At 66.6% G+C, this 56,291-nt stretch carries 50 protein-coding genes and 3 pseudogenes (2 of these 53 cut by a window edge); 33 read left to right on the top strand and 20 right to left on the bottom strand.

Features of this window, described 5'->3' with window-relative positions; all coding sequences use genetic code 11:
* A protein-coding gene (locus ACWJIO_RS07105; RefSeq protein ID WP_480312366.1) for a class I SAM-dependent methyltransferase crosses the window boundary here: on the bottom strand, positions 1-157 show its start. 722 nt of this gene lie to the left of the window's left edge; 157 of the gene's 879 nt are visible here — the first part of the coding sequence; it begins with the start codon at positions 155-157; its stop codon lies beyond the left edge, outside the window.
* A 43-nt stretch (positions 158-200) separates the two neighbouring features.
* Between ACWJIO_RS07105 and ACWJIO_RS07100 the strand changes: the two genes are divergently transcribed.
* A complete protein-coding gene (locus ACWJIO_RS07100) occupies positions 201-473 on the top strand; it encodes a hypothetical protein (protein ID WP_480312365.1) in 273 nt (90 codons plus the stop codon).
* A gap of 18 nt (positions 474-491) precedes the next feature.
* On the opposite strand, the gene ACWJIO_RS07095 is transcribed toward ACWJIO_RS07100, so the two are convergent.
* A complete protein-coding gene (locus tag ACWJIO_RS07095) occupies positions 492-1,658 on the bottom strand; it encodes a hypothetical protein (protein WP_480312364.1) in 1,167 nt (388 codons plus the stop codon).
* A gap of 122 nt (positions 1,659-1,780) precedes the next feature.
* On the opposite strand from ACWJIO_RS07095, the gene ACWJIO_RS07090 reads away from it, so the two are divergent.
* The gene (locus tag ACWJIO_RS07090) at positions 1,781-3,064 is read left to right on the top strand and encodes a hypothetical protein (protein ID WP_480312362.1); all 1,284 of its coding nucleotides are present in this window, start codon (positions 1,781-1,783) and stop codon (positions 3,062-3,064) included.
* 364 nt (positions 3,065-3,428) lie between these two features.
* Here the strand turns inward: ACWJIO_RS07090 and ACWJIO_RS07085 are convergent, their stop codons facing one another.
* The gene (locus tag ACWJIO_RS07085; RefSeq protein ID WP_480312360.1) at positions 3,429-3,719 is read right to left on the bottom strand and encodes a hypothetical protein; all 291 of its coding nucleotides are present in this window, start codon (positions 3,717-3,719) and stop codon (positions 3,429-3,431) included.
* Positions 3,658-3,855, bottom strand: a complete 198-nt coding sequence (locus tag ACWJIO_RS07080) for a transposase (protein ID WP_480312358.1) — start codon at positions 3,853-3,855, stop codon at positions 3,658-3,660. Before ACWJIO_RS07080 ends, ACWJIO_RS07085 begins: the two co-directional genes overlap by 62 nt.
* A 172-nt stretch (positions 3,856-4,027) precedes the next feature.
* On the opposite strand from ACWJIO_RS07080, the gene ACWJIO_RS07075 reads away from it, so the two are divergent.
* Together ACWJIO_RS07075 and ACWJIO_RS07070 are read left to right on the top strand one after the other, a co-directional pair.
* Positions 4,028-5,077: a glycosyltransferase family 61 protein gene (locus tag ACWJIO_RS07075; RefSeq protein WP_480312357.1), complete on the top strand. Its 1,050-nt coding sequence runs from the start codon at positions 4,028-4,030 to the stop codon at positions 5,075-5,077.
* A 193-nt stretch (positions 5,078-5,270) separates the two neighbouring features.
* Positions 5,271-6,734, top strand: a pseudogene (locus ACWJIO_RS07070) (IS5 family transposase); the annotation flags it as partial.
* 511 nt (positions 6,735-7,245) lie between these two features.
* On the opposite strand, the gene ACWJIO_RS07065 reads toward ACWJIO_RS07070, so the two are convergent.
* Together ACWJIO_RS07065 and ACWJIO_RS07060 are read right to left on the bottom strand one after the other, a co-directional pair.
* Entirely contained in the window at positions 7,246-7,461 is a 216-nt protein-coding gene (locus ACWJIO_RS07065; RefSeq protein WP_480312355.1) for a transposase, read from the bottom strand.
* 254 nt (positions 7,462-7,715) lie between these two features.
* Positions 7,716-8,354, bottom strand: a complete 639-nt coding sequence (locus ACWJIO_RS07060; protein WP_480312353.1) for an ISAs1 family transposase — start codon at positions 8,352-8,354, stop codon at positions 7,716-7,718.
* A gap of 385 nt (positions 8,355-8,739) precedes the next feature.
* Between ACWJIO_RS07060 and ACWJIO_RS07055 the strand changes: the two genes are divergently transcribed.
* From ACWJIO_RS07055 to ACWJIO_RS07045, 3 genes and pseudogenes are all read left to right on the top strand, one after another.
* Entirely contained in the window at positions 8,740-9,060 is a 321-nt protein-coding gene (locus tag ACWJIO_RS07055; RefSeq protein WP_480312351.1) for an integrase core domain-containing protein, read from the top strand.
* A 12-nt stretch (positions 9,061-9,072) separates the two neighbouring features.
* Positions 9,073-9,486, top strand: a pseudogene (locus tag ACWJIO_RS07050) (transposase); the annotation flags it as partial.
* A gap of 929 nt (positions 9,487-10,415) precedes the next feature.
* Entirely contained in the window at positions 10,416-11,108 is a 693-nt protein-coding gene (locus tag ACWJIO_RS07045) for a hypothetical protein (protein WP_480312349.1), read from the top strand.
* A 607-nt stretch (positions 11,109-11,715) separates the two neighbouring features.
* Here ACWJIO_RS07045 and ACWJIO_RS07040 read toward each other — a convergent pair.
* The 6 genes from ACWJIO_RS07040 to ACWJIO_RS07015 all read right to left on the bottom strand — a co-directional run bounded on the left by ACWJIO_RS07040 (position 11,716) and on the right by ACWJIO_RS07015 (position 20,015).
* Positions 11,716-14,517 (bottom strand): glycosyltransferase, encoded by a 2,802-nt coding sequence (locus ACWJIO_RS07040; RefSeq protein ID WP_480312347.1) that lies wholly within the window; start codon positions 14,515-14,517, stop codon positions 11,716-11,718.
* On the bottom strand, positions 14,514-15,491 hold the full coding sequence (locus ACWJIO_RS07035; RefSeq protein ID WP_480312345.1) for a GDP-L-fucose synthase family protein: 978 nt from the start codon (positions 15,489-15,491) through the stop codon (positions 14,514-14,516). The genes ACWJIO_RS07040 and ACWJIO_RS07035 overlap by 4 nt, the downstream gene beginning before the upstream one ends.
* Entirely contained in the window at positions 15,491-16,636 is a 1,146-nt protein-coding gene (gene gmd / locus ACWJIO_RS07030; protein ID WP_480312343.1) for a GDP-mannose 4,6-dehydratase, read from the bottom strand. Before gmd ends, ACWJIO_RS07035 begins: the two co-directional genes overlap by 1 nt.
* A gap of 211 nt (positions 16,637-16,847) precedes the next feature.
* Positions 16,848-17,807 (bottom strand): transposase, encoded by a 960-nt coding sequence (locus tag ACWJIO_RS07025; protein ID WP_480312342.1) that lies wholly within the window; start codon positions 17,805-17,807, stop codon positions 16,848-16,850.
* Positions 17,808-17,813: 6 nt separating this feature from the next.
* The gene (locus ACWJIO_RS07020; protein WP_480312339.1) at positions 17,814-18,101 is read right to left on the bottom strand and encodes a hypothetical protein; all 288 of its coding nucleotides are present in this window, start codon (positions 18,099-18,101) and stop codon (positions 17,814-17,816) included.
* A 129-nt stretch (positions 18,102-18,230) separates the two neighbouring features.
* Positions 18,231-20,015 (bottom strand): hypothetical protein, encoded by a 1,785-nt coding sequence (locus ACWJIO_RS07015; RefSeq protein WP_480312338.1) that lies wholly within the window; start codon positions 20,013-20,015, stop codon positions 18,231-18,233.
* A 307-nt stretch (positions 20,016-20,322) separates the two neighbouring features.
* On the opposite strand from ACWJIO_RS07015, the gene ACWJIO_RS07010 reads away from it, so the two are divergent.
* The 5 genes from ACWJIO_RS07010 to ACWJIO_RS06990 are packed head-to-tail and all read left to right on the top strand — an operon-like array spanning position 20,323 to position 28,874.
* The gene (locus ACWJIO_RS07010) at positions 20,323-23,268 is read left to right on the top strand and encodes a glycosyltransferase (protein ID WP_480312336.1); all 2,946 of its coding nucleotides are present in this window, start codon (positions 20,323-20,325) and stop codon (positions 23,266-23,268) included.
* A complete protein-coding gene (locus ACWJIO_RS07005; protein ID WP_480312334.1) occupies positions 23,265-24,089 on the top strand; it encodes a peptidylprolyl isomerase in 825 nt (274 codons plus the stop codon). Before ACWJIO_RS07010 ends, ACWJIO_RS07005 begins: the two co-directional genes overlap by 4 nt.
* The gene (locus tag ACWJIO_RS07000) at positions 24,086-27,055 is read left to right on the top strand and encodes a peptidase domain-containing ABC transporter (RefSeq protein WP_480312332.1); all 2,970 of its coding nucleotides are present in this window, start codon (positions 24,086-24,088) and stop codon (positions 27,053-27,055) included. Before ACWJIO_RS07005 ends, ACWJIO_RS07000 begins: the two co-directional genes overlap by 4 nt.
* The gene (locus ACWJIO_RS06995; RefSeq protein WP_480312330.1) at positions 27,055-28,587 is read left to right on the top strand and encodes an HlyD family secretion protein; all 1,533 of its coding nucleotides are present in this window, start codon (positions 27,055-27,057) and stop codon (positions 28,585-28,587) included. The genes ACWJIO_RS07000 and ACWJIO_RS06995 overlap by 1 nt, the downstream gene beginning before the upstream one ends.
* Positions 28,587-28,874, top strand: coding sequence for a hypothetical protein (locus ACWJIO_RS06990; protein WP_480312329.1), 288 nt, complete (start codon positions 28,587-28,589; stop codon positions 28,872-28,874). Before ACWJIO_RS06995 ends, ACWJIO_RS06990 begins: the two co-directional genes overlap by 1 nt.
* Here ACWJIO_RS06990 and ACWJIO_RS06985 read toward each other — a convergent pair.
* Together ACWJIO_RS06985 and ACWJIO_RS06980 are read right to left on the bottom strand one after the other, a co-directional pair.
* Positions 28,849-30,054 carry a hypothetical protein gene (locus ACWJIO_RS06985; RefSeq protein WP_480312327.1) on the bottom strand — a complete coding sequence of 402 codons (1,206 nt, stop codon included), beginning with the start codon at positions 30,052-30,054 and terminating at the stop codon, positions 28,849-28,851. The two genes, ACWJIO_RS06990 and ACWJIO_RS06985, sit on opposite strands and share 26 nt — an antisense overlap.
* 135 nt (positions 30,055-30,189) lie before the next feature.
* Positions 30,190-31,548, bottom strand: coding sequence for a hypothetical protein (locus tag ACWJIO_RS06980; RefSeq protein WP_480312325.1), 1,359 nt, complete (start codon positions 31,546-31,548; stop codon positions 30,190-30,192).
* A 174-nt stretch (positions 31,549-31,722) separates the two neighbouring features.
* On the opposite strand from ACWJIO_RS06980, the gene ACWJIO_RS06975 reads away from it, so the two are divergent.
* From ACWJIO_RS06975 to ACWJIO_RS06960, 4 genes are all read left to right on the top strand, one after another.
* Positions 31,723-32,451, top strand: a complete 729-nt coding sequence (locus ACWJIO_RS06975) for a hypothetical protein (protein ID WP_480312323.1) — start codon at positions 31,723-31,725, stop codon at positions 32,449-32,451.
* A gap of 36 nt (positions 32,452-32,487) precedes the next feature.
* On the top strand, positions 32,488-33,564 hold the full coding sequence (locus ACWJIO_RS06970; RefSeq protein ID WP_480312321.1) for a glycosyltransferase family 2 protein: 1,077 nt from the start codon (positions 32,488-32,490) through the stop codon (positions 33,562-33,564).
* Positions 33,565-33,568: 4 nt separating this feature from the next.
* Positions 33,569-33,832: a hypothetical protein gene (locus ACWJIO_RS06965; RefSeq protein WP_480312320.1), complete on the top strand. Its 264-nt coding sequence runs from the start codon at positions 33,569-33,571 to the stop codon at positions 33,830-33,832.
* A 69-nt stretch (positions 33,833-33,901) separates the two neighbouring features.
* Positions 33,902-34,342: a hypothetical protein gene (locus tag ACWJIO_RS06960; protein WP_480312318.1), complete on the top strand. Its 441-nt coding sequence runs from the start codon at positions 33,902-33,904 to the stop codon at positions 34,340-34,342.
* 18 nt (positions 34,343-34,360) lie between these two features.
* Here the strand turns inward: ACWJIO_RS06960 and ACWJIO_RS06955 are convergent, their stop codons facing one another.
* From ACWJIO_RS06955 to ACWJIO_RS06945, 3 genes are all read right to left on the bottom strand, one after another.
* Positions 34,361-35,209 (bottom strand): carbohydrate ABC transporter permease, encoded by an 849-nt coding sequence (locus ACWJIO_RS06955; RefSeq protein WP_480312317.1) that lies wholly within the window; start codon positions 35,207-35,209, stop codon positions 34,361-34,363.
* A 3-nt stretch (positions 35,210-35,212) separates the two neighbouring features.
* Entirely contained in the window at positions 35,213-36,856 is a 1,644-nt protein-coding gene (locus tag ACWJIO_RS06950) for a 2-isopropylmalate synthase (RefSeq protein ID WP_480312316.1), read from the bottom strand.
* Between the two features lie 67 nt (positions 36,857-36,923).
* Complete coding sequence (locus ACWJIO_RS06945) at positions 36,924-37,613, bottom strand: LabA-like NYN domain-containing protein (RefSeq protein ID WP_480312315.1); 690 nt, start codon at positions 37,611-37,613, stop codon at positions 36,924-36,926.
* A 72-nt stretch (positions 37,614-37,685) separates the two neighbouring features.
* Here ACWJIO_RS06945 and ACWJIO_RS06940 point away from each other — a divergent pair, with 72 nt between their 5' ends.
* On the top strand, positions 37,686-39,254 hold the full coding sequence (locus tag ACWJIO_RS06940) for a glycoside hydrolase family 57 protein (protein ID WP_480312314.1): 1,569 nt from the start codon (positions 37,686-37,688) through the stop codon (positions 39,252-39,254).
* Between the two features lie 14 nt (positions 39,255-39,268).
* Here ACWJIO_RS06940 and ACWJIO_RS06935 read toward each other — a convergent pair whose 3' ends face one another.
* Together ACWJIO_RS06935 and gyrA are read right to left on the bottom strand one after the other, a co-directional pair.
* Positions 39,269-40,636, bottom strand: coding sequence for a lycopene cyclase family protein (locus ACWJIO_RS06935; RefSeq protein ID WP_480312313.1), 1,368 nt, complete (start codon positions 40,634-40,636; stop codon positions 39,269-39,271).
* Between the two features lie 8 nt (positions 40,637-40,644).
* Positions 40,645-43,353: a DNA gyrase subunit A gene (gyrA, locus tag ACWJIO_RS06930; RefSeq protein WP_480312312.1), complete on the bottom strand. Its 2,709-nt coding sequence runs from the start codon at positions 43,351-43,353 to the stop codon at positions 40,645-40,647.
* A gap of 84 nt (positions 43,354-43,437) precedes the next feature.
* On the opposite strand from gyrA, the gene ACWJIO_RS06925 reads away from it, so the two are divergent.
* The 7 genes and pseudogenes from ACWJIO_RS06925 to ACWJIO_RS06895 form a co-directional block, all read left to right on the top strand.
* Positions 43,438-44,592: a homocysteine biosynthesis protein gene (locus ACWJIO_RS06925; protein WP_480312311.1), complete on the top strand. Its 1,155-nt coding sequence runs from the start codon at positions 43,438-43,440 to the stop codon at positions 44,590-44,592.
* 355 nt (positions 44,593-44,947) lie between these two features.
* A complete protein-coding gene (locus ACWJIO_RS06920; RefSeq protein ID WP_480312310.1) occupies positions 44,948-45,430 on the top strand; it encodes a CAAD domain-containing protein in 483 nt (160 codons plus the stop codon).
* 68 nt (positions 45,431-45,498) lie between these two features.
* Positions 45,499-46,662: a GuaB3 family IMP dehydrogenase-related protein gene (locus tag ACWJIO_RS06915; protein WP_480312309.1), complete on the top strand. Its 1,164-nt coding sequence runs from the start codon at positions 45,499-45,501 to the stop codon at positions 46,660-46,662.
* A 165-nt stretch (positions 46,663-46,827) separates the two neighbouring features.
* Positions 46,828-47,151 carry a thioredoxin gene (gene trxA / locus ACWJIO_RS06910; RefSeq protein WP_186697001.1) on the top strand — a complete coding sequence of 108 codons (324 nt, stop codon included), beginning with the start codon at positions 46,828-46,830 and terminating at the stop codon, positions 47,149-47,151.
* 65 nt (positions 47,152-47,216) lie between these two features.
* Positions 47,217-48,227, top strand: coding sequence for an LOG family protein (locus tag ACWJIO_RS06905; RefSeq protein WP_480312308.1), 1,011 nt, complete (start codon positions 47,217-47,219; stop codon positions 48,225-48,227).
* Entirely contained in the window at positions 48,224-48,868 is a 645-nt protein-coding gene (hisH, locus tag ACWJIO_RS06900) for an imidazole glycerol phosphate synthase subunit HisH (RefSeq protein WP_480312307.1), read from the top strand. Before ACWJIO_RS06905 ends, hisH begins: the two co-directional genes overlap by 4 nt.
* Positions 48,865-49,353 (top strand): annotated as a pseudogene (locus ACWJIO_RS06895) (RsmD family RNA methyltransferase); the annotation flags it as partial. The gene hisH and the pseudogene ACWJIO_RS06895, both read left to right, overlap by 4 nt.
* Before the next feature lie 78 nt (positions 49,354-49,431).
* On the opposite strand, the gene petG reads toward ACWJIO_RS06895, so the two are convergent.
* Positions 49,432-49,545: a cytochrome b6-f complex subunit V gene (gene petG, locus ACWJIO_RS06890; RefSeq protein WP_186700639.1), complete on the bottom strand. Its 114-nt coding sequence runs from the start codon at positions 49,543-49,545 to the stop codon at positions 49,432-49,434.
* Between the two features lie 135 nt (positions 49,546-49,680).
* Between petG and ACWJIO_RS06885 the strand changes: the two genes are divergently transcribed.
* The 9 genes from ACWJIO_RS06885 to ACWJIO_RS06845 form a co-directional block, all read left to right on the top strand.
* Positions 49,681-50,058, top strand: coding sequence for a c-type cytochrome (locus tag ACWJIO_RS06885; protein ID WP_480312306.1), 378 nt, complete (start codon positions 49,681-49,683; stop codon positions 50,056-50,058).
* Entirely contained in the window at positions 50,055-50,846 is a 792-nt protein-coding gene (locus ACWJIO_RS06880) for an RNA methyltransferase (protein WP_480312305.1), read from the top strand. The genes ACWJIO_RS06885 and ACWJIO_RS06880 overlap by 4 nt, the downstream gene beginning before the upstream one ends.
* A 27-nt stretch (positions 50,847-50,873) precedes the next feature.
* Entirely contained in the window at positions 50,874-51,980 is a 1,107-nt protein-coding gene (locus ACWJIO_RS06875; RefSeq protein ID WP_480312304.1) for a serine hydrolase, read from the top strand.
* A 2-nt stretch (positions 51,981-51,982) separates the two neighbouring features.
* Positions 51,983-53,428 carry a DUF3370 domain-containing protein gene (locus ACWJIO_RS06870; RefSeq protein WP_480312426.1) on the top strand — a complete coding sequence of 482 codons (1,446 nt, stop codon included), beginning with the start codon at positions 51,983-51,985 and terminating at the stop codon, positions 53,426-53,428.
* Entirely contained in the window at positions 53,425-54,513 is a 1,089-nt protein-coding gene (gene bchI, locus ACWJIO_RS06865; protein WP_480312303.1) for a magnesium chelatase ATPase subunit I, read from the top strand. The genes ACWJIO_RS06870 and bchI overlap by 4 nt, the downstream gene beginning before the upstream one ends.
* 12 nt (positions 54,514-54,525) lie before the next feature.
* Entirely contained in the window at positions 54,526-55,008 is a 483-nt protein-coding gene (gene ruvC / locus ACWJIO_RS06860; protein WP_480312302.1) for a crossover junction endodeoxyribonuclease RuvC, read from the top strand.
* 11 nt (positions 55,009-55,019) lie between these two features.
* A complete protein-coding gene (locus tag ACWJIO_RS06855; RefSeq protein ID WP_480312301.1) occupies positions 55,020-55,661 on the top strand; it encodes a 5-formyltetrahydrofolate cyclo-ligase in 642 nt (213 codons plus the stop codon).
* Between the two features lie 71 nt (positions 55,662-55,732).
* A complete protein-coding gene (locus ACWJIO_RS06850; protein WP_480312300.1) occupies positions 55,733-55,918 on the top strand; it encodes a hypothetical protein in 186 nt (61 codons plus the stop codon).
* 27 nt (positions 55,919-55,945) lie between these two features.
* A protein-coding gene (locus ACWJIO_RS06845) for a hypothetical protein (protein WP_480312299.1) crosses the window boundary here: on the top strand, positions 55,946-56,291 show its 5' portion. It continues 188 nt past the right edge of the window; the window shows 346 of its 534 coding nt (coding positions 1-346); it begins with the start codon at positions 55,946-55,948; its stop codon lies off the right edge, out of view.

Here is a 56,291-nt window from a genome sequence, read left to right as displayed (position 1 = left end):
CGAGGATGCCGTTGAGGGCCATCAGCCGCAGGGCGTCGCGCACCTGGGAGGGCCAGAGCGCCGCGGTGCGCTGAAGATGCTCCTGGAAGGCCGGGAAGCTGGTGAAGGCCTGCCAGTCCACATGCAGGGCCTGGGCCGGCAGGGAAGCGGGTGCCAACGCCACGGTTGTCCATCGGCAAACCTTGCTTAAGGTATCGCCGATGAGCGAGTCCAACGCCAGCCCGGGGGTCAGCACGGCCAGCGACCCGACACAGCTGGAGGCTGAGCTCGCCGGCCTGCGGCTGCAACTGGAGGAGGCGCGGGACGAAGCCGAACTCAACCTGCTGATGCTGCAGCAGGTGCAGGAGGAGCTGGAAACCTATTTCCTGGCGCACCAGGCCCAGGAGCAGCAACTGGAGCGGCACCGGCAGCAGATGGCCCGGGCCGAAACCCTGATCCAGGCGTTGCTGGAGCGGCTGGAACAGCAGGCCTGAAGCGGCTGGCCGGCAGCTTCAGGCCAGGGCGAAGCGAGCCTCATAGTCGCTGAGGCGCCGGTTGCAGGCCTCGAGCTGCGCCAGCGGATCGCCTGCTTCAGCGGGGCTCGCCGTGACTGGCTGGGGCACGGGATGGCCGAGGCCCTGCAGACAGGCAGCGGCACGATCCAGCAGGAGGCTGAAGGGCTCCGCCCCGGAGCCGACCTCAGGCTCCGCCGGGCCCGGCTCGCGGCTGGCCCCCAGCTGCTCACGCAGGCTGCGCAGCGGCTGCCACTGGGGGTCATCGGCCAGCAGGCGCTCCAGCAGAGCCGAGGCGGCCGCAGCGTCACCGCCCTGGGCCAGGCTGCGCACCTGCAACACGCCCGGCCCGCGGCGGGCCTCGCGGCAGCGCTGCTCAAAGATCGCCACCGGTGCCTCACCCCCGGCCCGGGCGGTGCGGATCGCCTCGGCCCAGGCCTCCAGGGCCTGCTCCACGGCGCCGCGTTCGAGGGCGTGGCGGGCACTCACGTCATGGAACCAGGGGTTGGCCAGGGCCTGCGGCGGCGGATCGGCCAGCCAGCGTCCACTGGCCTCCAGCTCGCCGCGGGCGAGGCAGAGATCGGCGGCGCGGATCCGGGCCAGATCCCACTGGGGAAGGCAGGAGGCAAGCCGCTGCCAGTAGCGACAGCTTGCGGCGGGTTCGGCGGCGATTTCGGCATCGGCCACCAGCCGGGCCAGCGCAGGCTCGAAGGGCGGGTCCAGGGACGCCGCCCCCGGCAGCGCGCTGGCCCGGCCAAGGATCAACAGCGGATCGCCGTGCTCCGGCTCCAGGGCCCGGCGCCAGTCGGCCTGGAGCTGGGGCAACAGCTGCTGCCACAGGGCCTGGGGATCGGGATGGCGCCAGGCACGGAACCGTGCCGCCAAGGCCTGGGCCTGCTGGGGGCCGGGGCTGGCAGTGGCCCGGGCGCTGGTTGCCGGGGCTGGCCAGAGCCCCCACACATCGGGCACCAGGGCGAGAGCGGGATCGAGCCGGTCGGCCTCCAAGAGGGTGAGATCGGCCTGGCGGAGATCACCAGCGAGCAGCCAGGCGCAGGCGAGCTCCAGGGCGGCCGTGGCATTCCAGCCGGCAGCGGAACGCCGTGCCTGGGCCTGCTGGCTCAGCTCCTCAGCGCGTCCACGGCGGCCCAGCTCCAGCAGATCGGCCATGGGCGCGGCAGGCGAAGGCCATCTGGCGGCATTGTGCAGCAACCAGCCAAGCCCTCGCCGTACGATCCGCACATCTGATGCCGGCAGCCCGATGCCCAGCTCATCGTGCGGCTGAGCCAGCGGTGAGCTCCCACGGCCTGCTGGTGATCGTGGATCCGGCCTACGCCAGCACGGTGGGTCACCACGGCGAGGTGAACCGGCCGCTGCTGGCGGAGCTGAACGGGGCGGGCTGGCGGGCGGAGCTCTGGGCGGATGTGGCCCTGGAAGCCGAGCCCACGGCACCGGCCCCGTTGCGGGGGGTGTTCAGTGGCTGCGGCTATGGGGATCCGGCCCAGTGGCGGGAGCTGGGTGGGATGGTGCGGCTGGCAAGGCGCCTCGAGGGACAGCTGGAGCTGGCGACTGCAGGGGCAGGGGAGCCGGCGGCGGCCTGGCTGGGGCACAGCCTGCTGCCCTTCCAGCTGCTGGGGCTGGCACGGCACCTGGCCACGGCGCCGCCGGCGGCGGTGCTGCTCAGCCTGATGTTCGCGCCGGGGGAAACTCTGGAGGGCCAAGGGGAGGCGGAGCAGGCCACGGCCAACGCGCGGGTGGCGTTGGCGGCTCTGGAAAAGGCGTGCCGGCAGCAGAGCCACCGGCTCACGCTGGCGTTCCCCAGCCGCCAGCAGGAACGCCTCTACGAGCCCCTGCTGGCGGCCACGGGCCTGGCCAGTGCGGGGCTGCACCCGGCGGTGGTGGGAGCCGGTTGCCGGCCGCAGCCGCCCAGGCCGGGCGAGCCGCCGCTGGTGCTGCTGCACTGGGGCGACATCAAGCCGGGCAAGGGGCGCGGCGAGGCCCTGGCGGTGCTGGAGCAGCTATTGGAGAAGGGAGCGCCACAGGAGCTGCAGGGCTGGGGCTGGCTGTGGCATCAGCACGGCGCCACGAGCCTGCCCATGGAGGAACGGCAGCGGCTGGAGCAGGCCAGGGAGGCTGGGGTTGGCCTGGTATGGCTGGAGGGGGAGGTGGCCAGCGCAGACATGCAGCGGTGGCTGGCACGCTGCCCGGTGGCGCTGCTGGCCTATGACCCGCTGCGGTATGGCCAGCGCAGCAGTGGCCTGCTGTGGCAATGGGCAGCCAGCCGACACGCACTTGGGCAGGGTGCAGTGGCATTGGGGTATGGCGAGGGCTGGCTGGCTGCGGAGGCGCTGGAAGTGGGGCTGGGTTGGCGGGTGCCGCCGGCGGGGAGGGGTGGAGAGGCCTGGCTGGAGGCGCTGGCGGCGCAGGCCACGGCTCCGAAGCACTTCGCCGAAGATGATCTGGATGCCAAGGGCCGGGCGATTCTGGGGTCTTCTTTTGCGGCGTGGTGTTGCCAACGGCTGGACAGCGCCGCCTGCACCGGCGGGCACAACCTGATCTTTTCAGTCCATGACTGAGGTCGACGGGAGCCCACGGCATTGATCATTGTTTCCAACCGCGTTGATCCCAGTTCCATGCAAGGGATGAGGTGGGTGGACGCACAAGGCAGGGTCCTGAAGGCTGTCGATTCGGTACGGACGGTGTTGCTTCGAACGGTCGCCTTGTCCAAGCCAGCGTTGAATCCGGGCTACGGGCAGGTGATGAACGACGTTAACCAGTTGGAAAGCCGTAAGGCCACTGCAGGCAGGATGACCTGGACACACGCAACGACGAACTGGAGCGGGACCTGCCATCGCGGCGGCCACCGCGGCTTGAGGGCCGGCGCTGCGCACCAGTGAGTCAGCGATGTTGAGGATCATCCGCCTTGATCGAGCCGGAAAGTTACAGGCCATAGACGAGGTCGTCGTAGAACCAGCCGGCGTTGCCCTGGATCAGGGCGCCGGGCTGGCCCGCGAGGCTGTTGAGGATCAGATCGCGGGAGTTGCTGCGGTAGAGGCGGTTGAAGCAGGCGCCGATGTAGCTATAGAGAATGTCGCGGCTGGGATCACGATCGGTGGGCGCCTGCCAATGGACGGGATAGAGGGGAAAGGGATGGAGGCGCAGGGAGGGATCAGCAGCGAAGATGGAGATGTGGGGCCAGAACACATCGGTGATGGCGGCCCGCTCGAACATCCAGCGGTGCTGGAGGAAAAAGATCTGCTGGCAGACCGTGATCCGCAGCGATCTCCTGGATGGTCTTGGGGCCACTGATCGCCTGCTTGGCGACCCTGGCCTTGAACTCGGGGCTGTGGGTTCGGCGTTTGCTCATCGTTGGGAGCCGCTTTCAGGGGCGGTGCCCCGCCTCAGAGGTTAACGATGGGCCCTGTCCAGAAAAGCCAGAGCACCTCAGTTTGCCCTTTTTCCACGAGTTGAATCGTTCATTACAGTAAAGTCGAAGTCGGCAGAGGTATAGTGGATTGCGAAAGTCTCTGAATCGTTCAATGATCCCTGTTGAAGGAAGAAATGAGCCAACATTCTTCTCATCCCAGGACTACGCGCCACCATGGGTGCATAGCAAAGATTTATCCAATGGCTTACTAGCCAAAGAGTGGTACAACAACTCATTAGTCGTCCCCACCTATATCGAGGGGCCAAGAGGGCGCATACGTCAATCCATGTTTGATCAAGGGTTGAGATTTATTGAGCTTTCTCATCTCAGGCGCGGCCAGCATGGCCTCGACTACTTAAGTTATGCACACCCATCCGATGCCGACAAAGTTTCCCTGGTTCGGGATGCAGAAATTATCGATGCTCCTTCAATTTACCTCGGTTGGCTTATCAGCCACTATGGCCATGCACTTACTGAGAACCTATCACGTGTTTGGCCTTTATTGACAGAAAACTACGATATAGAGGAATGGACTCATGTTTTTCAACTACATCGCCCCGAGTTCGCATTTGGCGACAAGAGATTTGCGGTTATCGAGCAACTGCTAGGAAGCCTTGGAATAAGTTCGTCAAACACTATTCTTGTTAATCGTCCAACCATCTTTAGACAGATTCTTGTACCTGGACAGTCAATAGAGCTGAGGGAGGCGTGCTCTCAACTCCAATCAGATGTGTGGGATCGTGTAATCAGTGGCCTTGGAATCAGGCCTTGCCAGAGTCCGCATCGTAGAATATTCATAACTCGTAAACACCTTGCCAAGGATACACGTAAGAATGTTCACGAATTAGCCCTTGAGTCATTCTTTATTGAGAAAGGATTCCAGGCTGTTTCTCCCGAAAAGTTATCTCTTACTGATCAGGTGCGACTATTCTCAGAAACGAAGATCATGGCGGGGATGGCTGGATCGGCACTCCATAATTGTGCGTTTATGCAGCGTGGAGGGGCTCTTATGGTATTAACTACGCCGGATTTCGTGCTTAAAACAGATGCAATGATATGTGAAGCGCGAGGCTTGGCCTGCCAATATCACATTATTAATTGCAATGAAGAGACACACAGTTTCCTCGATCGCATTGAAGCAGCATTGGGTTTCCTCCAATAATCGAAGACTCAGAAGGTGTTGGTCACCTGACATATCGACAGACATCATGAAAGCGCAGAGAATTAGTTGAAATAAGTGGGGCCTCCTGAGCAAGGCCAGGCCAACTGGGCCACAATGGATGTGAGCAGTATTTGGCGATAATATGTGCGCGTAACGGACCATTTGCGCCCAAAAGCCACTCAATGTTTTCCACATGTATCGACGCGAGCCTCGCCATCGGCTCTCGTTTGAGGACTTATTCCTTCCCTTTGGCGGCAAACGCTCTGGCGAGAATCGGTGGATCAAACTGGCCGAGCTGATCCCCTGGGACGACCTGGAGGACGACTACGCATCACAGTTCCGCAAGAGGTTTGGAGCGCCAGCGAACCCATTCCGAATGGCGCTCGGGGCCTTGATCATCAAGGCTCGCCTGGGACTGACTGATGAAGAACTGGTCGAGCAGATCAAGGAGAATCCATATCTCCAGTTCTTCATTGGCTTGGAGGCCTTTCAGTATTCGGCGCCGTTTAATCCATCGATGATGGTTTATTTCCGTAAGCGGCTACCGGAGTCAGTTGTCAATAACTGTAACGAGCGAATCGTGCGTCATGGGCTGACAGTGATTCAATCTGCAGTGTCGCAGGTTGATGACGATGCTGACCATGGCAGCGGATCAGCCAACAGTGGCAATCAGCAAGCGACAGCAACCAAGGCATCGACCAACCAGGGTTCACTGTTAATCGATGCCACATGCGTCCCAGGCGATATCAGGCACCCGACTGATGTATCCCTTCTCAGTGAGGCACGAGTAGTTCCCGAGAAGCTGATGGACGCGATGCACCCTCAGGTCAGAGAATCCTTTGGCCTCAAGCCTCGTACACACCGCAAGAAAGCAAGGCAGCTGTTGCTGGCCGTGGACAAGAAGAAGCGGCCTCGCATCAGCAAGATCCGTAAGGCCATCAAACAGCAGCTTGGCCATCTGGAGCGAAATCTGGCCAGCATTGATGCCCTGATCGCATGCAGGGCAAGTCTTCTCGTCGCCGGTAGGCACTGGTACCAGAAGTTGTTGGTGGTCAGCATACTTGTCCGTCAACAACGAATTCTCTACCATTCTGACAGTAGAAGCATTCCTCACCGGATCGTCAGCCTCTATCAGGCTCACATCAGGCCGATCGTGCGTGGCAAGGCGCGGTGCAACGTTGAGTTGGGAGCCAAGGTCTCTATTTCAGTGACAGACGACGGCTTTACTTTCCTGGATCGGCTGAGCTACGATCCCTACAATGAAGGAGAGGATCTGAAGGTCCAGGCAAGCGCCTGTCGTCGCCGCCATGGCTACTATCCAATGGTGGTCTGCGCCGACCAGATCTATCGGACTCGAGCTAATCGAGCCTTTTGTGTCCGTCATGGAATCCGACTGAGTGGACCGCGGCTGGGGCGTCCAAAAAACGATCCTGAGTTAGTAGCTGAGCAGAAGCAGCAGTTTCTCGTTGACCAAGGGCAGCGCAACACTGTCGAAGGAAAGATCGGTCAGGGGAAACGGCGCTTTGGGCTGGATCTGATTAGCGAGAAGCTTCCAGTGACCCAAGGCTCAACCATTGCGATCAATATGCTGGTGATGAACCTCGAGAAGCTACTGGAGCTTCTTTTTGTGCTTTTTGCCTACTGGCTGCAGCTTCTCACCGGTAATGGAGCAGCCCGAGGATCAGAAGGGATGCTCCTGAATGATCAATCTGCTGCAACCTGAGGATTTGTCTTGAGGCCGTTTCTGATGTCCTTTGGTGGTGGAGTGAGTCGATGCGTCACTTTCTAAGGAGGCCCTAAGTGGCTGCGCGGAAGACTCCAACAGTCAGCTATAGATAGGCTGCTGATTTCGGCAGGCGTCTTGGGTTGCTGTGCGGCATCCGAGACATGTTATCTGGAGGCAATCTGGTTGAGTGACGCTGAACCAGAACGCCGCCGGATAACCCGCTCAGGGAACAGCAGCGGTGCTCACCACCTAGGGGCCGGCGCAGTTAACGACGACGAGGTTTGAGGCCTAGACAACAATCAATCTACGCACCAGGTGAAACGCCTGATGAGAAGTTAGTTTGAATTCATCGTGACGGTAAGAGGGGAACATATACCTCGCGAATGACAGCCCGTCTGTCACCCCTGTTGACCCTGAGACCAGGGCACTGAGCCGTTAGGAATTACAGCTCGCAAAGGGACACGGCCGACCAGAAGCCATCGAGGCGCAAGGCATTCATGGCCAGGCTGCGGAGCGTGGCCATGATCCGCACCCCGTTGCTCTCGCGGTAGCGATGCGCGTCCTCCCGGAGCTGGGTGTCGCGGGGCCAGTACCAGGAATTCTCGATCGTCCAACGGTCGCGGACGTGCCGCAGCAGCGTCGTGGCCGCAGCACGCAAACTCGTGACCTAGTAACGGGTTTCGTCGACGGGCTTGCCCTCACGGGTGCCTTTACAGCGCACCGCCAGGATCGTGGCGCTGCCCGGCCAGTTCTCCACGACCCACCGGGGAGCGGGCATGCCCCGCAGCGTCCAGGTGAGGTCACGGCCACGCTTGCGTTCAAGCTTGCTGGTCTGAAATGGCGTCTGGCGCCCATAGATGAGGCGATCAGAAATCACCTGAGATCCTTTGCGGCGACTGTGTTTCACCGCAATCAGGAAGTCGGCGCCACGCTGCTCGAGGTAGAGGGAAAAGGGCAGTTCGCATGCAGCGCGTCGGCCTGGACCAGAAGACCTTCCAGTTCCACGCGATCCAGCAGCAGCCGCAGGGCCGCGATCTCGCCGCCGGCGTCGGTGGCGTAGGTGCTCTGAGCGATCGCCACGCCCAGCGTGTTGGAGTAGAGACTCACCTGGGCAATGAAACGCGCTGCGCCGGAGACGGTTTCATCGATCGAGCCCCGCAGGGTCTTACCGTCACACACGAGCGTTTCGACGGTCTCAGCCACGCCAGGCTGGGCTGCCATCCATTTCTGCAGCAGAGCCTCGAAACCATCGACGTCGAGCTGAGCGAGCAGCAACCGGAAGGTCGAGTCCGTCGGCGGTTGGGCGATATGGGTGCCGAGCAGCTCGTTGAGAGTCTTGCGGTGGCGCTTGGCAAAACGCGCCATACCCATCAGTGAACCCTGGCCGCTCAGGATCGAAAGGATCGCCACCAGCAGCATCCACCACTGCGGGTAGCAAATCCCCCGCCGCAAGCGGCAATCGGGGAGCGCCTTGAGGAAGCTGATCAGATCCGTTGCGGCGTCGGGGTTCTCGAGTGGCGAGGCCGAGAGGAAGAAGCGAGCCCTGTGCACCAAACCGGAGCGGACAGCAACACGCTAGGACTAACGGGACAGACTTCTAATGGACCCTGCCAGAAGCCCTGCTGCAACTGTTGCGCGACCGCTGGAGCATTGAGAGCTGGCACTGGATTCGCGACACCCAGCTCCATGAGGATGCCCACCGCTACCGGGGCAATGGAGCTGGGGCGATGGCCACGCTCAGGGCGGCAGCCCTCAACCTGCTCCTACAGGGTGGGTTTCAGTCGATCCGAGCCGGCATGCAGGCTGTAACTCACGACATCGCAGCGCTACTGGCGATGGCGACGAGAAAGCCAGAAGCAAGCCCTAGTTAAGACTTTGAATCAGCCCTGGCTCTGGCCAGTGGCCGCAAGCCACAGATCTTTCACTCCGATCAGGGGTGTCAATTCACCCCTGGAGACTTCGTGGCGCAGCTCAAGGCAGAAGATATCAAGATCAGCTGGTCAGGCGGGGGCGGTGCTTTGACAACATCCTGGTGGAGAGACTCTGGCGCACCGTCAAATATGAGGAGGTCTACCTCCGCGCCTATGGCGATGGCTGGGAAGCCGAAATCAGCCTGGCCCGCTTCTTCTGGAGGTATGGCCATGTAAGACCACACAGCTCCCTGGGAGGCAAAACTCCCCATGAGGTCTACACTGAGACCAAACTCTGTTCCTCCCGCCCGGAGTTAACGATGTCAGGGGCCCTATCTGTCCAATAAAAGCCATCCACCTCAGTGTTCAGCCGGGAGGGCGCCGTTGGCATGGTGGAGCGCTGGGATGACCTGGCCGCCTCACTGGCCGAGCGTTTCCCCAGGGCCGCCGAGCTGATGGCTCAGGCCAGGGAGGACGTGCTGGCGTTCCGCCACTTCCCGCAGCAGCAATGGAAGAGGGTCTGGAGCACCAACCTGCTCGGGCGCGCCAATAGGGAGGCCAAGCGCCGCACTCGGGTGGTTGGCATCTTCCCCAACGACGCCGCGATCGTGCGGCTGGAGGGCAGCCAGCTACTGGAGAAGCAGGAGGAATGGCAGCTGGACCGACGCCGCTTCTTCTCCGAGGCCACCATGACCAAGGACCCGCAGCCGGAGTATCTGCTGATCCTCACCGATGGAGGACCGGACGTTGTGGTGTCTGGCACCACCAACTGAGCCACTCCCATCACCTCAGCTGATCGACATCAATCCCTCTGATCGCTGAGTTGCACATTGAACGATGAGAGTTCATAGTGAATCAACTGAGGCGTACAATAAGCTGTCGCGGCAGTCAGCCTCTGCCTGCCCCCTGTTCACCCTCAGGAAAGCCTCACAGGGCCTCCTGAGTTACACCACTCGGAGGGGCGCTACCGATCAGAGCGAACGTACCTCTTCCCTGGCGCAGTGACCATGGTCATCGATAAGTCTTTTTTGCTAATGTGATAGACGAGCGAACTAAATCACGGAAAGCTGGAGACCTTGCTTGCAGATCAGGAAGCAATTCACCAACAATCCAGCGAATCCCAGCATCAGCGCTGACGGGGTGCTCGTGACTTATCTATCTAACAATAGGTTTCTGCTGGACACTTCAGATCTTGTGAACTAAAATCTAGCTTAGGAGGCCTCCCAAGAATCCAGTAACGAACCAAACCCGTCAAAGGCACCCACGCTACGCATTCTCTTCAGTATTTGGGAAACCCTTCATGGCCACACTTATTATTCATTATGGGCTACCCCGTTGCGGCAGTACCACTTTACAAGCATTCTTTTCGAAGAATATCAGTTTCCTTTATTCCCTAGGTATCGACTATCCTAACTTTCTTAAGCTAGATGGACTCAATGCAGGTAACTGCGAACAGGGAAATGCCTTCTCACTATGTTATTCACTTCTAAAGGATCAAAGCATAACCCAATGCCCACATCCAATGTTTTCAGATGTAGACTTCTTTGATTATCTTGCGTCAAATACGGCTGACTCAACTATCTTAATATCAAGCGAATGGTTTACATCACTCGAAACTTCGACTTTAATAGACTTCTGTAACTCTGTTTCATCGAAAGTTACCAGAGTCATACTAGCATGTGTCTACAGAAGTCTTCCTGAAATGTGCTTTTCTCGCTATGCGCAAAGAGCACGTTATTTACCAAATGCCGAATCATTCTCAGAATACTTTCTAGATTGGAAACGTTGGATAAGGCCGCTTGATGCAATATTTACCTTCCAGTCTCTATTCAAAGATCCGCCAGATAAGCATATTTTTATGAGCTTAGAATCTCGTGAAAAGATGCCACTTGGAGCACGGTTTGCCAAATCTGTACTTAGGTTAGATGACAGCCAGCTTCAGCGTCTTTCACATCAGCCAAAATTAAATATGTCAGTTTCGCATCTAACCCTTCTACTTCAACAGCGCATGACCGAGAGAGGATATCCTCTACCACTCAAGGATATTGACATTTTTAATAGTGTTTTAGCTGAAAGCCATCCATCTCTTCATCGGTGGACTAAGATTGGACTTGCAGCAGATCTCCAGCTAATAGTATTCGCTGAAATTGCAGAATACTTTAAGCAAAGACTTGAAGGACTAGGCCAGCTTAGTCTAAGTTATTCAAAGTTATTCTGCTTTTATTCAAATACGACTTTGCATGACAATCCTACAGCTTTTGAGCATGAGTGGCGGCAGTTAATTCAAGAGTTTCAGGCTAACTCTTTCGATAGGTTCAGGCAGAGAGGTTTATCACAAGAAATCATCAGCCAAATCGATACAACATTAGAAAGCATTAAGGATATGGCAATATAATACTTATAACGTGTAGATGGGTTGCAAGGGCAAGCTAGCTTTGACCATAGGCATCTAACTAGGATTGCCCGGCTTCGTTTATTGTTTTTAATATTCACTTTGGACGAGGAGCTGATTTTTAATGAACAACGATCCAGCGAGATGATTCTAACTTTAGGGCACCTCGAAGTATTGCCAATACTGAGGCAGGTTTGAAAGACGACAAGCTCTTTCTCTGCCGCGTGCAGATTCGCCTGATGGCTGGCATCTGTCCGGCGACAAACTGGTTGAGGGGCACATTGCATCTTTAAAATGGTTGCCGGCTTAGGCTGTTGCCTCGGCTGAACTGTTGCGTACGACTTACGACTTTCGCTACCTTTTTTGTTCGTTCGGTGCCTTGCTCATTTTTTCAGGAAAACCCATCTGGAGACCTCCACCCAAGAACGGAGAAACCAAACTGATCAGTTAGTCTGCCTCTTGTTCTCAGTTGCTAAACTCAGGAATTCTGGAGCTTATTCAACACTGCTTTCCGCAAACCGAACTGGCAACATACCGTATGCTCCAGGCTAAAACTGGTGACTTCGATCTTTCGAGTCTAACAAGTAGCTTTGCGCTTGAACGGCTGTAGTCATATGGATGAAGCATATCTGGTTCCGCAGAGAGCGATACCGTTGCATAATAAGGCCAAGTTCTCTCGACCATCTGCGAGTTTTGTGCTAGCGGAGAATGTCAGAGAAACCAGCAAGATTGATACAGAGCGAAGCAGTCTGGCGCTGGTTCTATCAATCTGAAATTCAATCTTCCCACTGTCAGCACTTGGGATCAGACTTACAAGATCTCCAAAACCACAGATCGATACTCGACATTCTTGTCCTTTCAATTGCTCTGGTATCCAATGGCAGCCAATCGCAATTGCGTGAACATCACTGATTCCAGTTGCTGGTAAAATCAACACGCACTTTTGAGTTAGCCACACCACTGCCTTCCCATCAGCATTCTCACGGTAGAGCCCAGGGCCCAATCGGATCGATTCGATCGGTACAATCACCTCTTCTAAATCATTGTCCGCTGAATGATCCTTCGATCGGGGTGTTGTGCCACCGACATGGCCCAGCCGATCGGTGAGGATCAGTTCTGGGACTTCTGATGAGTAGTAGTCAAGCTCGAAGATCTTTGTGGGGCCATGATAGGAAAGCCGTTTCCAGAGCCCAGATTGGTAGAGGTATTGATTGAAGGAACTCAGAAAGGCCACACCTGAAAACATGGCCTTCGCCTGTGACTCCTGGATTACCCTCAGCAATCCAGTGTCTGTTGTAGAAACAAGTTCTATTGCCTGATGCAGGCAGTCGGCAATGGCCGCAAAATCAGAACCCTGATAGCCAAGTGAATACTGGCAGGCGTTAACAACATCTGCATAGCCAGTGTCGATTGGGCCAACAGTCACCAGCCCAGCATTGGCAGCCTCAACAAAGGTCTGCCCTAATGTTTCCTCTCTCGATGTGCCAAGAAAGATGTCACCACTGGCAAGCAAGTCAAAATACTGCTCCCTGCTGCTGAGATAGCCATGCAAAAAAATCCGATTAGAGAACTCAGGAATCGTATCAAGAATTAGATCGCAATTTCGGCCATACACATCGATGTGAATCCGCTCATCTACTCGCATTACACTTCGAAGAGCTATCACAGCCAAGTCGGCCCCCTTTCTGTAGTCACCGTGATCTGTGCAGCCGAGTATGATTCTGATCTCATGAGTGCTTCTTAATCCAGTGTTGTCGTAACTTACCTGATCTGAAGGGGCCACTAAGTGATGCGCGCCCTCTGACGTGATTGGTAACGATACAACCCCCACAGGGTTGGCACGAATGCCCCAGGAATCAATGGCTTGCATGATCGTTGTATGGGTGTATGAGGAATTTGCAAGCAAGTACAGATTTGGGCTTTGTAGCAGACTCTTTTTTCGAAGGTGTTCGACATGAATATGCAGTGGATCTAGCTTTGGGTACTCATTCGGTGTTGGGCACGCTCGCGTGCAATTCGAATAGAGATAATGGCAGCCATGCGTATACGCACATCTGCCTGTTATCCACCAGAAGTCATGGGCGACAACGATTGTCGGGAAGTGGCGGGCGCTGAATTCAGCTATCTCCAGCCCGTGCTTGAGATTATGCAAATTGCCAAGAATTACCAAATTGGGATTAAGGATCTTTAAGGCATCGAAAAAGCCGTTGATCGGCACATTCTCAGTTTCAGCCTGCCATTGGTTGAAACCCGACAACTGCACAACATCATGGCCTGCGGACTGAAGCACCTGGCAAATTCTTTTATGAGCAATACCAGCGCCGCCATTGAAGCCATAATCGCTGATTGTTGCAATAGCCAGCTTACTTCCAAACTCCTTTGCCCCTGAAAAATGTCTAGTGCTCTTGCTACCCAGATGTTTTGTCCTCAGGGTCTTGCTATGGCTGAGAAGCTCAGGAAGATAGGCTTCTACTGTGCTTGTCTTCTGATTGCTATGCTGCCTGAAAAGGCAGAAACTCTTGCCAGATACTCGGATGCGTGCAGCATCTGAAGAAGCCACTGCTATGCGAGCCCAAAGATCATAATCCATGCTGTAATGCAGGTCTTCGTCTACGTAACCGCCAGCTGCATCCCATATTGTTTTGCTAAAAAACACTTCTGGCTGATGAAAGTACATGCCACGGAGCCAAGTAGACTCGATATCTGTAATATCATTTGTCCGAAGGCCAAATGGCAATGTAGCGATGTGTCGATTCAGCAGTTTCTGACTATCATTGTCGAAGCATGTGCAGGTGCCGACGAGGAGGTCGAAACTGTTCTCTGCATAGATCGCGCCTACATGCAGCAGTGTGTTCGGCTCAAGCAAGTCATCGCTGTTCAGCCAATAAAGAATTTCACCCGATGCCTGCCTCATTCCTTTGTTGATGGCATTGCTCTGCCCTTTATCAGGTTCAGACACTGCTAAGGCAATTCGATCTCTGTATTTCTCGATTATTTCAGGGGTGCTATCGGTAGAGCCACCATCAATGATGATGTACTCGAGATTTGGGTATCGCTGATTCAAAACTGAGAGGATGGTGTCCTCGATAAACTGCCCTTGATTGTACGTCGGCGTCACAATTGATATTTTTGGCCACTGGATCCGATCGATATGATTTGAGCCACTGCTTATCTTTGTGGGATTCAGTGCGAATTGTGGCGGCGGAAGGATAGCCATGATGCTCTGCTTCTTGCCGTTGACAAGCTCCAGTGCTCGCCTGACGCGCGCAACTTCCTGAGGGCTCATGCTTGCCTGCTTTTCTTTCAGGATCAGATCGAGGGCCTTGGTTGCCGATTCTGTGTCGCCATGAGCGGCCACCTTGAGAGCACTCTGCAACTGTTTGGATAGAAGAATATTCTGCGACTTGATCATTGACGTACTTCTCCCTTCAGAAAGTATCCATACACCTGTTCAAGCCCTTGCTTCCGTGCGATACTTGCTTGCCAGGCCATGGCTGCCAATCGGCTCACATCTAATGGCTTCTTGGTTGTGCCATTGGATTTGGTCGTAACCCAGTAGATTTCTCCCTTGAAATCCACTGTCATGGCGATAAGGTTTGCAGGTTCTCGAATGGGCAGGTCCGTTCCAGAACCAACATTGAGATGTTGAACCGGCCCCCCTGGATCGGGATTGTATGTTTCAAGTAAGTGAACGCAGGCCTTGCCGAAATCGTCGGTGTGACGGAACTCACGCAGTGGCTCTCCTGTTCCCCAGCAGCTGACGATCGCATCGTTTCTCTCTTTGGCTTCGTGGAGCCTCCGGATCAGGTCCGGTAGAACATGGCTGTTCTGGGGATGGTAGTTATCGCCCGGCCCGTACAAGTTGGTTGGCATCAGGCTGATCGCGTCGAATCCGTATTGCTGTCGCAGTGCCTGGCACAGCTTGATGCCGGTGATCTTGGCGATCGCATACCACTCATTCGTGGGCTCCAGCGGGCCGGTGAGCAGATACTCCTCCTTGATCGGTTGCGGGCAGACGCAAGGGTAGATGCAGCTGCTGCCCAGGAACAGCAGCCGCTTGGCGCCGGTGCGCCAGGCGCTCTCGATCACGTTGTTCTGGATCTTGACGTTCTGCAGCAGGAAATCCGCCGGGTAGGTGTCGTTGGCGTAAATCCCCCCCACCTTCGCCGCTGCCAGCACCACCACCTCCGGCCTGTTCACCTCGAACCAGGCCTGTACCGCTGCGGCATCCTCCAGATCCAGCTCCTGGCGCGTGGCGGTGAGGATGTGGGCATAGCCCTGCCGCTGCAGGGCACGGCAGATGGCGCTGCCTGCCATGCCCCGGTGCCCGGCCACGAAGATGCGATCGCTGGGCCGAATCAGCAGCCCGTCTTCGGGTGTGGCCATCAACCCAGCCCTCCGCGGGCCCGCTCCACGGCGTGCGGACTGGTGGGCGGGTTCTCCATCGAACCCACCACCTTGAAGCCCTTCAACCTCAGCAGCGCCTCTTTTTTGGCCTCTTGCTTGTCTGCCGCCACCATCTCGGCCACCAGCTCCTCCAGGGTGGTGGTGGGCGTCCAGCCCAGCTTCTCCTTCGCCCGGGTGGGATCCCCCAGCAGCGTTTCCACCTCCGCCGGTCGGAAGTAGCGCGGGTCGATCCGCACCACCACCTCGTCGCTGCCGGCGCGGCGGCCCTGCTCCTCCAGCCCCTCACCGCTCCATTCGATGCCGCCCCAGCCCAGCTGCGCGGCGGTGAGCTCGATGAAGCGGCGCACGCTCTCCTGGCGGCCGGTGGCGATCACGAAATCTTCCGGGGGGCCGTCCTGCTGCAGCATCCGCCACTGCATTTCCACGTAATCCCTGGCGTGGCCCCAGTCGCGTAGCGAATCCAGGTTGCCCATGAACAGGCAGTCATCGAGGCCGGCATCGATGCGGGCCAGGCCGCGGGTGATCTTGCGGGTCACGAAGGTTTCGCCGCGCCGCGGGCTTTCATGGTTGAACAGGATGCCGTTGCAGGCATACATCCCATAGGCCTCGCGGTAGTTCACCGTGATCCAGTAGGCGTAGAGCTTGGCCACCCCGTAAGGGCTGCGCGGATAGAACGGCGTGGTTTCCTTCTGGGGGATTTCCTGCACCAGGCCGTAGAGCTCGCTGGTGCTCGCCTGATAGATGCGTGTTTTGTTGGTGAGCCCCAGGATTCTCACGGCCTCAAGGATGCGCAGCGTGCCCAGGGCGTCGCTGTTGGCGGTGTATTCCGGGCTCTCGAAGCTCACCGCCACATGGCTCTGGGCGCCCAGGTTGTAGATCTCATCGGGCTGCACCTGCTGCACGATCCGGATCAGATTGGTGGAATCGGTGAGGTCGCCGTAGTGCAGCACCAGGCGGGGATCACTTTCGTGGGGATCCTGATACAGGTGATCGATCCGCTGCGTGTTCAGGCTGCTGGCCCGCCGCTTGATGCCATGCACCACATAGCCCTTCTCCAGCAGCAGCTCGGCCAGGTAGGAACCGTCCTGGCCGGAGATGCCCGTGATCAGAGCGGTTTTCGGCATTGTTGCGCCTTTTTGGTAGCGTGCTGAACCATTGCAGAAGCGGTGGTTTCCCGCAAGTCCATGGGCAACTATTCGCACGTGTTGGGTCGCCCATGTGGGAAGGCTCACATCGGTCTCGGACGAGATCAGAGCTTGAGCTGAGTCTCCTGGCAGAGGTGGCGGGGTTTTCAACGCGCGAATCGAGGTGCGACAGGCCCACAGCCACAAGGGCCTACTCAAGGGAGTAGTCCAACTGCTTCAGCAGCTGCACATAACTAGGCGAACCAGCCAGCTCCGCCTGCACCGCCTCCGGAATCGGCCGGCGCGGCCGTGGTGCGATCGCGGTGGTGGAAACCCGGCCGCTCTCCCCACTGAGCCGAAAGGCACCGAAGCGTTCCACGAAGTCTGCGCTGTACTCCAACTTCAACAGCCCGCAGAGCTCCTCCATGAATGCCTGCGGCTGCTCACAGAACGCCTCATAGCGCCGCAGCGGCAGATCGCGGTAGCGATCCAGGAACGCCAGCGACCGCCTGCAGTAGTTCTCCAACGTGCTCGGGCTGAACTGGGTGTGCCAGCCCTTCTCCAGCAGCCCCAGGTAGCTGTCCAGTGGATGCCGCACCGTGACCACTGACAACAGGTCATGGCCCTCACTTAAGAAATCGCAGATCGGCGTGCAACTGCCCGGCGCCTCCCCCAGACAGAAATCGGTGTGACTGTGGTCGCGCACCACCAGCACCATGCCGTCCTTCTCGCAGATCCTCATGGTCTGCCCGATTCGGCTGAGGAAATCTTCCTTGATCTCCTCCAGCGTCAGCGGCCGGTGGCTGCGCTCCAGCAACAGCAACGGGTTGGTGGGCTCGAAGCTGCTGCCATAGCGGTTCAGCGGATTCAGCTCGCTCAGAACGGCCACATTGGGCATCGCCGCCAGGCACTTGCTGATCACCGTGCCCCCCGCGCAGGCCAGATGGTGCACCGTGCGGATCAGCGGCCGTTCGCCTCGTGCCTGATTGCCAGGTTGCAACCGTTTCAGCTCTTGCCTTAAGGCCTCGACCTCCCGCTCCAGCCGCGCCTGCCGCAGCCAGCCCCGCAGGGTCGAAGGCGCCACCCCCAGCGGCCCCGCCACCGCTGACACCGCCTGGCCCTGATCCAGGCAAAGGGCGACGGCCTGTTGCCGGAGGGCCTGCCCATCCATCCCTGCTCAGGCCCCGCTGGCAGCAGAGCTGCTGAGGTGCAGCAGAGGCTGCAACAACTGGGCTACCACCTCGCCCTGCACCGCTTCCACCTCCTCCTTACTGGCCCCCTCCCGCTGCGCCTGCAGAAACGCCAGCGCCGCCTGCTGCTGCTGCTTCCCCTGCTCCGGCCCGGGCTCAAGCGTGTGCAGCAGCGCCGCCCCGTAGCGCAGCCAGGCCTGGGGGTCGTGGCTTTCCAGCGGATGGGCCTCGATCACCGCCTGCCAGTCGCCCCGCTCGAAGGCCTCGCGCGTCATGGCTGCCCTTGGCACTGAGCCAGCAGGCTACGGGCATACGCATGGGATCAAGGGCCCAATGGGATTACAACGCCCGTGGAGCACAGGATCCGTGTGGCTTAAGGCCCTGGTTCGCGGCTTTCTGGGGCGTTACGTGGATGCCCCCAGCCAGCCCGCCAGCGGCCGGGCGCTGCTCAGGGCCGCCACGCCGTAGCGCTGGTGCACCGTGCGCAGCAGCGGCAGCCGGTAGGCGCCGCAGTCGGCCAGCAGCACCGCGAACGGCCGCTGCCGATAGAGCCCATCCACCGCCTCCAGCAGCACCGCCAGGCTCTCCTCGTAGCCGGCGGCAGGCCGCGCCGGCCAGCGGCTGGCGGGCGCCTCCAGCACCCGCAGGCCGAACGGCTCACCCCGGAAGCAGCGTCCGGCCCGGTGGGCCGCCTGCACCGCCGCCGCCCGGTCCCCCACATACACCACCTCCAGGCCGCCCAGTCCGGCCAGCACCGCCTCGCTCGGCGGCGGCGTGCCCAGGGCCGGCAGGGGTGCCTCCCCCCGCGCCGCCAGCTCCTGGGCCAGGGCCAGCCAGCGGCCCAGGCAGCCGGCGTCGTCGGTCCACAGCTCCGCCTCCAGCAGCAGGCGCCAGGCCTCCCGGCCCCACGCCTGCAGGCTGGCCAGCGGCTCATGGCTGCTGCCGTAGAAGCCCGCCTCCAGGTGCAGCCGCCGCAGCGCCTCCAGCGGTGGCGGCGCCTCCATCCAGGCCACCTCCTGGCGCTGCTGCCAGAAGGCCGGGTTGTGGTGTTCGCGGCGCAGCTCCGCCAGCGGCGCCGCCAGGGCCTGCGGCTGGGCCAGCAGCAGCTGCAGCACCGCCAGCTCGGTGGCATCCAGCTCCACCAGCACGCTGTGCTGCCAGTCGAGCGGCGGCGGCGGCTGCAGCCGCTCCCCCAGCCGGCGCTGCCAGGCGGCCGCCCCTTGGGCCAGCCGCTCGAAGGCCTCAGGCGGCAGCCGCAGCCCCGAGCGCCAGCGCCCCTCCAGGGCCTCCCCCAGGGCACCGGCCGCCGGCCTGGCCCTGCTGCCCTTGGGCAGGTGCCACACGAAATCCTCCAGCGACGCCTCGATCGCGGCAAACTCCAACTCCAGCAAGGGGCTCAGATCCCACTGCAACGGCGTGGCCTCAGCCCCCTCAGGCAAAAGCACCAGCTCGGCCAGGCCCTGCTCGGCCGCCACCGCCGCTGAGCTGAACGGCTGGGGCGGGGCCTCCAGCTCCCCGGCTGCCGGCACCAGCGGCGCCAGCTCCGGCGCCAGCAGCTCCAGGGCCAGCCGTGCCCGGGTGAGCGCCGCCTCCAGTTCCGGCTGCCGTTCCTCCGCCACCGGCAGCAGCTCCAAAGCCTCCAGCAAGGCCGCCACCTCCAGGGGCTGGGGCGGTTGCCGGGCCAGCACCGCCGCGGCCTGCTCCTGCACCAGCTGGCGGGCGTGCTGCAGCATCCACGCCGGGGGCGGCTCCAGCAGGGCGTGCAGCCGCAGCAGCAGCTCCACCGCCCGGCGCCGCGCCTCGGCCCGCTCCGGCTCCTGCTCGCGTTCCTGCAGCAGTTGCCGCCAGAAGCCGGCGCCGTCCTGCACCAGCTGCTGCTCCAGCACCGGCAGCCAGTAGGGCGGCTCGAACGGCAGCTCCGCCGCCAGCCGCAGCCGCTGTGCCAGGCGCCAGCAGAGCTCTGCCCGCAGCGGCAGCGGTGGCGGATCACTGCTCTGGTTCGTCACGGCGCCATGCACCGCCGCCGTGAGGAAGGCCAGCAGCTCGCCGTAGCGGCTCCAGTAGCCGGCCGCCTGCTCGGGCAGCGCCGCCGCCAGCGGCGCCACCAGCTCCAGCAGCGCATCGTGGTGTTCCAGGGCCTGCAGCCAGGCACCGCAGCCGTAGGCGTCTTCGCAGCAGCGCAGCGTCACCTCCGCCAGCTCCGCCTGCAGCGCGGCGGCCTCCCCGCCCGTGCCGGCCCCGGCCCGCAGGTCCTGCAGCAGCGCCAGCCGCGCCTCCGGTGTGAGCGGCAGCTGACGCAGCCGCTCCAGCGACAGGGAGAGCGCGGGCCCCGCCGCTGCTCCGAGGTCAGTTCCGGCTGGGGTGGGGGCCTTCAGGGTTCCTGGCCTCAGCTCATGGCTCGATTATGGGTCGGGCAGCTGAGCTGATCGGCTCATCCGTCACCAATCCGCCTGGACGATGTCGGCATGATGACGGCCTGTTCCCCTGCCGCGCTGCATGGCGGAAGCTCCGGCCGCCTCCCTCCCCTCTGGGCTGCCCTCTGAGCTGCCCGCCGAGCTCAGGGCCCTGCAGCGCGGTGGCCATCTGGGGGCCTTCGAGGGCTTCGCGGCCACCGGCGGGCTGGCCGGCTGGGCCTGTGCCTGGCCTCCGGCCGAGACCCCCGCCCCCCTCACCATCCAGCTCACCCTCGAAGACCTGCTCACCCCCGGCAGCCGCTGGCACCTGGCCGAGCTGGTCGCCCAGCGGCCCCGGCCCGACCTGCCGGCCCTCGAGCTGGAGCGGGCCTGTGGCTTTCTCTTTCTCGGCCACTCCGGCGTGGAGCTGCCCCCGCCCGGCCGGGCCATGGTGGTGCGCGCCTTCATCAGCGGCCAGCGGCCCCTGGAGCTGGCCGGCAGCCCGCTGCGGCTCAACGGCGAGAACTACGCCCGCCTCAAGGAGCTCTGCCGCCTCGGCCTCGGCCGCCGCGCCCGCCTCGCCGGCCTCGAGGGCTCCCTGGTGCGCGGCTGGGCCGCCGGCGCCGATCCCCTGCAGCTGCGGGTCGACGCTGGCGAGCCCCTGCCGATCACGCCGCCCGATCCCCTGCCTCCCGGCGAGTGGCCGATCCAGCTGAGCCTCCCCACCGCCCTCTGTGATGGCGGTGTGCACCACCTGCAGCTGGAAAGCGCGGCGGGCGAGGCGATCGACGAACGCCTCGAACTCCTCCCCTTCCAGCTCACCCCCTGGCCGGCGCTGCTGCAGCACAGCCGCCCCCCCTTCCCCAAGCACCTCGCCCCCCTGGCCCGCGAGCGCCAGCGCAGCCTGGAGGGCTGGCTCGAGCACGCAGACCGCACCGGCCTCCCCCTGCCCCCCCAGCTGCCCCTCTGGCAGCGGCTGCTCAGCCTGCCCCTGCCCAGGCAAGACACCTCCCTGGTGATGCCCGCCGGCTGTGAGCCCGGCCCCGATGGCAGCCCCCAGCCAAGGGCTCCGCTGCAGTTGCCCCTGGCCATGGGGCCGGAGCTGGAGCCGCAGGTGTCGATCGTGATCCCCGTGCACGGCCAGTACGCCGTGACGCGCCGCTGCCTGGCCGCGATCGCCTTCGCTGCCACCGCCGTGCCCTACGAGCTGATCGTGGTGGATGACGGGTCCCTCGATGCCACAGCTGAGCTGCTGGCCGCCGAGGCCCCCGGCGTGCAGGTGGTGCGCCACCCCTTCGCCCGCGGCTTCAATCAGGCCTGCTGCAGCGGCGCCGCCGCCGCCCGCGCCCCCGTGCTGGTGTTGCTCAACAACGACACCGAGCCCTGCGCCCACTGGCTCGAGGAGCTGCTTGATCCCTTCAGCCGCTGGACCGACACCGGCCTGGTGGGCGCCCAGCTGATACTGCCCGACGGCCGCCTGCAGGAGGCCGGCGGCATCGTGTGGGGCAACGGCGAGCCCTGGAACTATGGCCGCGGCGGCAACCCGTACGACCCCCGCTACAGCTACGCCCGCCAGGTCGATTACGTGAGCGGCGCCGCCCTCGCCATCCGCTCCGAGCTCTGGCGCCAGCTGGGCGGCTTCAGCCCCGAGTTCTCCCCCGCCTATTACGAGGACACCGACCTGGCCTTCAAGGCCCGCCAGGCCGGTTTCAGCGTGCGCTACGCCCCGCTCGCCCGGGTGATCCACCACGAGGGGGTGAGCAACGGCAGCGACACCGAGGCCGCTGCCGGCCTCAAGCGCTACCAGGCCATCAATGCCCCCCTGTTCCAGGCCAAGTGGGCCAGCGCCTTCGAGGGGCCCCAGGAACCGAGCCTGATCGAGGCCGAGCGCCTCAAGGACCGCGGCATCATCGGCCGCGCCCTCTTCCTCGACCACGACACCCCCCGGGCCGACCGCGACGCCGGCAGCCACGCCGCCCTGGTGGAGATGGAACTGGTGCAGGCCCTGGGCTGGAAGGTGAGCTTCCTGCCCGCCAACCTCGCCTGGCTGGGGAGCTACACCGAGGAGCTGCAGCGCCGCGGCATCGAGGCCCTGCACGCCCCCTTCGTGCTCTCGCTCGAGCAGCTGCTGCGCGAGCGCGGCGCTGAGTTCGAGCTCATCTACATCACCCGCTACACCGCGGCCGCCCGGGCCCTGCCCCTGATCGCCCGCCACGCCCCCCAGGCCCGCATCCTCTTCTGCAACGCCGATCTGCACCACCTGCGCGAGCTGCGCGCCGCCCGGGCCCAGAGCCTCCACGGCGAGGCGGCCGAGCGGGCCCTCGCCCAGGTGCGCGAGGTGCAGCGCCAGGAGCTGGCCGTGATCCGCCAGGTGCACCTCACCTTCAGCTATTCGGAGGTGGAACGGGCCGTGATCGAGGCCGAAACCCTCGGCGCCGCCGCCACCGCGCCCTGCCCCTGGGTGGTGGAGGGGCCGCCCCAGCCCGCCCCGCTCAGCGGCCGCGAGGGCCTGGCTTTCCTCGGCAGCTACGGCCACGGCCCCAACCGCGAAGCCGTGGCTTCCTTCCTGGCCGAGGTGTGGCCCCAGCTCCACGCCCACTGCCCCCAGCTGCGGCTGCACCTCTACGGCAGCGGCATGCCCGCTGAGCTCAGCGCCAGCTGGGGCGCCGTGGCCGGGGTGGAGGTGGTGGGCTGGGTGGCCGATCCGGCCAGCGTGTATGCCCGCCACCGCCTCTGCATCGCCCCCCTGCGCAGCGGCGCCGGTCTCAAGGGCAAGGTGGCCGCCGCCGCCGCCCACGGCATCCCCCAGGTGCTCAGTCCTGTGGCGGCCGAGGCCACCGGCCTGCGCCATGGCCAGGAGATCCGCATCGCCCAGCACCCCCACGAGTGGATCACAGCCATCAGCGAGCTCTGCGCAGACGACGACCTCTGGCAGGCGATGAGCCAGGCCTCCCACCGCTATGCCGCCGCCACCTGGAGTCGCCGCCGCGGCCTCGAGCTGATGGCCGCCGCCCTCCAGCGCCTCCACCTGCCCGTGAACCGGCCGTGATCCGCCAGCCAGCCCCCCGCGCCAACCTGCCCGAGCCCCTTTCGGGGCTGCCGGAAGCGGCAGTGGTGGAGCTGGGCCATGGCCTGCCCTGGCTCAGCCTGAGCGAAACCAACCGCCTGCTGCGCCAGCAGGGACTCGCCCCGGCCCTGGCCCGCGCCTGGCTGCTCGACGAACTGGTGCGGGCCATCCCCCTGGATCAGGAGCGGGAGCAGCAGCTGATCCGCACCTGGGTGGAGCAGCAGGGAGTGCACAGCGAGGCGGAACTCGACGCCTGGCTGGAGCAGCGGCGGCTGCGCCGCCGCGATCTGGCCGTGCTCGCCACCCAGCAGGAACGGCTGGAGCGCTTCCGCCAGCACCGCTGGGGCGATGAGGTGGAGGTGCAGTTCCTGCGCCGCAAGGCCGAGCTGGATCAGGCCGTGTACTCCCTGTTGCGCGTCAGCGACCAGGCCCTGGCCGAGGAGCTGCACCAGCGCCTCGCCGCCGGCGAGGCCGACTTCGGCAGCCTCGCCGCCACCTACGCCGAGGGGCGGGAACGCCATAGCCGCGGGCTGATCGGCCCCCTGCCGATGGTGGCCGCCCATGCCGAGATCGCCGGCCGGCTGCGGCTGGGCCAGCCCGGCCAGCTCTGGCCGCCGTTCCCGGTGGACCGCTTCTGGGTGCTGCTGCGGCTCGAGCAGAGCCTGCCGGCCCGCTTGAACGCCGACACCAGGACCCGCATGATGGGCGAGCTGTTCGAAGCCTGGTTGCAGGAGCGGCTGAATCTGCTCCTGGCCGGCGAGCCCCTGCCCGCCCTGCCGCCCCTGCCGGGCTCCGCCCCATGACCTCCGCTCCGGCCGAGCTGCTGCTCCGTGGCTTTGCGCCCTTCGAGCGCCTGCCCGTGGCCCTCGCTCCCCTGCTTGACCCCCTGCTGGAGCCCTGCCGCTTCCGCCTCGGGCAGACCGTGCTCCGCCCCGACGTGCTGCCCGACGGGGTGCTGCTGATCCGCAGCGGCCAGCTGCGCAGCCTCGCCCCCGCTCCCCGTGGCCAGGGGCTGCGCACGATTGAGCGCCTCGGTGCCGGCGCCATCGCCGGCTGGGTGTCGCTGCTGCGCGGCCAGCCCTGCGAGCACCTGCGTGCCACCACCGAAGTGGAGGCCTCCCTGCTGCCCGCCGCCCCCTTCCGCGACCTGCTCGCCGGCCACCCGGCCCTGGCCGCCGCCTTCCAGCAGCGCCCCAGCGCCAGTGAGCTGCACGCCGTGCTGCTGTCCCTCGCCCCCGCCCACCCCTGGGCCCTGCAGCAGCTCGAGGCCTGGCCCGAACCGCTCTCCAGCAGCTGTGTGCGCAGCCTGGCGCCCGGCCCTGAAACCAACCTGGCCCTGCCCCCCGGCTACCACTGGCATGTGAGCAGCGGCCGTCCCCTCGGCGAAGCCTGGCCCGAGCCGCCGCCGGCCCTGGCCCCCCTCGCCGCCAGCGATCCCTGGCTGCGTCTGATCGGCTTCGCCGGCCCCGGGCCCGCCCCAGAGGCCCCTCCCGCCGCAGACGCACCCAGCCGGGCGGCCGTCGACAGCCAGCCCCCCCTGGCCACCCCCGAGGTGCTCGGCCACGACGAATACACCCCCTCTCCGGAGCCGCCCCCAGCCCGCAGCCAGCCCGGCGAGCTGCGGCTGCAGCCCGCCAGCGGCTCCCGCGCCATCGCCCTGGCCCTCTGCACCGCCCTAGCCGAGTACTTCGACCTGCCCCTCAACCGCGACTCCCTGCACCAGCAGGTGGACGCGATCCTGCAGCGCCAGGCCGCCATCAACCTGGTGAACCTGGGCCAGATCATGGACACCCTCGGCCTGCGGGTGGTGCTCAGCCGCGTGCCCACCGACCGTCTGGCCCGGGTGCCCACGCCGGCCGCCCTGATGCAGAACGGCCGCATCGGCCTGCTCGACGGCGTCGACCCCGACGGCCAGGCCCGGCTGCTCGAAGCCGAACTCGGCACCCTGCTCGTGCCCTGTGAGCAGCTGGCCACCCACGACGGCGACCAGACCGAGCTGCTGCTGTTCCAGAAGAAGGACGACGCCAAGACCCAGAACTTCGGCTGGGGCTGGTTCCGCCCCTACCTCAGCGAGCACCGCCGCGAGCTGGTGGAGGTGCTGCTCAGCTCCGTGGTGATCAACGTGCTGCGGCTGGTGTTCCCCCTCGGCATGCTCACCCTGATTCGCTCCAGCAGCGTGAGCGGCGGCATCGGCACCGTGCTCAGCATCGGTGCCGTGATGCTGCTGGCGGCCGTGATCGAAGCGCTGCTCAAGAGCCTGCGCACCTACGTGTTCACCGACACCGCCAACCGGGTGGACCAGGCCGCCAAGAGCACCGTGCTCGACCACCTGATCCGCCTGCCCCAGGGCTTCTTCGACAGCCGGCCGGTGGGCCGGGTGGTGTTCTATTTCAACGAGCTCGACAAGCTGCGCGACCTGCTGCTCGGCCGCACCCTCACCTCCCTGATCGACCTGGCCTTCGTGCCCCTCTACCTGCTGGTGATCCTGTTCATCAGCCCGGTGCTGGCCCTGGTGCAGCTCGCCTCCGTGCCGGTGATCCTTGGCGTGGGCCTGCTCGCCAATCCGGCCATCAAGGCCCAGATCCAGCGTGCCAAGGGCGAGGCGATCAGCACCTACAGCTTCCTCACCGAGGCCCTCACCGGCGTGCAGACGATCAAGGCCCAGAACGCCGAACTCAAGACCCGCTGGGAATTCGAAGACCGCTACACCCGCTTCCTGGGGGAAGACTTCAAGCTGCGCGTGATCAACGATTCCAACGCCAACCTGCTGGAGTTCCTCAATCACTTCAGTCAGCTGCTGCTGATCGTGGTGGCCATGTGGCTGGTGATCCAGCAGCAGATGAGCATCGGCGGCCTCTTCGCCGTGCGCATCCTGGGGGGCTATGTGGTGGGGCCCCTCACGCAGCTGCCGCGCCAGTGGCAGCAGATCCAGCTCGGCGCCCAGTCGCTGGCGATCGTGGCCGATGTGGTGGACAGGCCCACCGAGCAGACCCTGGCCGAAACCCAGAACATCCCCATGCCGGCGCTGCAGGGCCGGGTGGAATTCCGCAACGTGTGTTTCCGCTACCGCGATGAGGGCCCGCTCAACCTCGAAAGCGTGAACCTGGAGATCCCCGCCGGCGCCTTCGTGGGCCTGGTGGGGGGCTCCGGCAGCGGCAAGTCCACCCTGCTCAAGCTGCTGCCCCGCTCCTATGCCCCCCTGGAGGGCGCGGTGCTCGTGGATGGTCTCGACATCAGCAAGATCGAGCTCTATTCCCTCCGCCACCAGATCGGCGTGGTGCCGCAGGAATCGATGCTGTTCGACGGCTCCATCCGCGACAACCTGCTGCTGGTGAAGCCCGACGCCACCGCCGCGGAGATGATCCGCGCCGCCCGCATCGCCTGCGCCCACGACTTCATCATGGAGCTGCCCCGCGGTTACAACACCGGCGTGGGGGAGCGTGGGGCCGGCCTCTCCGGCGGCCAGCGTCAGCGCCTCGCCCTTGCCCGGGCCGTGCTGCAGAACCCCCGCATGCTCATCCTCGATGAGGCCACCAGCGCCCTCGACGCCAGCACCGAGCGGCAGCTCTGCATCAACCTGCTGGAGGCCTTCCGCGGCCGCACCGTGTTCTTCATCACCCACCGCCTCGCCACCGTGCGGCCCGCCGATGTGATCGTGCTGATGGACAGGGGTGCGATCATGGAACTGGGAAGTCATCAGCGTCTGATGGACCAGCAGGGCTGGTATTACGCCCTCTACCGCAGTCAGAACCAGGAGGGCATGGCCTGATGCAGCGCAGCCCTTCCTCCCTCGTGAGCCTCTACGACCGCTGCCTGCTCTGGCTGCGGTCGCCCCTGAACCGCCGCCCGCGGGCCTTCGGCAGCTCGCGGCGCCCCGTCCGCCCCGCGTCCAGCGCAGCACCTGGCGGCGCACCGATCCAGCCCGTGCGCGTCGATCTGGTGGGTCAGGAGCCGGCTCCCCTGGCCGGTACCGACCAGCCCACCACCTTCGGAGGCCCCCTGGCGCCCCGCCAGCAGGGCCTGGCCCCCTCCTGGAGCTTCAGCCAGACGGTGCTGCTGCGCAAGCAGCGGCGCGGCTCCTCGGTGATGATCTGGGCCGGCATCGGCACCACCGCCGTGCTGGGCCTCTGGGCCATCACCGCCCCCCTGGCCGAAACCGTGGCCGTGGAGGGCAAGCTCGAGCCCGGCAATGCCACCCGCCGCATCGATGCCCCCGTTCCCGGCGTGGTGGAGGAGGTGCTCGTGCAGGAGGGGCAGCAGGTGCGCCAGGGCCAGCCCCTGGTGCGCTTCGACCTGCGCGAACCCCGCAGCAAACTGGCCGCCGCCGAGAGCATCCGCGAACGTCTGCTGAACGAGAACCAGATCGCCGCCGCCACCCTCGGCGACGCCGCCGCCACGGCCGCCCTCACCGCCAACCAGCGCCAGCAACTGGCCAGCCAGGGCGAAGAGTTGGCCAGCCGCCGCGAAGCGGCCCGCCAGGAACTGGCCAAGGCCCAGGCCCGCTACGCCGGCTTCCGGGCCACCCTGGCCACCTACCGCAACATCGCCAACCGCTTCGCGGGCCTGGTGAGCGAGGGAGCCGCCAGCGAGGTGCAGCTGCTGGAGGCCCGTCAGCGGGTGCAGGAAACCGAGAGCAGCATCGCCCAGGAGCAGCGCGAGATCGCCCGGCTGCAGTCCACCCTGGTGAACACCGGCGCCGTCACCAGCGTGGAGCTGCGCCGCAAGGTGGAGGAGAACCTGCGTCAGATCGCCCAGCTCGACAGCGAGGTCCAGCTGGCCCGCCAGCAGATCCAGTTCGGCGAGCTCACCGCTCCCGCCGCCGGCACCGTCTTCGACATCGAGGTGAGTCCGGGCAGCGTTGTGGCCCAGGGAACCGGTACCAACAGCAGCGCCGTGGGCAAGTCGCTGATGAAGGTGGTGCCCCAGGAGGCCCTGGAGGCCCTGGTGTACCTGCCCAACACCGCGATCGGCTTCGTGCAGCCCGGCCAATCGGCCCAGCTCTCGATCGCGGCCTTCGAGGCCGGCGACTTCGGCACCGTGCCCGCCGTGGTGGAGCGCATCGCCTCCGATGCCCTCACCGCCGATGAGCAGAGCCGCGTGCTCGGCACCCAGGCCTCAGGCCTGTTCTATCCCGCCGTGCTGCGGCTTGAGCGCCAGACCATCGACCTGCGCCGCAAGCAGGTGCCGCTGCAGGCGGGCATGACCCTCACCGCTGACATCAAGCTGCGCGAACGCCGCTTCATCAACATCTTCACCAGCTTCCTCGAAGACCAGCGCCGCAACCTCGAGCGGCTGCGCTGATGGCGCCCGGCCACGACGACCCCCGCCAGCACCCCTGGTGGCAGCACGTGCCGGCTGCCGACAAGCGCGGCGTGCAGCGGCGCCGCCGCTGGCGGCGGCTGGGCACGGCGCTCGGCAGCCGGTCTGGCCAGCTGGCGCTGCTGCTCGCCCTCTACGTCGCCATCGCCCTGGGGATGCTGCGTGCCGGCGCCGGCCCCATCACCCTGCTGGTGGTGCTCCCCCTGGTGCTGCTGCCGGCCCTGGCCGGCCTCGCCTACTGGCTCATGTGGAAGGACTTCCACCACTGACCGCCTGGGAGCTACCCGCCTGGGAGCCGACCGCCTGGGAGCTGACCGCCTGGGGTTGCTGGCCATAGATGCCGGAGATCTCCCGCACCAGCCACACCGGCAGGTGCTGCTCTCCGCCCCCGAAGGCGATCCGGCCTGGGGGGTAGAAGGGCAGAGCTGCCATCAGGGCATTGGTCGCTCTCGGCTGGCTCATGTCGGCCACCAGCGGCGCCAGCGCATTGCGCAGCTGACGGTCGTCCGGGCTGAGTTCAGTCGCGGAGAATCCGCTGCCCAGCAGGTCCCGGTACAACCTTCCGAAACTGCTGCGGTACAGCGCCTCCAGCTGCTCCGCAGGCGCATCCAGCCAGATCTGTCCCAGCAGCAGGCGCAGCTCCTCCAGCTCCTGCTGCACCGCCCGATCCTCCGGATCGATCACATGCAGGTTGATCAGGCCGTTCATGCGGCTCTGGAAGTCCGCGCTCTGGGCCAGCTCCAGGGCCTCGCCGCCGCGCCGCGACGACAGCTGGGGAAGCTGGGGCTGTGGTTCGCGCCGGGGAGCAGGCCCCCCATGGCGGTCCGGGTTCACCCCGAGGCTGGGCGCCCGGCCATAGGCCTGCCCGGCCGGCTTCAGCAACGCGGCCGGCTGCCACAGCCGCTGCAGCATCTGTGGATCGAACAGGCGGGCGTAGTCCTCCTGCAGCCAGTCGGGCACCTGGCTGAGTGGATCGGCCACGCGCATCTTGCCCGGCTGGAAGTAGGGCATCGCCGCCAGCAGCACATTGGCAGTTTCCGGCCGCTCAAAGGCGCTCATCAGCCGGTGGGCCAGGGCATCCTTCCAGGCCTGCTCCTGCTGCACCAGCGGTTCCCGCGCCAGCCGGCCGGCCAGCAGCACCCGGTAGCACTCGCCGATCGGCGAGCGGTAGAGCACCTCCAGCTGGTCCACCGGCGCCGACAGCCAGAACTGACACAGGCACTGGCGAGCCAGGCGCGCCTCCGCCAGCGCCTCCGGCGAGCCGCTGCTCTCGTAGGCCTGGAAGATGCCGGCCAGCCGTGCCACCGACCAGGGGGTGATCCGGGGCGTGGAGCCCAGACCCGTGGCCGTCAGGCGCGGATCATCCACCAGGGTGTCCAGCGGCGGCTTGGCCAGACCGGCCCCGCTGTCGACTCCGAGGCGACGCAACATCCGGCTCCACAGTGACATTCCAGACCTTCAGCCAGGGCTCGGATCGTAAAGGGACTGACCGGGATCATTCGGCCAACGGGAACAGTTTTCCGTGTCCATTGCTCGGCCGGTTTCGCCGGTGGATCTTTGGCTTGTTTCTCAGCGTGAGCTCGCCTAAAATGCACCATTGGCTCCGAGATCAGCACCGCGATCCCGCAGCGCCGTGAGCACCTCCCCCACCACGGCCTGCCAATCCCCCGGCTGAGGCTGGCGGAACAGCCGCAGGCTCGGGTACCACGGCGTATCGGCCCTGTGGCGCAGCCAGCGCGGCGCGGCGCTGAAGGGCAACAGCAGCCAACCGCGCCGGCCCATCGCCCCCACCAGATGGGCCATGGCCGTATCCACACTGATCACCAGATCCAGCTGCGCCACCAGTGCCGCCGTGGCGGCGAAATCGGCCTCGGCGGGCAACTCCCCCCTCACATGGGCCCGCCACGGGGAGGCCTGGTGGCGGTCAGGCCCGTACTGCAGCAGCACGCAGCTGGCCCCCAGCCCTTCCAGGCCCAGAATCAGCGCCCCCAGGGCCTCGGAGCTGAGGCTGCGGCGCCTGTACTCCCGCGCCGTCACCGGATCGTCCAGCTTGCGGCCCGCTGCCCAGACCAGCCCCACCCGCAACGGTCGCAGACCCTGCTGCCCCTGCGGCCCAGGCTGCCGAAGCGGCGCCCACGACCCCGCCTGCAGCCAGGCCGCCCGCTCAGGCAGGGGCGCCCCCCCCAGCAGGGCCGGCAGGCTCAGCAGGGACCCATGGGCACCCGTCCAGGTCGGCGCATCGCCAGGCTCCTTGCCCCGCACCAGCGGCGGGGGCTGGAGGTGGGCCAGCCCCCGCCGGAGCAGTGCCACCAGACAGGGCTCCACCTCCAGCACCAGGGGGGGAGCGGCCACACCGCGGCGCTGCACCAGCGGACCCAGCCAGCGCAGGTGCTGCAGGCTGTCCCCCAGCCCCTGCTCACTCCACAGCAGCAGCGGCCCCTGCCAGCCCTGCGGCTCGCCCCGCCAGGCCGTGGTCGGATCCCGCCACGGCTGAAGCCCGGCCAGCTCCCAGCGGCTCTCGGCCAGGGCGTAGCCCTCGGCGTAGCGCTCCAGCCCGATCAGCAACTGGCTGTGGTTCCAGGCCGTGATCGCCTCAGCCGCCAGGCTGCGACTGCGGGCATAGGCCCGATCCGCCGCCTCGAAGGCCTGGCGGTCGCAGTGCACATTGCCGAGCCCTCGGTACACAACCGGGTCGTCAGGCGCCAGCTGCACGGCCCGCTGGTAGGCCGCCAGGGCCTGCTCCGGCCGGTCGGCAATCCACAGGGCGTTGCCGCGATTGGCGGCCAGGCGGTGGTCCTGGGGCGCAAGAACCTGGGCGGCGGCATAGCCCTCCGCAAGCGCCAGCCAGTCGTCAGCGCTACGCGCCAAGGTCTCGCTGCGCACCAACGCCGCGAGCTGGCCCGTGAATTTCTCGCCTGGTTCCGGTTCGCGCAAATCCTGCATGGCTCAAACGATGCGCGAATGCACAAATTTCTTCCCTTGATAAGGTTCGGCACGAACCAAAAGGGCGACAAAAGGCTGGTCAGCAAGGAAGTAGACACTTTGTAAACCGCACATAGCTTGGCCAATCCTGCGCGTTTCCGATAAATTCACTTCACTAGGCGCCCCGCCGGAACAATGTCTCAAACGCTTGCCTTTGGCCAGGGTGGTTTCACTCTCACCGCTACTACGGAAACGGGCGATCAGAAGCTCGAAGGTTTCGAGCGAAGGGGGAGAATTCAGTTCTTCAACAATGATGGCAGCACCATTGTTGGTCTTAACCTCGATGGCAGTGCTGCTGGCGAGTCCGTCAGGATTCGCAGTGGAGATCCATCCCAGGGGAGGGGGCCACGGCGGGGTGATGCTGCCCGCAGGTTGGATGCCAACATGGGCGGCGGCGACGACACCCTGGTGATCGGGGGAAATTCCAGAAGTTCGTCCATCGACCTGGGTGAAGGTGATGACCGATTCGTCAGCCAGGGCGACTTCAAACGCTCCAACATTGCTGCCGGCACAGGCGATGATGTGCTCAGGTTCAGGGGAGTTCAGAACTCCAGGATTGATTCAGGCGATGGCGACGATCGTCTCGTCTTCGGCGGCAACGTAGCCAAGTCCACTATCCGCACCGGCGATGGTGCCGACACGGTCCGCTTCCGAGGCGACGTGCGTAACACCAACCTGAACCTCGGCGGCAACGACGGCGATCGGGATGTGGTGAGGCTCTCGGATGATGCCAATGTCAGGGGCCTGCGCATCCGCGGTGCCGATGACAACGATGTGCTCTTCATCGGCTCGTCCAAGTACGACTACGACGGCGGCCGCAACTGGGTCAACGTCGACGACGCCGACGACACCGTCAAGTTCTGACCGCGGACCTGAGGCGCAGCTGCGTCTGCTGCGCCTGTGGCCATCACCCCCAGCACCATGCTCGATCCTGTGCAGCGGGCTGCTGGGGTAAGGGCGGCCCTTGAGCGCCACGACGTGGCATGGGCCAGCCAGCTGCTCCTGCAATGGCTGCGCGACTGGGCCACCTCCCTGCCCGAACGGCCGGACCGCCAGGCACTGCGCCAGCCTGAACTCTGGGCCTGCCTGGCCGACGTGGTGGTGCTCAGCGGCGATCACGGCCCGATCGAGCGCCTCTGGTGCCTGCTCGATCGTCTGCCTCCTCCCCTGCCGGCCGGCGGTCTCAGCAGCCTGCCCCTGCTGGGGGTGCCGATCCTCAACCGCCCCGATCTGCTCGTGCGGCTGCTGGAGAGTCTCGATCACCCGGTGGCCACCCTGGCCATTGTTGACAACAGTGCCGCCGCCACGGGGCCCAGTGCGGTGTCTGCACAGCTCGAGGCGATCCGGGAGCGGGGCCATCCCCTGGTGGACAGGATCCGCATCGCCAGGCCCTTCACCAATCTGGGCGTGGCGGCCAGCTGGAACCTGATCCTCTCCAGTTTTCCCGAGGCCTCCACCCTGCTGTTGGCCAACAACGACGTGCGATTCGCTCCTGGCGTGCTGCGGACAGCCCTGAACCGGATCGATCCGGGCCGCGCCCAGTTCCTGCCACTGCTGCCTCCTCCCCACGGCTTCAGCGCCTTCCTGCTCACGGCCTTCTGCTGGGATCGGCTGGGCCTCTTCGACACCAACTTTCACCCCGCCTACTGCGAGGACCTGGACTACCGCGACCGCCTCCAGGCCAGCGCCGGCGCCGAGGAACTGGACGGCAGCTTCGCCCACCCCGCTATGACCGCTCTCAACCAGGCCCACAGCGCCACCATTGCCAGCGACCCACAACTGAGCCACTGCAACGGCATCAGCTACGAGCTCAACCGCCTCTGGTATCTCAGCGAGCGGCGCCTCCGCCGCGACCCCAGGGGCAGCTGGCGCCGGCTCTGGCTGGCCCAGTGGAGTGACGACCTTCCCCCACAGCCCCCGGACCATGCCCCTTGCATCGGAGCAGGATCACCTCAAGCAACGCCCGCTCAGAGCTGACTCCGTGGCCGCCGAGCGCGGCCGCCGGGGCCTCGGCCGCTTCTTCAGCCGCAGCTTCGGGGCTGGAGCCGTGGTGATCGCAGTGCTGGTGGGCATCCAGCTGGGCACGATCCCCTGGCGCTACCGCCGCCAGATCTGGCAGCTCCAGGGCTTTCTGCTCGGGGGGCTGGCGGGGTACGTGGCCGGCCGGCTGGGCCGCTCCAGGAGCGCTTCCGGCGCGGACGACCCGGGTGATCGCTACCCGCCGAAGCTGCCTCCCCCCTCCTGAGAGGATGCAGCCTCCCGGCCAATCCGGCAGGATTGGTGGCGCGGCCCATCATCCCAGGAGACTTTCGCGATGGCCCCGTTCCCAGGTGTTTCGGCTTCCAAGATCCGGCCCCTGCCCCAGCTGCCCGACTGGGTGAACTGGCTGCAGGCCGGCAGCACGGTGCTGCTGGCCGTGCTGTTCCTGGTGATGGTCGTGAAGACCCGCCAGCAGGGCGTGCAGATCCTCGAGCTGCAGGAGCGCCTGCAGGGGCTGGAGAACAGCCGTGCCCTTGAACGCACCACCGGCCTGGAGGAGCAGCTGCGCTCCACCGTGGAGAGGCTGCAGGTGGTGGAGCGCAACTCCTCCCGCATCGACGTGCTCAGTGCCGAGGCCGCAGCCCTCAAGGCTGAACTGCGTCGGTTCAAACAGAGTGCCGCTCCCGGCTCCACCGCCAGGCCCACCCTGCCGCCCAGCCCCGTACCCCCCGCGGTCAGCCCGGAGCCGGCGACACCGGAAGCTCCGCAGCCCTGAGCCTCTGGCCGTGGCGCTTCAGCCCTTCACCGCGTCGCCGCTGGCACTGGGCAGGATGTAGCGCTGCAGCGCAATGAACAGAGCCAGCACCGGCAGGATCGACACCACCGCGCCGGCCGCCACCAGGCGCCAGTCGAGCGAGAAGCTGCTGGCCAGCTGCTGCAGGCCCAGGGGCAGGGTGTAGAGACTGGGCTCATCGAGGATCACCAGGGGCCAGAGGAAGTCGCTCCAGGTGCCGATGAAAACGAACATCGCCAGGGTGATCAGATCGGCCCGGGCGGCTGGAATCATCACGTTCCACCATTCGCCGACGGGCGTGCAGCCGTCACTGCGGGCCGCCTCCTCCAGTTCCACCGGCACCCCCAGAAAACTCTGGCGCAGCAGGAAGATGCCGAAAGCGGTGGCGGCCTGGGGCAGGATCAGGGCCCAGAGGGTGTTGCGCAGGCCGATCTGCACCATCAGCAGGTAGAGCGGGATCATCACCACCTGGAAGGGGATCAGGATCGTGGCCACCACCAGGGCCAGCACCAGGCCCCGGCCCGCGAAGCGCAGGCGGGCCAGGGGGTAGGCCGCCAGGGAGCAGAACAGCAGGTTGGCCAGCACCGCCAGGGCACTCACCACCGTGCTGTTCACCAGGTAGGTGACCATCGGGTTGTCGGCGAACAGCCGCCCGTAGGCCTCCAGGCTGGGTTCAGCCGGCAGCAGGGCCGGCGGGCTGGTGAAGATGTTTTCGGCGGGGCCCTTCAGAGAGGTGCTCACCAGCCACAGCAGCGGCACCAGCATGGCCAGGGCCACCAGCAGCAGCAGCCCCAGCTGCAGGGCTGAGGCCAGCAGGGAACGGCCCTGGCCGGGAGAGGGGGAGCCCATCGACTAAACCCTGGGCCGATCGGCCAGGGGCAGATCGCCCAGCTGGGGCAGGGGCGCCTTCTGCGGATGGAGGGGCTGGCTCTGGCTGCCCGACACCAGCCGGTTGAGGGCATTCACAAAGGCCTGGGCCGAGGCCACCACGATGTCGGTGTCGGCGGCATGGCCGGAATAGAGCACCCCGTCATGCCGCAACCGGATCGTCACCTCGCCCATGGCATCGATCCCCTCGGTGACGCTCTTCACCGAGAACTCCACCAGGGCATTCGGTACCCGGGCCAGGTTGTTGAGCGCCTGACACACGGCATCCACGGGCCCGGTGCCGATGCAGGCCTCGCTGATCTCGGCGCCATCGGCGGTGAGCAGGGTCACGGTGGCGGTGGGCTGCAGGCCCGTGCCACAGCTCACCTGCACGCTCTTGAGGCTGAAGCGCCCCTCGTCGTACTGCTGCACCTGCTCACTCACGATCGCCTCGAGGTCGCGGTCGGTGATCTCGCGCTTGCGATCGGCGAGCTCCTTGAAGCGGGCGAAGGCGTCGTCGAGGTCGTCGCGGTCGAGCTCGTAGCCCAGCTCCTCCAGGCGGGCGCGGAAGGCGCTGCGGCCGCTGAGCTTGCCCAGGGAGAGGCGGTTGTCCGCCAGGCCCACGGTGCGGGCGTCGATGATCTCGTAGGTGAGCGGGTTCTTGAGCACGCCGTCCTGGTGGATGCCCGACTCATGGGCAAAGGCGTTGGCGCCCACAATCGCCTTGTTGGGCTGCACGGCCATGCCGGTGAGGTTGCTCACCAGCCGCGAGGTCTTGGTGATCTCCACCGTGCGCACCGCCGTGAGCGGCTCACTGCTCTCGGCCGGGCGCCCCAGGAAGGGATTGAAATAGGCGCGGCGCACGTGCAACGCCATCACCAGCTCCTCCAGGGAGGCGTTGCCGGCCCGCTCGCCGATGCCGTTGATCGTGCACTCAAGCTGACGGGCACCGTTCTTGACGGCCTCAAGGAAGTTGGCCACGGCCAGGCCGAGGTCGTTGTGGCCGTGCACGGAGATCACGGCCTGGCCGATGTTGGGCACGTGGGTGTTGATGCCGGCGATCAGCTCGCCGAACTCGGCCGGGGTGGTGTAACCCACCGTGTCGGGGATGTTGATCGTGGTGGCGCCGGCGGCAATGGCGGCCTCGATCACCTCATACATGAACTCGGGGTCGCTGCGGCCGGCGTCCTCGCAGGAGAACTCCACGTCGTCCACCAGGGAGCGGGCGTAGTCCACCATCTCGGCGGTGATCGCCAGCACGTCAGCGCGGCTCTTGCGCAGCTTGTGCTCCAGGTGGATGTCGCTGGTGGCGATGAAGGTGTGGATGCGGCGGCGGGCGGCGGGGGCCACCGCATCGGCGCAGGCCTTGATGTCGCCGGCGGCGGCGCGGGCCAGGCCGCAGATCACCGGCCCCTCGGCGCTGCCGACGCTCTCGGCGATGCGCTGCACCGCGTTGAAGTCGCCGGGGCTGGCGAAGGGGAAGCCGGCCTCGATGATGTCCACACCGAGGCGGGCGAGCTGCTGGGCAATGGCCAGCTTCTCCTCCAGGTTGAGGCTGGCACCGGGGGACTGCTCGCCATCGCGCAGCGTGGTGTCGAAGATCAGGACACGGCCTGGGTCGCGGGCCATAACGGCGGCTCTATCCGTAGTGACTATGAGTTAATGCATTGTATGGGCTGGCAGGGCGCCGCCCCCCTCAGTTGCGCAGGAACACCGGCTGCTGGATCGATTCAGCCTTCTCCAGCAGGGGCCTCAGGCTGGCCAGATCCACAAAGCCGTCGGCGGCGTTGCGCAGTTCCCGCGCCACCATGCCCTCGGTGCTGATCAGGGTGATGCGCAGTCCCTGGGCCCGCAGCACCTCCACCAGCCGGTCGAGATCGCGGCTGCCGCTCAGCAGCCACACCTCATCGGTGCGCGGCGCCACCATCATCAGATCCAGGGCCACCTCCACGTCGAGGTTGGCGCGCACGAACTGCTTCTGGTCCGCAGGCCGGGGCTCCAGCTGCCTCGGTTCCGGGGGCCTCAGCCCCAGGGGCCTGGGCTCTTGGAGTCGGCGCCCAGGCTCTTCCGCTGCCATGGCGACTGGCGGCGGCGGCGTGGGCGGAGCGGTGGAAGAGAGCTCCCGCAGGGGCCGGGTGCGCACCGTGAAGCCCAGGCTGGTGAGGGCATCGCGGAAGGGGCGCTGGTCGGAAGGATCCTTGAGCCCCGCGTACCAGAAGGCGCCGGCCAGCTCCAGGCCCGGCTGCGCGGCGGCATGGGCCAGCAGCCGGCGCGGATCAAAGAACCAGCCCAGCTTCTGCTGGGCATAGAACATGCTGTGGCCATCCACGGCCACCACCAGCTGCCGCAGGCGCGGCTCAAACCGGGCTCCGGGAGGATTCTCCATCGAAAAACCCTAGGACCGCTGAGAGGGCTGCAACAGAGACTGCACCTACAGTGCAAACCTCGCAGTCAGGCCATGGCCACTGGGGAACTGGCCCTCGTTCTGCACGCCCACCTGCCCTACGTGCGCTCCAGTGAGCCGGGGTCCCTGGAGGAAGACTGGTACTTCGAGGCCCTGCAGGAGTGCTACCTGCCGTTGCTGGCCACCCTTGAGGCCAGCGCTGCCGATCCGGCCCAGCGGCCCCGGCTCACCCTGGGGCTGTCTCCCACCCTGCTGAGCCTGATGGCCGACGGCGAGCTCAATGCCCGCTTCAGCGGCTGGCTCGCCGTGCGCCTGCGGCTGCTCGAGCAGGCCCCCCAGTCGCTGCTCAGCGCCGCCACAGCGCTGCGGCAGCAGCTGCAGGGCGTGGCCGCCCAGTGGCAGGCCTGCGGCGGCAATCTCGTGGCCCGCTTCCGCCGGCTGCAGCAGCTGGGGGTGCTCGACCTGATCACCTGCGGCGCCACCCACGGCTACCTGCCCCTGCTGCGCCAGGTACCGGAGGCCGTGCGCGCCCAGCTGATCAACGCCGTACGCGAGCACCGGCGCCAGCTGGGGGAGGCTCCCCTGGGCATCTGGCTGCCGGAGTGCGCCTACTACGAGGACCTCGACCAGCAGTTGGCGGCCGTCGGCCTGCGCTATTCGGTGCTCGATGGCCACGGCCTGCTGCACGGCCTGCCCCGCCCGCGCTACGGCGTGTTCGCGCCGGTCTGCACCCCGGCGGGGGTGGCCTTCTTCGGCCGGGACGGCAACGCCACCCTGCCCGTGTGGAGCGCCCGCGAGGGCTACCCCGGCGACAGCGTCTACCGGGAGTTCCACCGCGACCTGGGCTGGGATCTGGACGAGGCCCTGCTGCAGAGCGAGGGCATCACCAGCCGCCGGCCCCTGGGCCTGAAGCTGCACCGCGTCAGCCACCGCGGCAGCCGCCTGGATCAGAAACAGCCCTACGACCCGGCGGCCGCCCTGGCACAGGTGGAGGAGCATGCCCGCGACTACCTCCGGGGCCGCCGCCAGGAGCTGGTGGGGCTGGCGCGGTCAATGCAGCAGACCCCCCTGCTGGTGGCACCCTTCGATGCGGAGCTGTTCGGCCACTGGTGGTTTGAGGGGCCCCAGTTCCTGGCCAGCCTGTTCCGCCAGGCCGCCGCCATCGGCGTCCAGCTGGTGACGCTGCGGGAGGTGCTCGCCCAGGCACGGCCGCTGCAGGTGGTGCGCCCCTCCCCCAGCAGCTGGGGCGAGGGCGGCTATCACAACTACTGGCTCAACCCCGCCAATGCCTGGGTGGTGCCGGAATGGCAGCGGGCCTCCCGGGCCATGGTGCGGCGTGTGGGCCGGGGGGTGGGCAGCCACCTGCACCGCCAGCTGCTCACCCAGGCGGGGCGGGAGTTGCTGCTCGCCCAGAGCTCCGACTGGAGCTTCATCCTGCGGGCCGGCACCACCACCGAGCTGGCGCGGGAGCGGATCGAACGCCACCTCGACCGCTTCTGGCGACTGCTCGATGCCATCGAGAGCGGCGCCGCGCTGCCGCCAGGCTGGCTGGAGGCGGTGCAGCGCGAGGACGCTCTGCTGCCGGAGCTGAATGCCGCCGACTGGCTGGCGCCACCAGGCTGAAGGGCCAGGGCCCGCTAGGGGCGCAGCAGGCGGGCGAGCAGGGCGAGCTCCCGACCCTGCAGGCTGATCAGCCCCAGCCGCACGCCGGCGGGCGCCGTGAGAAACAGCCTCACCATCGCCGCCACCAGCTCGGGCACGCTCAGGCTGTTGGTGAGAAAGCCATACCACTGGTCATTGGGCAGGGCAAAGAAGGTGGTGAAGAACTGGCGCAGCTGCTGCTCGGGAAAGCGCATCAGTTTTTCCAGGCCGAACTGGTAGAGCGCATGCTTGCGGCGCAGGGGCTGGGCCCAGAGGGTCTGCCAGCCTGCGGCCGCCAGGCTTTGGGGGGAGGCGGCGGGGTCGGCGAGGGCTGCGGCCAGGGCCTCAGCCAGCCCCGGGGCCCGACGCAGCAACGCTCCCACCAGGTAGCCGCTGGCCGGATGCACCATCGCGGCCGCGCCGCCGAAGGCGAGCAGGGGCTGCTGCAGATCCGGCAGCGGCAGGTTCATCGGAAACAGGCAGAACTCCTCGTGCTCCACGGCGCTGATCGCCACGCCGCGGTGGGCCAGGCGCAGCTCCAGGCGCTGCCGCAGCGTGTCAAACGAAAGCGGCGGCGCCAGGGCCAGGGAGGTCTCTTCCACGAAGAAACGGCCATCGCCGAGGTCCATCGCGTAGAGGAAGGTGGGCGGTTGCTGGCGTTGTTCGGGGGGGAGATGGTCACAGCGGAAGTCCATCAGCACGAACTGACCGGGCTCCACCGGGGGGGCCGTGAACCGCCCCACCACGCCGTAGGCGGCCTGGCCCGCCACGGGGCCATCACTGGGGCGACCGATCAGGGCGCTGCCATGGCCGCTGGCATCCACCACCAGGCGCGCCCGCAGCACGGCCCCGCTGGCCAGGGTCACCACGCTGCAGCCCCCCGGAGGGACGCCGGCACGGCCCGCCTCCACAGCTACTGCCTCCAGAGCTACTGCCTCCACAGCCACAGCCTCCACAGCCACAGCCTCGCCGCGATGCCATGGCACGCCGCTGCGGCGGAGCTGCTCCAGCCAGTGGTGTTGCAGCTTCAGCTTGTCGAACAAGCCATAGTCACGCCTGTGCAGGGCGGGGGCATTGGCGGGGTCAGCGCCATCGGGGGCTCCGGGGCCGAAGTAACTCACGGTGTGCTGCCAGCGGTGCTCCAGCAGGTGCCCCAGCCCGAGCGCATCCACCTCATCGCCCCAGACCCCATAGGTGTTGGGCCAGGGGGTCTGGGGATCGTCGGGGCAGAGCAGCGCCACGGCCACGCCCTGCTCGGCCAGCGCCGCGGCAATCGCCAGGCCAGCCGGTCCAGCCCCAAGCACCAGCACCTCAGCACAGAGGGCGCTCTCAGCCGGGTGAGCCGCAAGGGGGAGCACCTCCACCCCCAGCATCAGGTCAGTTCCCCGTCGCTGCCCTCTGGATCCGCAGCGTCGATCAGCTCAGGAGCGGCATCCACCGGGGTGGCTTCAACTGAGCTGGCGTCCACCGGGGTGGCCTGCTCCGTGCCGGGATCAGCCGACTCCTCCTCCTCCAGGGCAGGGGGCACCAGCACCATCTCCACAAGCCGGTCGCCCCGATCCAGCCGCTGCAGCCGCACACCAGTGGCCGCCCGCGACTGCTGGGGAATGGCATCGGCCTCGGTGCGCACGATCACACCCTTCTCGGTCACGAGCAGCACCTCCTCGCCGGCCCCCAGCACCTTGAGCCCCACCAGCACGTCGCCGTCGAAGCGGAACTTGATCGCCCGCAGGCCCATGCCAGCCCGCTTCTGCAACCGGAACTGATCCACAGGCACCCGCTTGCCCAGGCCGCCGGCGCTGGCCACCAGCACCCAGGGCCCCTCACTCGGGGCCACTTCGATGGGCAGATCATCGACCGCCGGCTCCTCGTCACTGCTGCTGTTGGCCACCCGGTCCGCCAGCTCGGCCGAGAGCACATCCATGCTCACCAGCTGGTCGCCGGCCCGCAGCTGCATGGCCCGCACACCGCGGGCCGTGCGGCCCAGCGGGCGCAACTCCTCGTCGCTGAGGCGGAAGTGGATGGTCATGCCCTTGAGCGAGCCGATCAACACGCTGTCGCCAGGCAGGGCCAGCCGCACCCAGCGCAGGTCGTCGCCGTCTTCCAGCGAGATGGCGATCAGGCCATTGGAGCGGATGTTGGCAAAGGCCGAAAGCCGGGTGCGCTTGATGTAGCCGCCACTGGTGAGCATCACCAGCACGGCATCCTCCGAAAAGGCACTCACGGCCAGCAGGGAGGTGATCTGCTCCTCCCGCGGAATCGGCAGCATCTGCACGATCGGCGTGCCCTTGGCCGCACGGCTGCACAGGGGCACCCGGTAGGCCGGCACCGCGTAGACCACGCCGCGGTCGCTGAACAGCAGCAGGTTGTCGTGGTCGTTGCAGCTGATGAACAGCTTCACGGCCTCCTCGCCCTGGCTGCGGGTGCCGGCCTTGCCGCGGGTGCCCCGGCTGGTGGCCTCGAACTCACTCACCGGCATCCGCTTGAGGTAGCCGGTTTCCGTCAGCAGCACCACCGAGCGTTCGTTGGCGATCAGGTCGATGTCTTCCAGCCCACCTTCAAGATCGAGGATCTCGGTGCGGCGGGGGGAGAGGTAGCGGCTGCGGATCGCTCCCAGTTCCGTGGTGATGATGCCGAACACCCGTTCACGCCGGGCCAGGATGTCTTTGTAGTCGGTGATCTTGGCAAGTAGATCTTCGTGCTCCAGCCGGATCTTGTCGGCCTCCAGGGCCGTGAGCCGGCGCAACTGCATCTGCAGAATCGCGTCGGCCTGAATCTCCGAAAGGCCGAACTGCAGCACCAGCTCCGCCCGGGCCGAGGCCGCATCGGCGGCGGCGCGGATCAGGGCGATGATCGCGTCGAGGCTGTCGAGCGCAATCAGCAGGCCCAGCAGGATGTGGTCGCGCTCTTCCGCCTTCCGCAACAGATATTTGGTGCGTCGCTCGATCGTTTCGACCCGGAAGTCGAGAAACACCTGCAGCATCCTGTGCAGGGTCAGCACCACCGGTTCGCCCTTGACCAACGCCAGCATGTAGGCGCTGAAGTTGTTCTGCAGGGGAGTGAGCTTGAACAGGTTGTTGAGCACAACCTGGGGGTAGGCATCGCGGCGCAGCTCAATCACGATGCGCATGCCATCGCGATCCGACTCGTCCCGGATGTCCGAGATCCCCTCCAGCTTTTTGTCGTTGACGAGTTCGGCGATCCGTTCGATCAGGGAGGCCTTGTTGGTCTGGAAGGGCAACTCGGTGATGATCACCGCATCGCGGTCCGGGCGTCCTTTGACTTCCAGCGTCTCCACCGAGGCAACGCCGCGCATGGTCACCGAACCGCGTCCGGTGGTGTAGGTCTCGCGGATGCCGCGGCGGCCCAGGATCTGCCCACCGGTGGGAAAGTCCGGCCCCGGCACGATCGCCATCAGGGCCTGCTCGCTGAGCTCGGGATCCTCGATCAGAGCCAGCAGGCCATCGATCAATTCGGTGAGATTGTGGGGCGGAATGTTGGTCGCCATGCCCACAGCAATGCCTGTGGAGCCATTCAGCAGCAGCTGGGGAATCCGCGCCGGCATCACCGTGGGTTCCTGCTGGGAGCCGTCGAAGTTGTCGGCAAAGTCCACCGTCTCGGCTTCGATGTCCTCGAGCAGGGAGTCGGTGGTGAGGGCCTGCAGGCGTGATTCCGTGTACCGCATGGCGGCCGGAGGGTCACCATCCACCGAGCCGAAGTTGCCATGCCCATCCACAAGGGGCATGCGCATGTTGAAATCCTGGGCCATGCGCACCAGGGCGTCGTAGACGGCCGTATCCCCGTGGGGGTGGTACTTGCCGAGCACCTCGCCCACCACACGGGCGCATTTGCGGTAGGGGCGGTCGCTGGTGAGGCCCAGTTCGTACATCGCATAGAGAATGCGGCGATGCACGGGCTTGAGGCCATCGCGGGCATCGGGCAGGGCCCGGCCCACAATCACGCTCATCGCGTACTCCAGGTAGGAGCGCGACATCTCGTTGCGAAGGTCGGTCTGGATGATCCGAGAATCACCGTTGGAACCGGAGTCACCGGAGTTGTTCGGTCCGGTGGGATCCGCCATGCAGGGCAACCTTCAACACCCCCCATCTTATCGACAGCTCCGCCAGCTGTTCCGGGGCCCCGCCCGCCACTGAGGCCACCCACCATGGAGCCACCGATCCGAAGCGAAGCCGCGCTGCAGCAGCGGCAGCAGCGCGGCGACCTGCGGGTGCGAGGCGCCAGCGCCTACCGCCGCCTGGTGCAGCAGCAGGGGCTCGAAGCGGCCTTTGCCAGCACCGATGTGGTGGTGGCCGCCGATGCGGTGTTCACCGACCAGGCCTCCCTGCACCTCTCCCTGGGCCCCTGTGATCCGCCGATCCGGCTGCACAGCGTCCAGCTGGGCGGCGTCAGCGGCCTGGCCAGCGGCGGCAGCGGCGAGCTGGTGCTGCCGATCGGCGGCGGCCTGGCGGACCCTGACCGGCTCAGTGGCGCCGCCGTGCTCGACAGGCTGCTGGCGGGCCACACCCTCCCCCTCGACGCCAGTGGCGAGGCCACACCCCTGCACCCCAGGCGGGAACTCCACACCGAGCTCAGCCTGGAGCGCATCGGGGCCGGGCGCCTGCTGCTGCATCGCGCCATCGCCGAAAACGGCGTGGTGGCGGTGAGCAGCGCCCCCGGGGTATGCCACAGCCCCTTTGGCCCCCTGCTGGGTCCCTTCACCACAGGCCTCTACAGCTGCGCTGGCGCCGGCAGCATCGGCCTCACCATGCCCGCCCTGGGTTTGCTGGGGCCAGGCTCCCCTGTGCTCGTGGCCGGCTGCATCGGCTGGGTGATGGGCAGTGGCAGCGGCCACCAGCCGAGCCCGCGGCGCCAGGCCAGCGGCCATGCCACCACCCCCGGAGCCGCGGTGGCGGTGGCGGCGGATCTGCATGGCCTCGATCGCCGCTGGCTCCGGGCCGCTCACTTCGAGGGCCATGGCGGTGCCCTGCTGGTGGCGATCGCGGCTCCGGTTCCCCTGCTCCACCTCAAAGGGGCCCGCCAGGCAGCGGCCGGAGCGTCAGAGCTCGAGGCCACGGTGCTCGACCTGGCGCTACCGCGGCGGGTCAAGCCAGCCTTCGGGCGCGTCAGCTACGCCGAGCTGCTCCAGGGCAGCTTCAGCCTGCGGGACCATCCCGTGCGCTGCGCCCCGGCCCACAGCCCCAGGCTGGCTGAGGAGATCAGCCTGCAGCTGGTGGAGGCCCTGCAGGCCGGGCGTTTTCCGCTGCGCCTGCCGGGCCTGGCCCTGGGCAGCCGGTCCGCCCAGGTCCCGCTGGATCCCTGATCCCGCCTGGGCTGCAGCGGGGCGGGTGGGGGTTGGAGCGGCTGACTGAACTCCACGAAAACCGCGCTTAAGCTCCTGCCCAGCACGATCACCACACGGTTTCCAGAGGGCCATGGCTGAGGAGAACAGGGCTGAAGAGAGCAGGGCCGGGGAGTCCTCAGCTGACACGAGCCCGAAGCCGATCCCCGCAGTCGAGCCGCCTGCACCCGGAGAGGCCCCGAGCCTCCAGCAGGAGCCAGAGCCCACGCCCGAGCCCGAGCCAGAGCCCACGCCCGAGCCCGAGCCCGAGCCCGAGCTCAGTGAAATCGCGGAGGCTTCTCAACCGGAGACGGCTCCGCCTGCCGCTCCAGAGACCGTGCCGCCTGTTGTGACCCCAGCCCCAGCTCCTGCCGTTCCAGCTGCGGCTGCCAGTGCGGCAGCTTCCGGGGCAGCCCCGGCCGCCGGCCCCGCCCCAGACCCGAGCATCGCCGCCACCATCACCGTGCCGCCGCTGGAGGGCGCCGCCGCCGTCGACGGCGAGGGGGGCGGCGAGTGGGCCCTGCTCAGCGGCAAGTTGCAGGACTGGCTGGCCAGCGGCGAACTGCAGCGGCTCTGGCAGCAGGCCCGCACACCCCTGACGGCCCTGCTGGCCGTGGTGGCTGTGGTGCTGGTGCTGCGCCTCTACGCCTCCCTGCTCGGCGCCCTCAACGGCCTGCCCCTGGTACCCGGCCTGCTGGAGCTGGTGGGAGTGATCTGGGTGCTGCGCCAGGGCCTGCCCAAACTGCTGCGCAGCAGCGAGCGCCGCGAGCTCTTGGCAGGCCTCAGGCAGCGCTGGGAGTCGTTCCTAGGCGGCAGCTGAGGGCCTGCCCGGCGGCGGCAGAGCTCGTCAGACCACTTGATAGCTTGACCCGAATACGTCAGTTTCCGGTGGACATCCAGCTGGGCCGCTCCCGAACCGTCCGTCGCGCCTACGGCATCGACGAGATCGCCCTGGTGCCCGGCGGACGCACGGTGGACCCGTCCGTGACGGACAGCAGCTGGACCCTGGGGGGAATCAAGCGGGAGATCCCGATCATCGCCAGTGCGATGGATGGTGTGGTGGACGTGGGCATGTGCGTGGAACTGACCCGCCAGGGGGCCCTCGGCGTGCTCAACCTCGAAGGGGTGCAGTGCCGCTACGACGACCCCAACCCCGTGCTCGACCGCATGACGGCCGTGGGCAAGAGCGAGTTCGTGGGGCTGATGCAGGAGCTCTACAGCCAGCCAGTGCGGGAAGACCTGATCCGCCAGCGGATCAGGGAGATCAAGGACCGGGGCGGCATCGCCGCCGTGAGCGCCACCCCGGTGGCCGCCATCCGCTTCGGCAAGGCGATCGCCGAAGCCGGTGCCGACCTGTTCTTCGTGCAGGCCACGGTGGTGAGCACCGAGCATGTGGGGCCTGAGGGCCAGCAGACCCTCGACCTCGAGGCCCTCTGCCGCGACTTCGGCGTGCCCGTGGTGATCGGCAACTGCGTCACCTACGACGTGGCCCTGAAGCTGATGCGGGCCGGCGCCGCCGGCGTGATGGTGGGGATCGGGCCGGGTGCGGCCTGCACCAGCCGCGGCGTGCTCGGCATCGGCATCCCCCAGGCCACGGCCGTGGCCGACTGTGCCGCCGCCCGCGACGATTACGCCGCCGAGACGGGCCGGATCGTGCCCGTGGTGGCGGATGGCGGCATCGTCACCGGCGGCGACATCTGCAAATGCCTGGCCTGCGGGGCTGACGCCGTGATGATCGGCTCCCCCATTGCCAGGGCCAGCGAAGCCCCGGGCAGGGGCTTCCACTGGGGCATGGCCACCCCCAGCCCGGTGCTGCCGCGGGGTACCCGGATCCAGGTGGGCACCACCGGCAGCCTCGAGACGATCCTGCGGGGACCGGCAGGCCTGGACGACGGCACCCAGAACCTGCTGGGCTGCATCCGCACCTCGATGGGCACCCTGGGGGCCCGCACCCTCAAGGAAATGCAGCAGGTGGAGGTGGTGGTGGCTCCGTCCCTGCTCACCGAGGGCAAGGTGTACCAGAAGGCCCAGCAGCTGGGCATGGGCAAGTAAGTCCTATCTTGAAACCGTGGGGGCTTTACAGCTCGCACACTCCTCACACCCTCCGGCCCGGCACGTCCGGGCTTTTTGTCCTTAACGCCCTGCAACGCTTGTCTGGCCTCGTCAGGGGAGATCAGACAGCCCTTGCTAGATTGCAGAAACCCGATCACCACAAGGATGTCCAGCGCAGCCGCCGTTACCGACGCCTCCTTCGAACAGGACGTGCTCAAGAGCGACGTGCCGGTGCTGGTTGACTTCTGGGCACCCTGGTGTGGCCCCTGCCGGATGGTGGCGCCGATCGTGGATGAAATCGCCAAGGAGTTCGAGGGCCAGATCAAGGTGTTCAAGCTCAACACCGACGAGAACCCCAACGTCGCCAGTCAGTACGGCATCCGCAGCATCCCCACCCTGATGGTGTTCAAGGGTGGTCAGAAGGTGGACACCGTGGTGGGCGCCGTACCCAAGACCACCCTCTCAGGAACCATCTCCAAATACCTCTGAAGCCGATCCGCCGCGAGCCCATCCAGGCCGCCACCCGGGGCGGTGGTCTCAGTCCCCTGGATGCCATGGCGGCCGTGAGGGAGGGCCACCCCCAGCGCCGCTTGATTGACCGGGCCCTGGTGTCACTGCTGGACATCTGCCGCCAGGAACAGGAGCCCGAGGCCTGGCGGATCGTCGAGGGCACCCTGGCGGACATCAGCGAAGCCCTGGCGGTGTTCCGTCCGCGCCGGGACGTGCGCAAGGTTTCCGTGTTCGGCTCGGCCCGAACCGAGGTGGATGATCCCAGTTACAAGCTGGCCCAGCAGCTGGCCGAAGCCGCCGTGGCCGCAGGCTTTGAAGTGATCACCGGCGCCGGCGGCGGCATCATGGAGGCGGCCAACCGGGGCGCGGGCTGTGAGCGCAGCATCGGCCTCAACGTGGATCTGCCCTTCGAGCAGCATCCCAATCCGATCGTGAGCAGCTGCGATGGCCGGCTGCTGCACTTCCGTTACTTCTTCACCCGCAAGCTGTTCTTCCTGCGCGAGAGCGATGCCCTGGTGGTGCTGCCCGGCGGCTTCGGCACCCTCGACGAACTGTTCGAGTCGCTCACCCTGATCCAGACCGGTCGCACCCCTCCGATCCCCCTGGTGCTGCTGGCTGCCCCGGACGACCCCTTCTGGCTCAGCTGGCAGGACCACAGCCTCACCGCCATGCAGGAACGGGGGCTGATCTCCCCGGAGGACACCTCCCTGCTGTTCCTCACCGACAGCGCCGAGGCCGCCATGGCCCAGATCGGCCGCTTCTACCGCCGCTTCCACGCCGCCGCCCTGCAGGGAGACCGGGTGGAGCTGCTGCTCAACGCCTCCCTCACGGCAGACCAGCTCCGCCAGTTGAACCTCGCCTACGACGACCTGGTGGACCAGGGCAGCATTCAGGCCGCCGAAAGCATCGACGAGCGCGGCTTCCTGCGCCCCTGTCTGCGCTTTCACTTCGACAGGCGGCGGATGGGGCGGCTGTACCAGCTGATCGATAGCCTCAATGGACTGGACCTCCCCGCGGACCTCCCGATGGAGCTGCCGGGCCAGGAGCCGCCATGACGCGCATCGGCCTGATCGACTACGGCATGGGCAACCTGCACTCGGTGCAGCGGGGCTTCGAGCGCCTGGGGGCTGTGGTGGTGCCGGTGCAGGCCGCCGAGCAGATGCAGGGCTGCGACGGGCTGGTGCTGCCGGGCGTGGGGGCGTTCGATCCGGCCATGGAACGGCTGGAGAGCAGCGGGCTCGCTGCCGCCACCCGCCACTGGTGCGGCGCAGGGCTCCCCCTGCTGGGCATCTGCCTGGGCCTGCAGCTGCTGTTCGAGACCAGCGACGAGGGCAGCGCCCGGGGCCTGGGGCTGATCCCCGGCCGGGTGCGGGCCCTGCCCCGCAAGCCGGGCCATCCGATCCCCCACATGGGCTGGGAGCCGCTGGTGCCGGGCCGGGCCAGTCCGCTCCTGCCCGCCGCATCCCCCGAGGCCTGGGTCTATTTCGTGCACTCCTACGCCGCGGATCCCCTGGACCCGGCCTGCACCACCGCCTGGGTGAGCGTGGCGGGAGAACTGGTGAGCGCGGCAGTGTGGCAGGGAGCGATCGCCGCCTGCCAGTTCCACCCCGAGAAGTCGGCGGCGGCGGGTGAGGCGATGCTGCGGCGCTGGCTGCACTGGCTGCAGCAGCCCCGTGGCGTGGAGCCGGCACCGTGAGCCTGCGCCTGAGCGGCGGCCGCAAGCTCGAGAGTCCTGCGGGCGCCAGGGCCCGGCCGACGCCGTCGCGGGTCAGGCAGGCCGTGCTCAATCACCTGGCCCCCGATCTGGCCGGCTGCCGCTGGCTGGACCTCTGCACCGGCAGCGGCGCCATGGCCTGCGAGGCCCTGCAGCGCGGCGCGCAGCTGGTGACGGCCGTGGAGCAGGACCGCCGCCTGGCCGGCCTGGCCCGGCGCAACCTGGAGCTGGTGCGGGGCGGCTTGCCGGCGGCTGGACCCGGCCCTGGCCAGACGCAGGTGCACTGCTGCGAGGTGCTCCGCTGGCTGCAGCGGGGCTGCCAGGGCCAGCCCTTCGACCTGATCTACGCCGATCCGCCCTACCGGGCCGGGCTCTACCCAGCCATCGCCGAGGCCATCGCTACGGGGGGCTGGCTCAACAGCGAGGGCAAGCTGCTGCTGGAATGCTCCAGCGACGATCCACCTGCCGTGCCGCTGGCATGGTCCGTGCTTCAGCTACGGCGCTACGGCTCCACCAGCGTGCTGATTCTGAGTCCCTGCAGCCTGTCAGGCGTCGAGGGCGCTGCCGCGGCGGTATTGGTTCCAGGCGGCCACGAACAGACCCAGCAGCGTCACGGGGACCAGGCCGAGCACGATGCCGCAGAGCAGGGGTTCGATCATGGGGACGCGGAACAGGCCTAAGTCCACAATCTTCCCATGGGCAGCGCCATTGTTGGGGAAGGCAATGGCAACGTTGATCCTGCCTCGCCACTCCCCTAGACCCGCTTTCCTGTCCTGCAGCCCCCACCCGCCTCGATGACCGGCCAGATCGCCCAACCCTCCATCCCCCGGGGCCTGGTGGCGGCCCTCGTGCTGGCGGCGGCGGCGGCCTGCGTGGTGGTGGCCCTGCTGGTGCTGCCGGCCTCCAGCCGGGACCCCTACACCCGCCAGACCCTGGAACTGCGGGGGTCGGTGGAGCACGGGGCCCAGCTGTTCAGGCTCAACTGCAGCGGCTGCCACGGCATTGCCGCCCAGGGCCTGGTGGGCCCGGACCTGCACGGCGTGTCCCAGCGCAAGAACCAGCGCCAGCTGATCCAACAGGTGGTGAGTGGCCGCACGCCGCCGATGCCGCGCTTCCAGCCCGAACCCCAGGCCATGGCGGATCTGCTGGCCTACCTGAACGGTCTGGTGTGACGCGGTCCCCCGAGGCGAGCGATCCCCGGCAAGGGGGCTCGCCGCTGGCGGTGGTGCTGGTGGAGCCGGCCGGCCCCCTCAACGTGGGCAGCGTGGCGCGCCTCTGCGCCAATTTCGATGTTCAGGAACTGCGGCTGGTGGCCCCCCGCTGCGATCCCCTCGGCGAGGAGGCCCGCCGCATGGCCGTGCACGGGGTGGCCCACCTGGAGCGGGCCCGGGTGTTCCCCCACCTGGCGGCAGCCCTGGCCGACTGCCACCGGGTGGTCGCCACCAGCGGCCGCGGCGAGGGGGAGCCCCTGCCGCTGCTGGGGGCGATTCCGGCCCTGACCTGGCTGGCCGATGGGCCGCCGGACAAGCTCGTGGCGCTGGTGTTCGGCCGGGAGGACCGGGGCCTGAGCAACGACGAACTGCTGCAGGCCGGCTGCCTGCTGCAACTGGACACCGCCACCCCCTACCGCTCCCTCAACCTCTCCCACGCGGTGGCCCTGGCCCTGCAGGCCTGGCGCGGTCTCGGGGACACCCCGGCGGCAAGCCAGGCCAGCCTGGAACCGTGCCGCCGCGGCGAGCTCGAGGATCTGCTCGGCGATGCCGAGTCCCTGCTCCTGGCCGTGGGCTTCCTCTACCCCCACACCGCCCGGGCCCGGATGGCCAAGCTGCGCGCCCTGCTGCAGCGCGCCACCCCCACCAGCGAGGACACCGCCCTGCTGCGGGGGATGGTCCGCCAGCTGCGCTGGGCCAGCCAACAGGGCGCCATCCCCCCGGCGGGCAAGGGCAAGACAGCCCCCTAGCGTCGGGGCCATCCGTTCCGAACTGCGTTGACTGCTGGCCGCCCCCCCCAGGCCCCCCGCGCGGGCTGGGGACAACCGCTGCGGCTGCTGCTGCGGCTCACCGTGATGGGGGTGGGTCTTGGAATTCTGGCGGGCACGGGCCTGAAACTGCTGGCCCCCTACGTGGCCAACGGCACCCTCCCCATCCCCACCGCCAGTGGGGGCTCAGCCCCTGGCGGTTCTGCCACCACGCCAGGCGCCCTCCCAGCGGCCGCACCCCCAGCCGGGAAAGCCCTCGAGCCGGGACGCTTCGTGCCGAAGCAGGAGCTCACTGCCCTCAGCAAGAGCTGGGCCCAGCTGGCGGCGGCCCAGAACGGTCTGCAGGCCAGCGGCTTTCTGCTGGTGCTGGACGATGGCCGCTTCGCCCAGCTGGCGGCGGATCAGCCCCTGCCGGCGGCCAGCTCGATCAAGACTCCGATCCTGCTGGCAGGCCTGGAGGACGTGGACAGCGGCAAGATCCGCTGGAACGAGCCCCTGCCCCTCACCAAGGAGCTGGTGGGCGGTGGCGCCGGCTGGATGGCCAGCAAGCCCGTCGGCACCCGCTTCCCGTTCTTCGAGGCGGCCACCGAGATGATCCGGGTGAGTGACAACAGCGCCACGAACCTGCTGATCCAACGGCTGGGGGGCAAGACCAGCCTCAACACCCGCTTTCAGGCTCTCGGACTGCCCGCCACAGTCGTGAACAACTGGCTGCCGGATCTCGATGGCACCAACACCACAAGTGCCCGGGATCTGGCCCGCTCGATCGCCCTGGTGGACACGGGCGAGAAACTGAGCCCCCGGGCCAGGGATCTGTTTCGCGAAATCATGGCCACCTCCCGCACCGACACCCTGATCCCCCTGGGCCTGCTCCAGGGCCTCGGCAAGGACGCTGCCGATCCCGACAGCGAACTGCTCAGCTTCGGCGTGACCGCCTACAACAAGACCGGCGACATCGGCATCGCCTACTCCGACGCCGCCCTGATCCACCTGCCCACCGGCCAGCGCGCCGTGGCCGCCTTCATGGTGAAGGGGCCGTTCAACGACCCCCGCTCCGCCGATCTGATCCGCTCCATGGCCGCTGAGGCCGCCAAAACCCTCGTGGGCCGCCGATGACGATGACCTCTCTGATCCGTTCCCTGCTCACCGTCAGCGGCGCCAGCGCCCTGCTCCTGGGGGCCGCAGCACCGGCCCCAGCTCCAGCCGCCCCAGCCCCAGCCGCTCCTGCGGCGGCGGAGCCCCCCCGGCCCCTGCTCAGGCCCCAGACCGTGGCGCCGCTGCCGGGCGGGCTCGATGCGGTGCTGGTGGTGAACGACAACAACCCCGAACTGATCACGGGGCCGGGCATCCTGATCTCCACCTTTGCGGCCAGCGGCCGTCCCGTGCCGGAGGCCCACCTGGATGTGCCCCTCAGCGGCCGCTTCGACCTGTTCAGTCACCACGTGTATGCCGGCAAGCCGGAGGCCCACGATTCCACCCTCTGGCTGGCGGTGGTGGCCGAGCCCCGGGGTGCGGCGCCTGTGACGCTCACCCTGCTGGGGGGGTCCACCGCCCTCTCCCAGTCACTCGATCCGGCCATGGCGGGAGCTCCTTTCCTGCCCCTGCCGCCGCTGCTGGCGGAAACCACCAGCCCGGCCTATGCCGGCCCCGGCAGCCGGGTGGCCACCGAGCTGCTGGCCCGCACCGTCAGCCCGGAGATTCCGCGCCAGTGGACCCTCCCCGCCGGCAGCCCCAGCACCCTGCTGGTGCTGCCCCTGCCCGTGCGCGGCCTCGATCCCCTGCTCAACGGCCGCAACCTGCAGCTGCGGCTGCAGAGCAGCGGCCCGGTGAGCCTGGCCACCCTGGCCGCCTTCGGCCCCAACGACGCCCCCCCGCCGGCGGACACCTGGGCCAAGCTGCTCGATGGCGGCCTCAGCCCCAAGGAACACACCCCCACCCCCCGGGGGGCGAAGGGCCGGATCATCTATTCCCGCGTCGCCGGGGTGCAGATCGGCAGCACCTGGCGCGGCACGATCACCGATCCGGGCCAGCGCTGGCTCAGCGCCTCCGCCGCGCCGATCTCCTGGCCGATCGCGTCGCTGGATCGGGGCAGCCTCGGCACCGACCAGATCCAGACCGCCGAGCTCAAGGCCTTCTACCCGGGCACCGCCTGGGCCGCCCACGGCAACTACGGCGTGGAATACGACATCACGCTGCCGCTGCGCAACACCAGCCCCGACCCGGTGACACTCCAACTGGCCCTGGAATCGCCGATCAAGGGCGACCAGGCCCAGGGGGGCCTGCGCTTCAACGTCACCCCCTCCAGGGCAGTGATGTTCCGCGGCCCGATCGAAGTGAGCGGGCTCGATGGCCCGGGGGGCCGGCCCAGCAGCCGCCGTCGTTTTCACCTGGTGCAGCGCGCCGGCGAGGAGGGGCCGGCCCTGGGCACGGTGAGCCTGGCTCCTGGAGCCCAGCGCAACCTGCGGGTGCGCCTGATCTACCCCGCCGATGCCACTCCGCCCCAGGTGCTCAGCCTGTTGCCTGTGAAACAATCCCCTCCGACCCCAGCCAGCAGCCAACCGTGACGCAAGCCCGCAAGCGCCGGGTCTTCCCCTTCACCGCGATCGTGGGCCAGGAGGAGATGAAGCTGGCCCTGCTGCTGAATGTGATCGACCCGCGCATCGGCGGCGTGATGATCATGGGCGACCGGGGCACGGGCAAGAGCACCACGATCCGGGCCCTGGCCGATCTGCTGCCCGGCATTCCCGTGGTGGAAGGCGATCCCTACAACAGCTCTCCGGAGGATCCCGACCTCCAGAGCGCCGAGGTGCGCCAGCGGGCCGAGGCCGGCGAGCAGCTGCCGGTGGAGCAGCGCCAGGTGCCGATGGTGGATCTGCCCCTGGGGGCCACCGAAGACCGGCTCTGCGGCACCATCGACATCGAGCGGGCCCTCAGCGAGGGGGTGCGGGCCTTTGAGCCCGGCCTGCTGGCCAAGGCCAACCGCGGCCTGCTCTACGTCGACGAGGTGAACCTGCTCGACGACCACCTGGTGGACGTGCTGCTGGATTCGGCGGCGTCGGGCTGGAACACGGTGGAGCGCGAGGGGGTGAGCGTGCGTCACCCGGCCCGCTTTGTGCTGATCGGCTCCGGCAACCCCGAGGAGGGCGAGCTGCGGCCCCAGCTGCTGGATCGCTTCGGCATGAGTGTGGAGGTGCGCACCGTGCGCGATCCGGAGCTGCGGGTGCAGGTGGTGGACCAGCGCACCGCCTTCGACCAGGACCCCGACGGCTTCAACGACGCCGTCCAGACCCGCCAGGACGCCCTTCAGGAACGGGTGGTGGAAGCCCAGAAACGTCTGTCCCAGGTGCGCATCGACGATGACCTGCGCATCCGCATCTCCGCCATCTGCGGCGATCTCAACGTGGATGGCCTGCGCGGCGACATCGTGACCAACCGGGCAGCCAGGGCCCTGGCCGCCTTTGAGGGGCGCACCGACGTGGACGACCACGACGTGGCCCGGGTGGTGGCCTGCTGCCTGCGCCACCGCCTGCGCAAGGACCCCCTGGAGCAGATCGACTCGGGCGATCGGGTGGTGAAGGTGTTCTGCAAGGTGTTCGAGCGGGCCGAGCCGAGCGACCGCAGTCAGTTCGAACTGGCCCTGGCGGCCTAGGCGGCCGCGGCTGTGCGCATCCTCGGCATCGACCCCGGGCTGGCGAGGGTGGGCTACGGCGTGATTGACGTGGAGGAGTCCGGCCCCGCGGGGGAGCCCAGGCAGCAGCTGCTGGACTGCGGCATCGTGCGCACGGCCCCGGGGCGCAGCGAAGGCGAGCGGATGGTGGAGATCGCCGGCGATCTGAGGCAGCTGCTGCGCACCTGGCGGCCGGATCTGGCCGTGGTGGAGAAGTTCTTCTTTTACCGCTCCAGCACCACGATCGCCGTGGTCCAGGCCCGGGGCGTGGTGATCATGACCCTGGCCCGTTTCCGGGTGCCGGTGGTGGAGCTGCCGCCGATGCAGATCAAGCTGGCCCTCACCGGCAATGGCCATGCCGACAAAGCGGAGGTGCTGGAGGCTGTCATGCGCGAGCTCTGCCTGGAGGCTCCGCCCCGGCCGGATGATGCCGCCGATGCCCTGGCCGCGGCGCTCACGGGCTGGTTCCAGCGCTGAGGCGGCCCGAGATGCAGCTGCCCCATGGAGCCGGCAAAGAAGTTCTCAGGCCCTGGTTCCGGGCCCACCGCCGCCAGTTGCTGCCCGGCTGCAGCGCGGGGTTGCAAGCACAGCTGGCTGCACTGCTGGTCCAGGCCGGCTCCTCCCCGCAGGAGGACGGAGCCGCTGTTCTGGGCGCGAGGCGTGGCCGGCTGGGCTTCTACTGGCCCCTGGCAGGGGAGGCGGACCTGCGCCCGCTGCTGTCGGCAACCCCCGCCTGGTGCCGGCACCTGGCCCTGCCGGCCATTGCCGACGGGCGCCTCGACTACCGGCCCTGGCAGCCGGGGGAACCCCTGGCCGCCGATGCCTGCGGCATCGAGGCCCCGCTGGAGCGGGCGGGCCGCCTGGAGCCCGAAGCCCTGGCGCTGCTGCTGGTGCCGGCCCTGGCCATCGACAGGCAGGGGGTGCGGCTGGGTTACGGCGGCGGCTGGTACGACCGGCTGCGCCACCAGGAGTCCTGGCGGCGGGTGCCTGCCCTGGCCGTGCTGCCCTCCGGCTGCCTCTGCGACCGCCTGCCCACCAATCCCTGGGATGTGCCCCTGGATGGCTGGCTCACGGAGCTGGGTGTGCACTGGCTGGGCGACAGGCCTCTGGACGGTCACGACAAACCTTGACAAAGCCTCGGCAGGCGGCGCACCTACGGGAGGGATTTGCGAGGATTCCGCCAACGGCAACACTGAGTTCTGTGAATCTGTCTGTGAAGCTGTCCGCCACCGCCCCTGCCACGGCCCCGAGTGCCGCCGATCGCGTGCTCGCCTCCGAGCTGGCCGGCCGGGGCGACACCAACGACGCTCTCTCGATGATGGTGAGCTCGATGGTGCGGATGGTGCAGGCGGGCCAGAGCCGTGACAGCCGCTGGCAGGATTCCTGAGCTCCTTGTTCCTCGCCTCTGGACCCCATGGCTGCAGTCTCTGAGCTTGTCGCCCGCTGGCGACCCACCGCCTCGCTGCGCTGCCTGGCTCCGGCCCTGGTCGCCGCCACGGCCCTGGCGCTTGGGGCTGCCGCCGGTGCCCCGCCGGCCCGGGCCCATGCCATTGAGAGCAGCCTCGATCGCGTCACCGCCCTCAACAACGACTTCCTGCTGGAGAGCCGTTTCGGCACCGGGGAACCGGCCGATGACGCCATCGTTCGGCTGATGCCCCCCGGTGGCGAGCCCATCGAAGTGGGCCGCACCGACGGTGAGGGGCGCCTGCGCTTCAGCCTGCCCAGCCAGGCCAGCCCCGACTGGGAGGTGCAGGTGGACC

The organism is Paraciimarium castrense LEGE 11436, assembly GCF_056633055.1.
Note: the sequence above shows the minus strand (reverse complement) of the source record. Positions and strands in the feature narration are given on the sequence as shown.

What these genes read in the sequence shown, in the direction of transcription:
- ACWJIO_RS07040 (WP_480312347.1), bottom strand. Translation starts at nt 14,517, where the DNA reads ATGATCAAGTCGCAGAATATTCTTCTATCCAAACAGTTGCAGAGTGCT.
- ACWJIO_RS06990 (WP_480312329.1), top strand. Translation starts at nt 28,587, where the DNA reads ATGGCGCCCGGCCACGACGACCCCCGCCAGCACCCCTGGTGGCAGCAC.
- gyrA (WP_480312312.1), bottom strand. Translation starts at nt 43,353, where the DNA reads ATGGCGGATCCCACCGGACCGAACAACTCCGGTGACTCCGGTTCCAAC.
- ACWJIO_RS06960 (WP_480312318.1), top strand. Translation starts at nt 33,902, where the DNA reads ATGGCCCCGTTCCCAGGTGTTTCGGCTTCCAAGATCCGGCCCCTGCCC.
- ACWJIO_RS06980 (WP_480312325.1), bottom strand. Translation starts at nt 31,548, where the DNA reads ATGCAGGATTTGCGCGAACCGGAACCAGGCGAGAAATTCACGGGCCAG.
- gmd (WP_480312343.1), bottom strand. Translation starts at nt 16,636, where the DNA reads ATGCCGAAAACCGCTCTGATCACGGGCATCTCCGGCCAGGACGGTTCC.
- ACWJIO_RS07010 (WP_480312336.1), top strand. Translation starts at nt 20,323, where the DNA reads ATGGCGGAAGCTCCGGCCGCCTCCCTCCCCTCTGGGCTGCCCTCTGAG.
- ACWJIO_RS06995 (WP_480312330.1), top strand. Translation starts at nt 27,055, where the DNA reads ATGCAGCGCAGCCCTTCCTCCCTCGTGAGCCTCTACGACCGCTGCCTG.
- ACWJIO_RS07075 (WP_480312357.1), top strand. Translation starts at nt 4,028, where the DNA reads ATGATCCCTGTTGAAGGAAGAAATGAGCCAACATTCTTCTCATCCCAG.
- ACWJIO_RS06985 (WP_480312327.1), bottom strand. Translation starts at nt 30,054, where the DNA reads ATGTCACTGTGGAGCCGGATGTTGCGTCGCCTCGGAGTCGACAGCGGG.
- ACWJIO_RS07045 (WP_480312349.1), top strand. Translation starts at nt 10,416, where the DNA reads ATGTGCTTTTCTCGCTATGCGCAAAGAGCACGTTATTTACCAAATGCC.
- ACWJIO_RS06950 (WP_480312316.1), bottom strand. Translation starts at nt 36,856, where the DNA reads ATGGCCCGCGACCCAGGCCGTGTCCTGATCTTCGACACCACGCTGCGC.
- ACWJIO_RS06945 (WP_480312315.1), bottom strand. Translation starts at nt 37,613, where the DNA reads ATGGAGAATCCTCCCGGAGCCCGGTTTGAGCCGCGCCTGCGGCAGCTG.
- ACWJIO_RS06955 (WP_480312317.1), bottom strand. Translation starts at nt 35,209, where the DNA reads ATGGGCTCCCCCTCTCCCGGCCAGGGCCGTTCCCTGCTGGCCTCAGCC.
- ACWJIO_RS07085 (WP_480312360.1), bottom strand. Translation starts at nt 3,719, where the DNA reads ATGTTCGAGCGGGCCGCCATCACCGATGTGTTCTGGCCCCACATCTCC.
- petG (WP_186700639.1), bottom strand. Translation starts at nt 49,545, where the DNA reads ATGATCGAACCCCTGCTCTGCGGCATCGTGCTCGGCCTGGTCCCCGTG.
- ACWJIO_RS06870 (WP_480312426.1), top strand. Translation starts at nt 51,983, where the DNA reads ATGACCTCTCTGATCCGTTCCCTGCTCACCGTCAGCGGCGCCAGCGCC.
- trxA (WP_186697001.1), top strand. Translation starts at nt 46,828, where the DNA reads ATGTCCAGCGCAGCCGCCGTTACCGACGCCTCCTTCGAACAGGACGTG.
- ACWJIO_RS06925 (WP_480312311.1), top strand. Translation starts at nt 43,438, where the DNA reads ATGGAGCCACCGATCCGAAGCGAAGCCGCGCTGCAGCAGCGGCAGCAG.
- ACWJIO_RS06975 (WP_480312323.1), top strand. Translation starts at nt 31,723, where the DNA reads ATGTCTCAAACGCTTGCCTTTGGCCAGGGTGGTTTCACTCTCACCGCT.
- ACWJIO_RS07035 (WP_480312345.1), bottom strand. Translation starts at nt 15,491, where the DNA reads ATGGCCACACCCGAAGACGGGCTGCTGATTCGGCCCAGCGATCGCATC.
- ACWJIO_RS06905 (WP_480312308.1), top strand. Translation starts at nt 47,217, where the DNA reads ATGGCGGCCGTGAGGGAGGGCCACCCCCAGCGCCGCTTGATTGACCGG.
- ACWJIO_RS07080 (WP_480312358.1), bottom strand. Translation starts at nt 3,855, where the DNA reads ATGAGCAAACGCCGAACCCACAGCCCCGAGTTCAAGGCCAGGGTCGCC.
- ACWJIO_RS07095 (WP_480312364.1), bottom strand. Translation starts at nt 1,658, where the DNA reads ATGGCCGATCTGCTGGAGCTGGGCCGCCGTGGACGCGCTGAGGAGCTG.
- ACWJIO_RS07000 (WP_480312332.1), top strand. Translation starts at nt 24,086, where the DNA reads ATGACCTCCGCTCCGGCCGAGCTGCTGCTCCGTGGCTTTGCGCCCTTC.
- ACWJIO_RS06940 (WP_480312314.1), top strand. Translation starts at nt 37,686, where the DNA reads ATGGCCACTGGGGAACTGGCCCTCGTTCTGCACGCCCACCTGCCCTAC.
- ACWJIO_RS07020 (WP_480312339.1), bottom strand. Translation starts at nt 18,101, where the DNA reads ATGACGCGCGAGGCCTTCGAGCGGGGCGACTGGCAGGCGGTGATCGAG.
- ACWJIO_RS06885 (WP_480312306.1), top strand. Translation starts at nt 49,681, where the DNA reads ATGACCGGCCAGATCGCCCAACCCTCCATCCCCCGGGGCCTGGTGGCG.
- ACWJIO_RS07025 (WP_480312342.1), bottom strand. Translation starts at nt 17,807, where the DNA reads ATGGATGGGCAGGCCCTCCGGCAACAGGCCGTCGCCCTTTGCCTGGAT.
- ACWJIO_RS06855 (WP_480312301.1), top strand. Translation starts at nt 55,020, where the DNA reads ATGCAGCTGCCCCATGGAGCCGGCAAAGAAGTTCTCAGGCCCTGGTTC.
- ACWJIO_RS07100 (WP_480312365.1), top strand. Translation starts at nt 201, where the DNA reads ATGAGCGAGTCCAACGCCAGCCCGGGGGTCAGCACGGCCAGCGACCCG.
- hisH (WP_480312307.1), top strand. Translation starts at nt 48,224, where the DNA reads ATGACGCGCATCGGCCTGATCGACTACGGCATGGGCAACCTGCACTCG.